The organism is Aquisalimonas lutea, assembly GCF_030409225.1.
Classification (GTDB): Bacteria; Pseudomonadota; Gammaproteobacteria; order Nitrococcales; family Aquisalimonadaceae; genus Aquisalimonas; species Aquisalimonas lutea.
Genome location: NZ_JAUFPK010000004.1, coordinates 439191 through 496198, shown reverse-complemented (window position 1 = coordinate 496198; position 57008 = coordinate 439191). Strand labels below are relative to the sequence as shown.

At 69.2% G+C, this 57008-nt stretch carries 48 protein-coding genes (1 of these 48 only partly in view); 29 read left to right on the top strand and 19 right to left on the bottom strand.

All coding sequences use genetic code 11. The features are described 5' to 3' along the window. Positions 1–34: 34 nt before the first annotated feature. Positions 35–2110 carry a polyphosphate kinase 1 gene (gene ppk1 / locus QWY84_RS13440; protein WP_290203222.1) on the bottom strand — a complete coding sequence of 692 codons (2076 nt, stop codon included), beginning with the start codon at positions 2108–2110 and terminating at the stop codon, positions 35–37. Between the two features lie 226 nt (positions 2111–2336). Here ppk1 and QWY84_RS13435 point away from each other — a divergent pair, with 226 nt between their 5' ends. The 3 genes from QWY84_RS13435 (at position 2337) to QWY84_RS13425 (ending at position 5016) form a co-directional block, all read left to right on the top strand. Beyond that, on the top strand, positions 2337–3755 hold the full coding sequence (locus QWY84_RS13435) for a hypothetical protein (RefSeq protein ID WP_290203221.1): 1419 nt from the start codon (positions 2337–2339) through the stop codon (positions 3753–3755). Positions 3756–3816: 61 nt separating this feature from the next. Continuing rightward, a complete protein-coding gene (locus QWY84_RS13430) occupies positions 3817–4434 on the top strand; it encodes a TetR/AcrR family transcriptional regulator (protein WP_290203220.1) in 618 nt (205 codons plus the stop codon). A 6-nt stretch (positions 4435–4440) separates the two neighbouring features. Next, positions 4441–5016, top strand: a complete 576-nt coding sequence (locus QWY84_RS13425; protein ID WP_290203219.1) for a chalcone isomerase family protein — start codon at positions 4441–4443, stop codon at positions 5014–5016. Positions 5017–5048: 32 nt separating this feature from the next. Here the strand turns inward: QWY84_RS13425 and QWY84_RS13420 are convergent, their stop codons facing one another. The 7 genes from QWY84_RS13420 to QWY84_RS13390 all read right to left on the bottom strand — a co-directional run bounded on the left by QWY84_RS13420 (position 5049) and on the right by QWY84_RS13390 (position 13255). Next, on the bottom strand, positions 5049–5678 hold the full coding sequence (locus QWY84_RS13420) for a DsbA family oxidoreductase (RefSeq protein WP_290203218.1): 630 nt from the start codon (positions 5676–5678) through the stop codon (positions 5049–5051). Between the two features lie 33 nt (positions 5679–5711). Further along, positions 5712–6782: a MotY family protein gene (locus tag QWY84_RS13415; protein ID WP_290203217.1), complete on the bottom strand. Its 1071-nt coding sequence runs from the start codon at positions 6780–6782 to the stop codon at positions 5712–5714. A gap of 159 nt (positions 6783–6941) precedes the next feature. Continuing rightward, a complete protein-coding gene (acnA, locus tag QWY84_RS13410) occupies positions 6942–9674 on the bottom strand; it encodes an aconitate hydratase AcnA (protein WP_290203216.1) in 2733 nt (910 codons plus the stop codon). A 244-nt stretch (positions 9675–9918) separates the two neighbouring features. Next, positions 9919–10539 (bottom strand): high frequency lysogenization protein HflD, encoded by a 621-nt coding sequence (hflD, locus tag QWY84_RS13405; protein WP_290203215.1) that lies wholly within the window; start codon positions 10537–10539, stop codon positions 9919–9921. Beyond that, positions 10540–11655 (bottom strand): tRNA 2-thiouridine(34) synthase MnmA, encoded by a 1116-nt coding sequence (gene mnmA / locus QWY84_RS13400; protein WP_290203214.1) that lies wholly within the window; start codon positions 11653–11655, stop codon positions 10540–10542. 91 nt (positions 11656–11746) lie between these two features. Further along, a complete protein-coding gene (locus QWY84_RS13395) occupies positions 11747–12199 on the bottom strand; it encodes an NUDIX hydrolase (protein WP_290203399.1) in 453 nt (150 codons plus the stop codon). A gap of 57 nt (positions 12200–12256) precedes the next feature. Continuing rightward, the gene (locus QWY84_RS13390) at positions 12257–13255 is read right to left on the bottom strand and encodes a LysR family transcriptional regulator (protein ID WP_290203213.1); all 999 of its coding nucleotides are present in this window, start codon (positions 13253–13255) and stop codon (positions 12257–12259) included. Positions 13256–13783: 528 nt separating this feature from the next. On the opposite strand from QWY84_RS13390, the gene aceA reads away from it, so the two are divergent. The 3 genes from aceA to clpA all read left to right on the top strand — a co-directional run bounded on the left by aceA (position 13784) and on the right by clpA (position 18139). Then, positions 13784–15061 carry an isocitrate lyase gene (gene aceA / locus QWY84_RS13385; RefSeq protein ID WP_290203212.1) on the top strand — a complete coding sequence of 426 codons (1278 nt, stop codon included), beginning with the start codon at positions 13784–13786 and terminating at the stop codon, positions 15059–15061. Between the two features lie 386 nt (positions 15062–15447). Beyond that, complete coding sequence (gene clpS / locus QWY84_RS13380; protein WP_290203211.1) at positions 15448–15771, top strand: ATP-dependent Clp protease adapter ClpS; 324 nt, start codon at positions 15448–15450, stop codon at positions 15769–15771. A gap of 85 nt (positions 15772–15856) precedes the next feature. Then, complete coding sequence (gene clpA / locus QWY84_RS13375; protein ID WP_290203210.1) at positions 15857–18139, top strand: ATP-dependent Clp protease ATP-binding subunit ClpA; 2283 nt, start codon at positions 15857–15859, stop codon at positions 18137–18139. A gap of 78 nt (positions 18140–18217) precedes the next feature. Here clpA and infA read toward each other — a convergent pair whose 3' ends face one another. The 4 genes from infA to QWY84_RS13355 form a co-directional block, all read right to left on the bottom strand. After that, positions 18218–18436 (bottom strand): translation initiation factor IF-1, encoded by a 219-nt coding sequence (gene infA / locus QWY84_RS13370; protein ID WP_290203209.1) that lies wholly within the window; start codon positions 18434–18436, stop codon positions 18218–18220. Positions 18437–18567: 131 nt separating this feature from the next. Further along, on the bottom strand, positions 18568–19296 hold the full coding sequence (locus QWY84_RS13365; protein WP_290203208.1) for an arginyltransferase: 729 nt from the start codon (positions 19294–19296) through the stop codon (positions 18568–18570). Then, entirely contained in the window at positions 19293–20021 is a 729-nt protein-coding gene (gene aat / locus QWY84_RS13360; RefSeq protein WP_290203207.1) for a leucyl/phenylalanyl-tRNA--protein transferase, read from the bottom strand. Before aat ends, QWY84_RS13365 begins: the two co-directional genes overlap by 4 nt. A gap of 32 nt (positions 20022–20053) precedes the next feature. Next, the gene (locus QWY84_RS13355) at positions 20054–21193 is read right to left on the bottom strand and encodes a GNAT family N-acetyltransferase (protein ID WP_290203206.1); all 1140 of its coding nucleotides are present in this window, start codon (positions 21191–21193) and stop codon (positions 20054–20056) included. A gap of 275 nt (positions 21194–21468) precedes the next feature. Here QWY84_RS13355 and QWY84_RS13350 point away from each other — a divergent pair, with 275 nt between their 5' ends. From QWY84_RS13350 to serS, 4 genes are all read left to right on the top strand, one after another. Then, positions 21469–23787, top strand: coding sequence for a DNA translocase FtsK (locus QWY84_RS13350; RefSeq protein ID WP_290203205.1), 2319 nt, complete (start codon positions 21469–21471; stop codon positions 23785–23787). A 90-nt stretch (positions 23788–23877) separates the two neighbouring features. Further along, positions 23878–24510 (top strand): outer membrane lipoprotein periplasmic chaperone LolA, encoded by a 633-nt coding sequence (gene lolA, locus QWY84_RS13345; protein WP_290203204.1) that lies wholly within the window; start codon positions 23878–23880, stop codon positions 24508–24510. Between the two features lie 28 nt (positions 24511–24538). Further along, positions 24539–25813, top strand: a complete 1275-nt coding sequence (locus QWY84_RS13340; RefSeq protein WP_353959896.1) for a replication-associated recombination protein A — start codon at positions 24539–24541, stop codon at positions 25811–25813. A 264-nt stretch (positions 25814–26077) separates the two neighbouring features. After that, positions 26078–27352, top strand: a complete 1275-nt coding sequence (gene serS / locus QWY84_RS13335) for a serine--tRNA ligase (protein WP_290203202.1) — start codon at positions 26078–26080, stop codon at positions 27350–27352. A gap of 12 nt (positions 27353–27364) precedes the next feature. On the opposite strand, the gene cysB is transcribed toward serS, so the two are convergent. Further along, positions 27365–28345, bottom strand: a complete 981-nt coding sequence (gene cysB / locus QWY84_RS13330; RefSeq protein ID WP_290203201.1) for an HTH-type transcriptional regulator CysB — start codon at positions 28343–28345, stop codon at positions 27365–27367. Between the two features lie 116 nt (positions 28346–28461). On the opposite strand from cysB, the gene cobA reads away from it, so the two are divergent. Then, a complete protein-coding gene (cobA, locus tag QWY84_RS13325) occupies positions 28462–29688 on the top strand; it encodes a uroporphyrinogen-III C-methyltransferase (RefSeq protein ID WP_290203200.1) in 1227 nt (408 codons plus the stop codon). A gap of 44 nt (positions 29689–29732) precedes the next feature. On the opposite strand, the gene QWY84_RS13320 is transcribed toward cobA, so the two are convergent. Both QWY84_RS13320 and QWY84_RS13315 read right to left on the bottom strand, forming a co-directional pair. Then, positions 29733–30404 carry a Bax inhibitor-1/YccA family protein gene (locus QWY84_RS13320; protein WP_290203199.1) on the bottom strand — a complete coding sequence of 224 codons (672 nt, stop codon included), beginning with the start codon at positions 30402–30404 and terminating at the stop codon, positions 29733–29735. 149 nt (positions 30405–30553) lie between these two features. Continuing rightward, complete coding sequence (locus QWY84_RS13315) at positions 30554–31000, bottom strand: Lrp/AsnC family transcriptional regulator (RefSeq protein WP_290203198.1); 447 nt, start codon at positions 30998–31000, stop codon at positions 30554–30556. 360 nt (positions 31001–31360) lie between these two features. On the opposite strand from QWY84_RS13315, the gene QWY84_RS13310 reads away from it, so the two are divergent. From QWY84_RS13310 to QWY84_RS13290, 5 genes are read left to right on the top strand one after another with little or no spacing between them, the layout of a single operon-like run. Then, positions 31361–32476 carry a TRAP transporter substrate-binding protein gene (locus tag QWY84_RS13310; RefSeq protein WP_290203197.1) on the top strand — a complete coding sequence of 372 codons (1116 nt, stop codon included), beginning with the start codon at positions 31361–31363 and terminating at the stop codon, positions 32474–32476. 24 nt (positions 32477–32500) lie between these two features. Then, complete coding sequence (locus tag QWY84_RS13305; protein ID WP_290203196.1) at positions 32501–33049, top strand: TRAP transporter small permease subunit; 549 nt, start codon at positions 32501–32503, stop codon at positions 33047–33049. Continuing rightward, positions 33039–34361 carry a TRAP transporter large permease gene (locus QWY84_RS13300; protein WP_290203195.1) on the top strand — a complete coding sequence of 441 codons (1323 nt, stop codon included), beginning with the start codon at positions 33039–33041 and terminating at the stop codon, positions 34359–34361. The genes QWY84_RS13305 and QWY84_RS13300 overlap by 11 nt, the downstream gene beginning before the upstream one ends. A 6-nt stretch (positions 34362–34367) precedes the next feature. Continuing rightward, a complete protein-coding gene (locus tag QWY84_RS13295) occupies positions 34368–35204 on the top strand; it encodes a sulfite exporter TauE/SafE family protein (RefSeq protein ID WP_290203194.1) in 837 nt (278 codons plus the stop codon). A gap of 27 nt (positions 35205–35231) precedes the next feature. After that, a complete protein-coding gene (locus QWY84_RS13290; protein ID WP_290203193.1) occupies positions 35232–36824 on the top strand; it encodes a gamma-glutamyltransferase family protein in 1593 nt (530 codons plus the stop codon). Positions 36825–36845: 21 nt separating this feature from the next. On the opposite strand, the gene QWY84_RS13285 is transcribed toward QWY84_RS13290, so the two are convergent. Further along, positions 36846–38525: an isovaleryl-CoA dehydrogenase gene (locus tag QWY84_RS13285; RefSeq protein WP_290203192.1), complete on the bottom strand. Its 1680-nt coding sequence runs from the start codon at positions 38523–38525 to the stop codon at positions 36846–36848. 58 nt (positions 38526–38583) lie between these two features. After that, positions 38584–40494 carry a putative bifunctional diguanylate cyclase/phosphodiesterase gene (locus QWY84_RS13280; RefSeq protein WP_290203191.1) on the bottom strand — a complete coding sequence of 637 codons (1911 nt, stop codon included), beginning with the start codon at positions 40492–40494 and terminating at the stop codon, positions 38584–38586. 252 nt (positions 40495–40746) lie between these two features. Here QWY84_RS13280 and QWY84_RS13275 point away from each other — a divergent pair, with 252 nt between their 5' ends. The 6 genes from QWY84_RS13275 to lysS all read left to right on the top strand — a co-directional run bounded on the left by QWY84_RS13275 (position 40747) and on the right by lysS (position 49622). Continuing rightward, the gene (locus QWY84_RS13275; RefSeq protein ID WP_290203190.1) at positions 40747–41709 is read left to right on the top strand and encodes a 5'-nucleotidase; all 963 of its coding nucleotides are present in this window, start codon (positions 40747–40749) and stop codon (positions 41707–41709) included. A 118-nt stretch (positions 41710–41827) separates the two neighbouring features. Further along, positions 41828–42430, top strand: coding sequence for a bifunctional phosphoserine phosphatase/homoserine phosphotransferase ThrH (thrH, locus tag QWY84_RS13270; protein WP_290203189.1), 603 nt, complete (start codon positions 41828–41830; stop codon positions 42428–42430). A 12-nt stretch (positions 42431–42442) separates the two neighbouring features. Then, positions 42443–43015 carry a metallophosphoesterase family protein gene (locus QWY84_RS13265; protein WP_290203188.1) on the top strand — a complete coding sequence of 191 codons (573 nt, stop codon included), beginning with the start codon at positions 42443–42445 and terminating at the stop codon, positions 43013–43015. Positions 43016–43043: 28 nt separating this feature from the next. Continuing rightward, positions 43044–46946, top strand: coding sequence for an ATP-dependent RNA helicase HrpA (hrpA, locus tag QWY84_RS13260; RefSeq protein WP_290203187.1), 3903 nt, complete (start codon positions 43044–43046; stop codon positions 46944–46946). 61 nt (positions 46947–47007) lie between these two features. Then, a protein-coding gene (gene prfB / locus QWY84_RS13255; protein WP_290203397.1) for a peptide chain release factor 2 occupies positions 47008–48103 on the top strand; the annotation gives its coding sequence in 2 pieces (ribosomal slippage) (positions 47008–47079 and positions 47081–48103; 1095 coding nt in all). A 19-nt stretch (positions 48104–48122) separates the two neighbouring features. After that, entirely contained in the window at positions 48123–49622 is a 1500-nt protein-coding gene (gene lysS, locus QWY84_RS13250) for a lysine--tRNA ligase (RefSeq protein WP_290203186.1), read from the top strand. Between the two features lie 613 nt (positions 49623–50235). Here the strand turns inward: lysS and ygfZ are convergent. Continuing rightward, positions 50236–51315: a CAF17-like 4Fe-4S cluster assembly/insertion protein YgfZ gene (gene ygfZ / locus QWY84_RS13245; protein ID WP_290203185.1), complete on the bottom strand. Its 1080-nt coding sequence runs from the start codon at positions 51313–51315 to the stop codon at positions 50236–50238. 65 nt (positions 51316–51380) lie between these two features. On the opposite strand from ygfZ, the gene QWY84_RS13240 reads away from it, so the two are divergent. From QWY84_RS13240 to QWY84_RS13210, 7 genes are all read left to right on the top strand, one after another. Next, on the top strand, positions 51381–51566 hold the full coding sequence (locus tag QWY84_RS13240; protein ID WP_290203184.1) for a DUF1674 domain-containing protein: 186 nt from the start codon (positions 51381–51383) through the stop codon (positions 51564–51566). Positions 51567–51880: 314 nt separating this feature from the next. Beyond that, positions 51881–52273, top strand: a complete 393-nt coding sequence (gene sdhC / locus QWY84_RS13235) for a succinate dehydrogenase, cytochrome b556 subunit (protein ID WP_290203183.1) — start codon at positions 51881–51883, stop codon at positions 52271–52273. Then, positions 52273–52653, top strand: coding sequence for a succinate dehydrogenase, hydrophobic membrane anchor protein (gene sdhD, locus QWY84_RS13230; protein WP_290203182.1), 381 nt, complete (start codon positions 52273–52275; stop codon positions 52651–52653). The genes sdhC and sdhD overlap by 1 nt, the downstream gene beginning before the upstream one ends. 5 nt (positions 52654–52658) lie before the next feature. Continuing rightward, positions 52659–54449, top strand: coding sequence for a succinate dehydrogenase flavoprotein subunit (gene sdhA, locus QWY84_RS13225; RefSeq protein ID WP_290203181.1), 1791 nt, complete (start codon positions 52659–52661; stop codon positions 54447–54449). A 46-nt stretch (positions 54450–54495) separates the two neighbouring features. Further along, positions 54496–55275, top strand: coding sequence for a succinate dehydrogenase iron-sulfur subunit (locus QWY84_RS13220; protein ID WP_290203180.1), 780 nt, complete (start codon positions 54496–54498; stop codon positions 55273–55275). Positions 55276–55296: 21 nt separating this feature from the next. Continuing rightward, positions 55297–55545 (top strand): FAD assembly factor SdhE, encoded by a 249-nt coding sequence (locus QWY84_RS13215; protein WP_353959892.1) that lies wholly within the window; start codon positions 55297–55299, stop codon positions 55543–55545. Next, positions 55487–55969, top strand: a complete 483-nt coding sequence (locus QWY84_RS13210) for a hypothetical protein (protein WP_290203179.1) — start codon at positions 55487–55489, stop codon at positions 55967–55969. Before QWY84_RS13215 ends, QWY84_RS13210 begins: the two co-directional genes overlap by 59 nt. Here the strand turns inward: QWY84_RS13210 and nadB are convergent. Then, positions 55903–57008: the 3' portion of an L-aspartate oxidase gene (gene nadB / locus QWY84_RS13205; RefSeq protein ID WP_290203178.1), read on the bottom strand. The gene runs 487 nt beyond the window's last position; the window shows 1106 of its 1593 coding nt (coding positions 488–1593); its start codon lies beyond the right edge, outside the window; its stop codon occupies positions 55903–55905. The two genes, QWY84_RS13210 and nadB, sit on opposite strands and share 67 nt — an antisense overlap.

Genomic DNA, 57008 nt, shown 5'->3' with positions numbered 1-57008 from the left:
CCCTGCAGCCCCGGGCGCCCAGCGCCCAGGCACCCTACGACTGCTCCGCCAGCGTGCGCAGCAGCTCCTGCTGGGAGCTGAACGGGGGCTCGTCGCCCTCCGGGCGGGCGCGCACGTACGTGCCGTCGGGCTGCAGCAGCCATGCCTGGGTGTTGTCCCGCAGGTAGTAGTCCAGATCCCGGAGCACCTGCTCCCTCAGCTCCGGGCGCTCGATGGGGAACGCGGTCTCCACGCGGCGGAAGAAGTTGCGTTCCATGCAGTCGGCGCTGGAGGCCATGAGCACCGGATCGCCGCCGTTGGCGAAGTAGAACACCCGCGTGTGCTCAAGAAACCGGCCGACCACCGAGCGCACCCGGATGCGATCGGAGACGCCGGGTACGCCCGGCCGCAGGCAGCACATGCCGCGGACGATGAGGTCGATCTCCACTCCGGCGCAGGAGGCGGCGTAGAGGGCCTGGATGGTGCGCGGCTCCACCAGGGCGTTGACCTTGATGAGGATCCGGGCCTCACGCCCCGCCCGCGCGTGCCCGGCCTCCCGCTCGATGCCGGCGATGAGCGTCTCGAACAGCGTGAACGGCGACTCCAGCAGCTTCTCCAGGCGGGCGACCTTGCCCAGGCTGGTGAGCTGCAGGAAGATCTTGTGCACGTCCTCGCCCGTGGTGCGGTCGGCGGTGAGCAGGCCGTAGTCGGTGTACAGCCGCGCCGTGCGGGAGTGGTAGTTGCCCGTGCCCAGATGGACGTAGTTGCGCAGCTTGCCGTTCTCCCGGCGGACCACCAGGAGCATCTTGGCGTGGGTCTTGTGCCCGACCACGCCGTAGACGACGTGGGCCCCGGCGTCCTGGAGGCGGTTGGCGAGCTGGATGTTCGCCTCTTCGTCGAAGCGCGCGCGCAGCTCGATGACGACGGTCACCTCCTTGCCCGCCCGCGCGGCGCTGACCAGCGAGTCCACGACGGCGGACTCCGGGCCGGTGCGGTAGAGGGTCTGCTTGATGGCGAGTACGCGCGGGTCCTGGGCGGCCTGGCGGACGAAGTCCAGCACCGGCGCGAAGGACTCGAACGGATGGTGCAGGAGCACGTCCTGGTGGCGCAGCAGCTTGAAGATGTTGCTGCTGTGGCTGACCTCCGGCGGCACGCTGGGGGTGAAGGCCGGGAATGTCAGGTCCGGCCGGTTGACGCTGTCGCAGATGGCCATGAGCCGGTTGACATTCACCGGGCCGTCCACCTGGTAGAGATCCTCGCTGGTGAGCTCGAACTCCTCCAAGAGAAAGCGGACCATGTGCTCGGGGCAGTTGGCGGCCACCTCCAGGCGCACGGCGTCGCCGTAGCGCCGGGACTGCAGCTCGCCTTCCATGGCGACCAGCAGGTCGTCGACCTCCTCTTCGTCCACGTACAGGTCGCTGTTGCGGGTGACCCGGAACTGGAAGCAGCCCTTGACCGTCATGCCCGGGAAGAGCTGGTGCACCTGGGCGTGGATCATGGAGGACAGGAAGACGAACTCGCAGGACGCCGTGGCCGCGTGCTCGGGCACCGGGATGAGCCGGGGCAGCGAGCGCGGCGCCTGGACCACGGCCATGCCGCTGTTGCGGCCGAAGGCGTCCTTGCCTTCCAGCTCGACGATGAAGTTCAGGCTCTTGTTGAGAATCCGCGGGAACGGGTGCGCCGGGTCCAGGCCCAGGGGGCTGAGAACCGGCAGCAGCGCGTCCTCGAAGTACTCCTGGACCCATTCCTGCTGCGTGGTGGTCCACTCGTCGCGGCGCACGAAGCGGATGCCCTCGGCATCCAGGGCGGGGATGAGCTCGTCGTTGAGCACGCGGTACTGCTCGCCCACCAGGGTGCGCGTGCGCTCGCTGATGCCGCGCAGGATCTCCTGGGGCGTGCGATTGTCCGCGCCCGCCTGGGTGGAACCGAGCTCGTGCGCCTGCTTGAGCCCCGCGACCCGGATCTCGAAGAATTCATCGAGGATGGTGCTGACAATGCACAGAAAGCGCAGCCGCTCCAGCAGGGGGACGTCCGGATCCCGCGCCTGGTCGAGGACACGGTCGGTGAACTCGAGCATGCTCAGATGGCGGTTGATGTACAGGTCCGGGTGTTTCAGATCCGGGGTATCCATGAAGCTCCTTCCGGGCATTGTCCGGGACCGCGGGATGGCAGACGCTACCTCGCCGGGATGACAGTTCCGTTACAGGAACCGTTTTTTGCGCTTTGATCACCCTGCCACGCATACTAGGCGATAGGACACTCGTGCCGCATCCTGCACGCGCGCACCTCCAACGGGCGGCCGGCGCCGCCGCGAAAGGGCAATGCGTGTCGGCGTCGTAAACGGAAAGGAAAGGGCAATGGCGGCAGGCGACATCCTGGCTTTGACGGCAAGCCCCGGGTTGAACGTGCTGATCTGGGCCGTGGTGGTGATGGCCGTCGGCTATTTCGCGCGGCAGCCGGCACACGCGCTGATCCGCATCGTGGCCGTCGGCGTGCGCCGGCTGTTCCGGCTCCTGGCGCGCTACTGCGCCCACGCCGAGGCCCACGTGCGCGCCTGGGCGCGGGCCACCCTGGTGGCCAACGCCCAGCGGCGGGCACTGTGGCGTGCGGACTGGAACGTGGAGCGGCTGGAGGAGGAGCTGCACACCGGCCTCGCCGACCTCCCGCCGCTGCAGCAGCATCTCCGGGACCATTTGTCGCGGGTGGAGGCGGACTACCGCAGCAGCGGGGCCGTGCCCCCGGAGGTCCCGGGGTGGCCGAAGATGCTCGAGAACCTGGGCCCCGAGCTCGGCGCGGCGGATCCCAGCGTCAAGCAGGCGCTGGAGGACCTGCGGGACGGACTGGAGACCCAGCGGGCGGACCTGCTGGACGCCTACCGACGGGCGGCGCGTCGGCGCTATCTGCTCCTGCACCGGACCATGCCCCACTGGCGTCGTGTCCGGCGGGCCCTGGAGCGCATGACCGAGCGCCTGGATCAGCTGCAGGACCGGGTCGAGCGGGTCCTGGGCAGCATCCGGGCCTACGAGACCCTGCGCAGCGAGAACCGCGTGCGCATCGGCGTCCTCGCCGGCGGCGCGCTCTGGCGGTTCGGGTTTTCCGTGATGGGCCTGGGCCTCGCCGCCCTGGGCTTTGGCATGCTCTGGCATCTGGTGGTCGAGCCCGTGGTGGCGCTTCTGGGCAACGCACCCCTGGCGGACGGGCTTCCCGGGCGGGGCCAGGCCGCTACGGTGCTGCTGCTGGCCGCGGTCGCTCTCCTGGGCCTGCTGCTCCTGGAGACGACCCGGGTGACGCACCTGTTCCCGGGGATCGATGCCATGGGCGAAAGCGTCCGGCGCTGGCTGTTCTGGCTCGCCTACGCCTGCATGGTGCTCCTGGCCATTGCCTGCACCGCCCTGCAGGTGCGCTTCGGGGGCACGCCGGAGGCGATTCCGGCCATGGACTGGGGCACGATGACCGCCATGGGCATGGAGGCGACCCTGGTGCTGATTCTCCCCTTTGCCCTGGTGTTCACGGGCGTGCCCGTGGCCGGCGCCATGGCCCACGGCGGCGCCACGGGGGCGCTGCTGCTGGCGCTGGTGCTCCAGATCCTGATGCTGGCGTTCCGGCTCCTGGCGAGCCTGACCGCATTCGCGGGCTCGGTGCTGACGCAGGTGTACGACCTGATCATCTTCCTGCCGCTGTGGATCGAGGACACGATTCGCACCCACGGCTGGCCGGTCTCGCGGGGGTTGATCCCGCTGCGCCGGCGCCTGCCGGCACCCCGGGCCGGGGGCTGATCCTCCCCGGGGAGTCGGTACACCACTTGCCGTACGGTACCGTATGGTGTAAAACGCCGCTATGAGCAGGCATGCAAACCGGCAATCCCTGAGTACCGAGGACTGGGCCGACGCCGCACTGGACGCCGTGGCCGACGGCGGCATCGATGCCGTCGCCGTGGAGCGGATCGCCCGTGCGCTGGGCGTGACCAAGGGCAGCTTCTACTGGCATTTCAACAGCCGCGGCGCGTTGCTGGAAGCGGCACTGGAGCGCTGGGAGCGCCAGCAGACCGAGGATGTCATCGCCCGCGCCGAGATGGAGCAGGACGCCCGGCGGCGCATTCACCGGCTGTTCCGCGGCGCCGACGGCAGCAAGAGGGCGGGGCAGCTGTACCTGGCCTTCGCGGCGGCGGCCAACGATCCCCTGGTGGGGCCGGTGATCCAGCGGGTGAACAACCGCCGCATCCAGTTCATGGTGGATTGCTACCTGGCCATGGGCCTGGCGGCCCGGGAGGCGCGGCAACGCGCGGTACTTGCCTATTCCGCGTACCTGGGAACACTGCAGCTGCGCCGGGATGCGCCGGAGACCATCCCGGCCGGCCCGGAATTCGAGGCGTACATGGATTACGTGAGCTCGATGCTCATCCCCGGGTCCGTCCCGGAGCAGGTGGGGATGGCGGACGAGCTTCAGTCGGGGTAGGGGATCATGCAGTACGGATGGATACTCGCGCTGGCTCTGGTGTTGCTGCCGGGTTTCGCGGGTGCCGCGGACAGCCGGGAAGTCAGCGGCGTCGACCTGCCCCGGCACGTGACCGTCGCCGGCACGGAGCTGGCGCTCAACGGTGCGGGGGTACGCACGCGCTTCTTCTTCCGCGTCTACGTGGGCGCGTTGTACACCGCGGAGCCGGTGACCTCCGGTGCGTCGGCCATCACCATGGACGCCCCCCGCCGCGTCCACCTGGCCATGCTCCGGGACGTCGACCGCGAAACCATGGTGGACGCGTTGCAGGAGGGCCTGGAACGGACCATGAGCCCCGCCGAGCAGGAGCGCCACGCCGGACACATCCGGGCCTTCAGGGAACTGTTCCCGGGCGATTTCAACGAGGGCGACCGCGGCGATATCGACGCGATTCCGGGAGAGGGCGTGGTGGTGCGCATGAACGGCCGTGAGCTGGGCCGGGTGGACAGCGACGCTTTCGCCCGCTTCGTGCTGGCCATCTGGCTCGGGGACGAGCCGGCGGACGACGACGTCAAGGCGGGGATGCTCCAGGGCGGCGAGTGAGCCGGCTGCAGCGCGGCGACCGGGAAGGTGGGTTACAGGCCCTGGGAATGCTCCGCATGGTGGGCGAGGGACTGCTCCAGCAGCTCCATGGATGACGCGCCCGAGAACACGCGGCCGGAGACCACCAGTGACGGAATGCTGGCGATGCCGAGCTCGCTGGCTGCCTCCACGTGGGAGAGAAACACCTCCACGGGCTGCGCCGTGTTCCACGCCGTATCCACCAGGTCGGCCACGCCCTGCTCCCCGGCGACGGCGCGCAGCACGGAGGCGTCGCCGATATCCCGCCCGTCGCCGAAGTGCGCGTGGAACAGGGCACGATGCAGCGGCAGGAAACGGGGGCGCCGGTGCAGCTGCACCGCCTGGGCCAGCAGGAGGGCACGCCGGCTGTTGCTGCGTTTCGGCGGTGGTGACCAGGGAAGGCCGTCCTCGCGGACCATGGCCCGCACCGCCTCGCCGCGCTCGCCGCGCGCATCGTCGCCGCTGACGGCGGCGCCGTCCGCCGGGGTCTCCGGCCGTGCCTCCAGGAACCGCCAGAGGATGTCCAGGGGGTAGCGCCGGGCCAGCCGCTCCAGGCGATGGCTGGCGACATAGCAGAAAGGGCAGCTGTAATCCAGGAACAGGGTGACCGGGATGCCGCCGGATTGTTCGCTTGCGTCGACCATGGCACCAGTCTACAGGCCGCGGGGGACCGGGGACTACTCCACGCGCAGGCGCACGCGGCGGTTGACGGCGCGGCCGTAGTCGCTGTCGTTGTCCGCCGCCGGGCTGTCTTCCCCGGCCGTGGCCGTGGTAATGCGATCGGCATCCACCCCGGCGTCCACGAGATAATCCCGCACTGCCTCGGCACGGGCCCGGCCCAGGGCGCGGTTGTAGTCGGCCTCCCCGGTGCTGTCCGCGTGGCCGGTCACGGAGATGGTGCCGTGGTCGTCATCGAGTTCCCGGACGAAAGCATCCAGGTGGTCGCGCTCGGTGCGCGTCAACCCGGTGTCGTCATGGACGAAGTACACGCGCGCCGGGTCCGCTGCGTCGTCTGCGGGCGGCGGCTCGGCGGGGCCCGCCTGCCCGTAGCGGGCAAGGATGTCGTTGCCGGGCGGCGGCGGCACGGCGCTCAGCGCGTCGGCGTCCAGGGCGCCGATGGTGACGGCGCCTTCGCCGGCGGCCGCTACCGCCGCGATGCCGTCGGCCGCGCCGGCGGAGTCCTGCCTGCCCAGGCTGGCGATGCCGGGTTCCAGGTCCGATGCACAGCCGAGATAGCGCTGGTAGACCGGGCGGAATCCGGCGTTGGCGACGGCGAGGGCCACGGTTTCCCGCGGGTTGTGCCAATCCTCGAAGGTCAGCACGGCGCGGCGTCCGCGTTCGAGCTCCTGGAGGACGCGATTGGCCAGGGCGTGATTCAGCCGGAAGGTCTCCAGGTCGTCCATGGCGCGGGTGTAGCCGACGCGGCGTACGCCGGAGCCGTGCCACTCCGTGGCCTCCGACCATAGCTCCACGGTGCGCGTGTCCCGGGGCGGCCGGTGGGTATAGATGCGCAGCGTCTGCGTTCCGTCGGCGGTGCGCGAGAACACGGCCAGGCCGAAGCGCGGAACCGGGTGGAGCAGGTGGCACGCGGCGCCGTCGCGCTGCAGGGTCCATTCCGCCTCGTTCAGCCCGGCGCCGTAGCGGCGGTCGTGGTCCAGGCCCCGGGCGCCGGCGGTACCCGCCGCGGCGAGCGTCAGGCAGGCGATGGCCGGGCAGAGCAGACGGACGATCAAGGATCGGGGCAGCATAGGCGCGGTACGGCTTCACTGGACGCGGTGGCCGGAATCGTTTCCGGGCGTTCAGCAAGGGTATCGACTGCAGCGGTGCACACTTGAGCCGGGCGGAACGAAAAAAGCCGGCACGGTCGGGGACCGGGCCGGCTTCGGGCGGGTTCCGGTGCTACGGGATCAGCTTTCCCGTGCCAGGTTCCGCAGGACGTAGTGGAGGATGCCGCCGTTGCGGTAGTAGTCCCACTCCTTCGGCGTGTCCACGCGGACATGGGCGTCGAACGTCGTCTCCTTGCCGTCCGGGGCCCGGGCCGTCACGGTGACCGTCTTCGGCTCGCCTTCCAGCGACCCGATGGTGAACGACTCGTTGCCCGTCAGGCCCAGGGACTCGGCGGAGTCGCCTTCCTGGAACTGCAGCGGCACCACGCCGAAGCCCACCAGGTTGGAGCGATGGATGCGCTCGTAGCTCTCGGCGATCACCGCGCGCACGCCCAGCAGGTTGGTGCCCTTGGCCGCCCAGTCGCGGCTGGAGCCGGTGCCGTACTCCTTGCCGGCGAGCACCACCAGGGGCGTGCCCTGCTCGCGGTACTTCATGGCGGCATCGAAGATGCTCATGACCTCGCCGGTGGGTACATGGGTGGTCCAGCCGCCCTCGGTGCCCGGGGCCATCTTGTTGCGCAGGCGCACGTTGGCGAACGTGCCGCGCATCATGACCTCGTGGTTGCCGCGGCGGGAGCCGTAGGAGTTGAACTCCTTGGGCTCGACCCCTTGCTCCTGCAAGTAGCGGCCCGCCGGGCTGTCGGGCTTGATCGCCCCGGCCGGGGAGATGTGGTCCGTGGTGATGGAGTCGCCGACATAGACCAGGCACCGGGCGTCCTCGATGGTCGGAACCCCGGGCTCGTCCATGGTCATGCCCTCGAAGTAGGGCGGATTGGCGATATAGGTGGACGGCGGCCAGTCGTAGCGCTCGCCCTCGGGCACGTCGATGCTCTGCCAGTTCTCGTCGCCGGCGAACACGTCGGCGTAGCGCTCCTGGAACATGCCCCGGTTGAGGCTGGTGCCGACGGTCTCGGCCACCTCCTGCTGGGAGGGCCAGATGTCCTTGAGATAGACGTCCTTGCCCTGGAGATCCTTGCCCAGGGGCTCCCGGGTGAGGTCCACGGTCATGGTGCCGGCCAGGGCGTAGGCGACCACCAGCGGCGGCGATGCCAGCCAGTTGGTCTGTACCTCGGGGTGCACGCGTCCCTCGAAGTTGCGGTTGCCGGACAGCACCGAGGCCACCATGAGGTTGCCTTCGCGGATGCCCTCGGAGACGGCCTCCGGCAGCGGCCCGGAGTTGCCGATGCAGGTGGTGCAGCCGAAGCCGGCCACCTGGAAGCCCAGCTCGTCGAGGTAGTGCTGGAGGCCGGCCTTCTGCAGGTAGGCGGGCACCACCTGGGAACCCGGCGCGAACGAGGTCTTGACCCAGGGCTGGGTGCCGAGACCGCGCTCGCGCGCCTTCTTCGCCACCAGCGCCGCGGCCACCAGGACGTCCGGGTTGGACGTGTTGGTGCAGCTCGTGATGGCGGCGATGACCACGGCACCGTGCTTGAGGAAGGTCTTGCGGCCGTTGATCTCGACCTGGACGGCGCCCTGGTCGTAGTCCACGTGATTGCCCACGGCGGCATCGCCGCCTTCACCGATGAAGCGGTCCTCCTCGGGGTTGTGGTGCTGCTCCAGGAAGCTCTCCAGGGTGTCGGTGAACACGGTCTTGGCGTTCTGCAGGCCGACGCGGTCCTGGGGCCGCTTGGGGCCGGCCAGGCTGGGCTCCACGGTGGAGAGGTCGAGCTCCAGCACATCCGTGTATTCCGCGTGACGGTCGCCGTCGGTGCGCCACATGCCCTGCTCCCGGGCGTAGGCCTCGACCAGCTGGATCTGCTCCTGGCTGCGGCCGGTGAGCTCGAGGTAGCGCAGGGTCTCGCTGTCCACCGGGAAGATGCCGCAGGTGGCCCCGTACTCCGGCGCCATGTTGGCGATGGTGGCGCGGTCGGCCACCGGCATGTTGGACAGGCCGTCGCCGAAGAATTCCACGAACTTGCCCACCACGCCCTTCTGGCGGAGCATCTGGGTGACCGTGAGCACCAGGTCCGTGGCGGTGGCCCCCTCCGGCAGTTTGCCCTCCATGCGGAAGCCCACGACCTGCGGGATGAGCATGCTGATGGGCTGGCCGAGCATGGCGGCCTCGGCCTCGATGCCGCCCACGCCCCAGCCCAGCACGCCCAGGCCGTTGACCATGGTGGTGTGGGAGTCGGTGCCGACCAGGGTGTCCATGTATGCCCGGCGGACGCCGTCGGATTCCTTGGTGAACACCACTTCCGCCAGGTACTCCAGGTTGACCTGGTGGACGATGCCGGTGCCGGGCGGGACCACGCGGAAGTTGGAGAAGGAGTTCTGGCCCCAGCGCAGGAACTGGTAACGCTCGCGGTTGCGGTGGTACTCCATCTCGATGTTGCGCTTGAGCGCATCACTGGAGCCGAAGTGATCCACCATGACCGAGTGATCGATGACCAGGTCTGCCTGCTCCAGCGGGTTGATGCGGCTCGGATCGCCGCCCAGCCGCTGCATGGCGTCGCGCATGGCGGCCAGGTCGACCACGGCCGGCACGCCGGTAAAGTCCTGCATCAGGACGCGGGCCGGCGTGAAGGCGATCTCGGTACTGGGCTTGGCCTTCGGGTCCCACTGGGCGAGGGCCTCGATGTTCTCGCTCGTAACGTTGACACCGTCCTCCTTGCGCAGAAGGTTCTCCAGCAGGATCTTCAGGGAGAAGGGCAGCCGGCCCAGATCGAACCGATCCTCCAGGGCCTTCAGGCGGAAGATCTCGTAGGAATGGCCTCCGGCCTCCAGCGTCGAACGCGCGTTAAAACTGTCTTTCATTCTGCCTCCCAGTGTGTACCAGTTGGTGGTCCCGGCCGCGCCTGTCTGTACCCCGGTCGCCGTGCGACGCTGACGGGCTGTGGAGCCGGGCCGCCCCCGGAGGTGGTCGAGCCGCCGCGGTGGTGCGCGCGAGCGCGCCCGCAGGGTGCCGCCGACCCCGGGCGAATGGCCGTTGTTCAGGCGGCCATATGATACACGAATGCGCCGCCGCGTGCCGCTTCCGGCGAGTGCGGCCGGGCATCCGTCACGACAGCATCTCCCGGGCGAGCTGCTCGCTCGCCTGCTGCAGCCGGTTGCGGCCGAGCACCAGGCGCATGCGGTTGCCCCCGGCGTTGCGCCACAGGGTGATTGCGCGCAGGGCGGCCAGCAGCAGCGCGCGGACCCGCTCGGCGTTGCGCTGGTCCTCGAGCCACTGGCGCTCGCCCTGGACCATGACCTGGGGCCGCAGCGTGCTCACGGTGTTGCCGTAGAGGTCGGCGAGCCGCCCGAGGACGTTCTCGTGGGTCGGGTGGAAATGCTCGGCCTGGCGGGCCGCCTGCTCCAGGCCATCGGCGAGCTGGGCCAGCAGGCGCCGCCGGCGCATGAGCTTGCGCTCCAGGTGCATGAGAACCACCGCGTAGCGGGTGAGCTCCGCGTCGCGGGGGTCCGAGAGCTGGTCGCGGAGCCGCTGGAGCCCGGGCAGCAGGCGGATCTCGCCGCCGAAGGCATCACCCACGCTGCCTTCGAAGGGGCGCAGCAGGCCGTTGATGCAGGTGCCTACGTCCTCGCTGTTGGCCTGCCCGTGGCGGGCGGTGCGCCGGATCTCGCTGAGGGCCTGGAACAGGGCGGCCAGGGCGAGGGTCTGTTCGCGCAGCTGCGGATCCATTCAGGCGGCCCCGTGGTGGATGCGTTCGCGGATGATCCCGCCGCCCAGGCAGCGGTCGCCGTCATAGAAGACCACCGACTGGCCCGGGGTGACGGCGCGCTGGGCTTGGTCGAAATCGACACGGGCACGGTCGCCCTCGACCGTCACGGTGCAGTGCTGGTCCGGCTGGCGGTAGCGGATCCGCGCCGTGACCCGCAACGGCTCGCCGCCGGCCGGCGGCGAGCCGGCGATCCAGTGGAGCTCGGTCGCCTCCAGCCCGGCGCTGTACAGGGCCGGGTGGTCGCTGCCCTGGGCCACGACCAGCGCGTTGGCGGCCGTGTCCTTGTCCACGACATACCACGGCGCCGTGCCGCCTCCGGCGCGCCCGCCGATGCCCAGCCCCTGACGCTGCCCGAGGGTATAGAAGCTCAGCCCCTGGTGCTCGCCCAGGGTGTTGCCCTCGGTATCGACGATGGGCCCGGGCGCGGTGGCGATGTAGCGCTGGAGGAAGCCGCGGAAGTCGCGCTCGCCGATGAAGCAGATCCCGGTGCTGTCCTTCTTGCCGAAGTTGTCGAAGCCGGCTTCCTCGGCCAGGGCGCGCACCCGGGGCTTGTCCAGCTCGCCCACGGGGAACAGGCTGCGCTCCAGGGCATCCTGGCCCACCATGTACAGGAAGTAGCTCTGGTCCTTGCGGCCGTCGCGGCCGCGCAGCAGGGTGACGCGGTCGTCGGCGTCGCGGCCGAGCCGGGCGTAGTGGCCCGTGGCGACGTAGTCGGCGCCGAGCCGCAGGGCGTGGTCGACGAAGGCGCGGAACTTGATCTCCCGGTTGCACAGGACATCGGGGTTCGGCGTCCGTCCGGCCTCGAATTCCCGCAGGCAATGATCGAACACCTGCTGACGGTAGCGGTCCGCGAAGTTGACCTGGTGCAGCGGGATATCCAGCTCGCTGCACACCTGGCGCACGTCGGCCAGGTCCTCCTCGGCCGTGCACACCGTGGCGGTGTCGTCGTCCTCCCAGTTGCGCATGAACAGCCCCCGCACGCGATAGCCCTGTTCCACCAGGCGCAGGGCGGCGACCGAGGAATCGACACCGCCGGAGAGGCCGACGACGACCGTGGTGTTGGCTGGGCTGGGCATGGGGCGCGCTCGTTCGGGTGATCGGGTCGTGGGGTCCGTCTGCGGGCGGGAGGATACACCGGTCGGCCGGGGCGGCCCAAGTCCGGACGGATCAGGCTTCTACGATATCCCGGAAGAGGTCGGTGGGGTAGCGGAATCCCGCCAGGTAGTCATCGATGGAGCGCAGCACGAGGGGGCTGCGCAGCCGCTGCGGCTGCTCTCGCAGCGCCTCCGGGCTGGCCCACAGCGCGCGCTGGATGCCGTCGTCCAGTACCTGCTCGGGATCGTGCCCGTCGACCTCGCCGCAGAAGCACACGCGCAGGAAGGTCTCGTCCCGGCTCGGGCTGTGCCAGCGGTAGACGCCCACCACCGCCTGCGGGTGGAAATCCCAGGCTGCCTCCTCCCGGGTCTCGCGGATGACGGCCTCGACGAGGCTCTCGCCCGGCTCCAGGTGCCCCGCGGGCTGATTGACCACCACGGCGCCGCCGGCGAGCTCCTCGACCATGAGGAAGCGTCCCTGGTTATGGGCGATGGCGGCAACGGTGACGTGGGGCTTCCAGACCATGGTGGGCAAGCGTATACGGGCTCTGTCCCGCGGGCAACCGTCGCCGGCGGGCAGCAGTCAACCGGTTCCGGTATCGTTCTGCGACGGCACGAACACGCGGTTGTCCTCGCGCGCGCCGGCGGCGGTATCGGTGCCCGGGTCGTCGAAGAACCCGGGCTGCATGAGCTCGATGAAGCGCTTCGCCTGGGGCGATAGAAAGCGCCCCCGTCGCCACATGACCCCGTAGGTGCGCCGCGGGAAGATGCTCGGCAGGGACTTGACGACCAGGTCCTCGCGGCCGGTGATGCAGATATTGCTGGCGATGCCGATGCCGAAGCCGCGTTCCACGTACGCCTTCATGATCTCCCAGCCGCCCACCTCCAGGCGCACCTCGTAGGGGATGTTGTGCTGCTGGAGGACCAGGTTCACCAGGCGCCAGGTGGTGAGATGCCGCGGCGGCAGGATCAGCTCCTGGCTGGCGAGGTCGTCGAGCTCGATGCGCTCGCGCTCGGCCAGGCGGTGTCCCCGCGGCAGGATCAGCGAGGTGTCGAAGGAGTACACGGCCCGGTAGGCGACGTCGTCGGGCAGCTCCAGCATGGAGCCGATGCCGAAGTCGACCTCGTCGTTGCGCAGCGCGGCCAGCATGTCGCTGCCGACCACGTTGTGGAGCTTCACCGGGCTGTCCGGGTAGCGGTTCATGTACTCCTTCAGCAGGTCCGGAATCAGGTACAGCGTGCTCGACTCGCCGGCGGCGATATCCAGCCGCCCGGTCTGCAGCGTCTGGTGGCGCTCGGCGAAGCGCGAGGGCAGGGCATCGATGCCGTCCACCAGGGGCTGGGCCAGCTCGTACAGCGCCTTGCCGTCGGGGGTCAGCGTGATCCTGGGGCCGCGGCGCTCGAACAGGGTGATGTCCAGCTCCCGTTCCAGGGCCTGGATCTGCAGCGACACCGAGGGCTGGCTGAGATAGAGGCGCTCGGCGGCGCGGGAGATGCTGCCCGCCTGGGCCGTGTAGCAGAAGGCGCGCAGCTGCTTGACGCGGTTGTTCTTGTAGTAGAGCCGGCCCGAGGGATCCGTCATGCCGCTCTCCACGAGTATTGACCAAAGCTATATTCAAGATTGACCGTTGCAAGTTGTCAAATGATGCGCCGCCGCAATACAATGCAACCGCTTCAAGGGGAGCGAGTGGACAGCATCCGGCTCCGGCGGCGCCGCCAACCTGCTGCGCGACGGATCCGGAACCGACGAGCGGAACGCGTTCGGCCCCGCGGGTGGCAAAGCATCCCGCGATCCTGACTGTTCAACGACGATTGAGCGCACCGGCGCCCCCGCACCCGGGCGGAGCCGGTGCAGCCGCGGCACGCCGGCCGGGTGGAACACGCCCTGGCGGCCCGGCGACGGGCGATAAAGCGTCGACCCGCCGCCGTCGCGAGACCGGTCGGGCAACCCTGACCCGGGCCTCAAGAGGGCCTTTTCAGTCAAGCAGCGCGTATAGCAATACCAATGCGGGGCCGGCGCCCCGCGTCCGCGGCATTGCGGCCTGCGGAGCGCCGGCCCGGATGATTTCAGTACAGGGCGAATGATCGCCCGGATTCGGGAGGCAATTCCATGAGTAACGATCAGGCAGCGATCGATCGACTGAAAAAGGACTGGGCGGAGAATCCGCGCTGGAAGGGCGTGCAGCGGGGCTATACCGCCGAGGAGGTGGTGCGGCTCAGCGGGACCGTCAAGGTCGAGTACAGCCTTGCGCGGCAGGGCGCGGAGAAGCTCTGGCGGCTGATGCACGAGCTGCCCTATGTCAACGCCCTCGGCGCCATGACCGGCAACCAGGCGCTGCAGCAGGTCAAGGCCGGCCTGCAGGCGATCTATCTGTCCGGCTGGCAGGTCGCGGCGGATGCCAACGAAGCCCACACCATGTACCCGGACCAGTCCCTGTACCCGGTGAACTCCGTGCCGTCCGTGGTGGACCGGATCAACAACGCGCTGCTGCGCGCCGACGAGATCACCCACGCCGAAGGCGACAACAGCGTCGACTGGATGGCGCCCATCGTGGCCGATGCCGAGGCGGGCTTCGGCGGCGTGCTCAACGCCTTCGAGCTCATGAAGGCCATGATCCGCGCCGGCGCCGCGGGCGTGCACTTCGAGGACCAGCTCGCCGCGGTGAAGAAGTGCGGCCACATGGGCGGCAAGGTGCTGGTGCCCACCCAGGAGGCCATCCAGAAGCTGATCGCCGCACGGCTGGCGGCGGATACCATGGGGACGCCCACGATCCTGGTCGCCCGCACGGATTCCCTGGCGGCGGACCTGCTCACCAACGATGCCGACGAGCGGGACATGCCGTTCATCACCGGCGAGCGCACCGCCGAGGGCTTCTACCGGGTCAAGGCCGGCGAGGAGCAGGCCATCAACCGCGGGCTGTCCTACGCGCCCTACGCGGACCTCATCTGGTGCGAGACGGGGACGCCGGATCTCGGCTTCGCCAAGCGGTTCGCCGACGCGATCCATGACCAGTACCCGGACAAGATGCTGGCGTACAACTGCTCGCCGTCGTTCAACTGGGCCAAGAACCTGGACGACGCCACCATCGCCAAGTACCAGCGCGAGTTGGGTGCCATGGGCTACAAGTACCAGTTCATCACGCTGGCCGGATTCCACGCGCTCAACTACTCCATGTTCACCCTGGCCAAGGGCTACAAGGAGCGCCAGATGAGCGCCTACTCCGAGCTCCAGCAGGCCGAGTTCGCCAGCGAGAAGGACGGCTACACCGCGACGCGCCACCAGCGCGAAGTCGGTGCCGGCTACTTCGATTCCGTGACCACCACGATCCAGGGTGGCGAGTCCTCGGTGACCGCCATGACCGGTTCCACGGAAGAAGAGCAGTTCTAGGTCCTGCCCGCCCACAAGGCGGGTTACGCTGAGCGGATCGGGCCCGGCCGTCATCGACGGCCGGGCCTTTTTCGTCTGCGGGAGCCCGCCGGGCGGGTTGATTCCGGGCCGGCTGACCCTCATTGTTAAGGGAACGAGCGCGGTTCGCCTGCCTCTTCGTTACCTGATCGCGCCGCCCGCTGGAGCGGCGGCCTTCGATGCCGGAACGTGGCATTCCTTTCGGGAACCTTAGTAAAATGGGAGCTGAGGGTACGGGCGAGCCGTGCCCGGGCAGGTTGTCCCCGGAAGGCCCGGCAGCGTACCGCGTCCGCGGGGGTGGATCGCAGGGACGGCAGGGCCCGGGAACGGAACGGATCAACACGGCGACGATGCGAGACGGCAAGACCATGAATGACGAGCGTCGTGATCAACAGGGTGATGACGGGGTCTCGGTCGAGGAGGCGAAACCGCGCCTCAAGCAGCCGCCCATGTACCGGGTCGTGCTGCTCAACGACGACTACACGCCCATGGAGTTCGTGGTGGACGTCCTGGAGACATTCTTCAACATGGACCGCTCCCGGGCCACGCAGGTCATGCTGCAGGTGCATACCAAGGGCAGCGGGATCTGCGGCGTGTTCAGCCGGGACGTCGCCGAGACCAAGGTGGAGCAGGTCAATGACTACGCCCGGGAACACAGTCACCCGCTCCTGTGTACCATGGAGGAAGCCTGACGGGGCCCGGGGAACTCCGCGGGGCCGGCGCCAGTCCACAACAGCGAGCGCGCTTTCGCTTAGGCATCATGAGAGGTGAGTACCCATGCTGAGCAAAGAACTTGAGTTCACTCTGAATCTCGCGTTCAAGGAGGCGCGGGAAAAGCGGCATGAGTTCCTCACCGTCGAGCACCTGCTGCTGGCGCTCACGGACAACCCCACCGCGGTCAACGTATTGCGGGCCTGCGGTGCCAATCTCGAGGGGCTGAAGAAGGATCTGGAATCGTTCCTGGACGAGACCACGCCGCTGCTGCCGCCGAACGACTCCCGCGAGACACAGCCGACGCTGGGCTTCCAGCGGGTGCTGCAGCGGGCGATCCTGCACGTGCAGTCGGCGGGCATCAAGGAAGTCACCGGCGCCAACGTGCTGGTGGCGATCTTCAGCGAGCAGGAGTCCCAGTCCGTCTATTTCCTGCACAAGCAGAGCATTACGCGCCTGGACGTGGTCAACTACGTCTCCCACGGTATCTCCAAGGTCTCGGGGGACCAGGAGCACAGCAGCAACGACCCGGGCAGCTCCGAAGCCGAGGAAGAGGGCGCGGTGGAATCCGGCAGCAAGTCGCCTCTGGAGAGTTTTGCCACCAACCTCAACGAGAAGGCGCGCAGCGGGCGGATCGACCCGCTGATCGGCCGCCGGCAGGAGATCGACCGCACGGTGCAGGTACTGTGCCGCCGGCGCAAGAACAACCCCCTGTTCGTGGGCGAGGCCGGGGTCGGCAAGACCGCCATCGCCGAGGGGCTGGCGAAGCTCATCGTCGACGGGCAGGTGCCGGACGTGCTCAAGAAGAGCACCATCTATTCGCTGGACATGGGCGCGCTGGTGGCCGGCACCAAGTACCGTGGTGACTTCGAGAAGCGGCTCAAGGGCCTGCTCAAGCAGCTGGAGAAGACCCAGGGCGCGGTGCTGTTCATCGACGAGATCCACACGGTCATCGGCGCGGGCTCGGCCTCGGGCGGCGTCATGGACGCGAGCAACCTGCTCAAGCCCATGCTGGCCAGCGGTGAGCTCAAGTGCATCGGGTCGACGACCTACCAGGAGTACCGGGGCATCTTCGAGAAGGACCGCGCCCTGGCGCGCCGCTTCCAGAAGATCGACGTGACCGAGCCCACGGTGGAGGATACGTTCCGCATCCTGCGCGGGCTGAAGACGCGCTTCGAGGAGCATCACGGCGTGCGCTACAGCGACCGGGCGCTGCGCTCGGCCGCGGAGCTGTCCAGCAAGCACATGACCGACCGGAGGCTGCCGGACAAGGCCATCGACGTCATCGACGAGGCCGGTGCGCGGCTGCGGCTGATGCCGCCGTCCAAGCAGAAGAAGAGCATCGGTGTGCTGGATATCGAGCAGGTGGTCTCCAGCATGGCCCGCATCCCGCCGAAGCGGGTGTCGACCTCGGACATGAAGGTCCTGGAGACCCTGGAGCCGGACCTCAAGGCGGCCATCTTCGGCCAGGAGGAGGCCATCACGTCGCTGGCCTCGACCATCAAGATGTCCCGTGCCGGCCTGGCCTCCGGGGAGAAGCCCACGGGCTCATTCCTGTTCGCCGGGCCCACCGGGGTCGGCAAGACCGAGGTCACGCGGCAGCTGGCCCGGTTGCTGGGCGTGGAGCTGATCCGCTTCGACATGTCCGAGTACATGGAGCGGCACACGGTCTCGCGGCTGATCGGTGCGCCTCCGGGGTACGTGGGCTATGACCAGGGCGGACTGCTCACCGAGGAGGTGATCAAGCACCCGTATTCCGTGGTCCTGCTCGACGAGATCGAGAAGGCCCATCCGGACGTGTTCAACCTGCTCCTGCAGGTCATGGACCACGGCACGCTGACCGACAACAACGGCCGGCACGCGGACTTCCGCAATGTCATCCTGGTGATGACCACCAACGCCGGTGCCGAGGAGATGAGCCGCCGGTCCATCGGCTTCACGCCGCAGGACCACTCCACGGACGGCCTGGAGACGGTGCGCAAGTCGTTCACACCGGAGTTCCGCAACCGGCTGGATGCCATCATCCAGTTCCAGTCCCTGGACAACGACACCATCCGGCGGGTCGTGGACAAGTTCGTGGACGAGCTCGCGGCCCAGCTGGCCGAGAAGAACGTCACCCTGCGCGTGGACGAGACGGCGCGGGACTGGCTGGCCGAGCGGGGCTACGACCCGCAGATGGGCGCCCGGCCCATGAGCCGCCTGATCCAGGACCGGATCCGCAAGCCCCTGGCGGAGGAGCTGCTGTTCGGCCGGCTGTCCGGGGGCGGCGAGGTCATTATCCGGGCCGACGGCGAGGAGCTGGACTTCGACTTCGAAGGCGCCGGGGACCGCGAGACCGTGACCGACTGACGCCGCCGCTGGGCGCCCTCCACGGGGGCGCCCAGCGGCTCGCTGCGCTGCGGCGGAAACAGGCGGAAGGTCGAGGGACTAACGGGCGCGGTAGGTGATCCGCCCCTTGCTGAGATCGTAGGGAGTGAGCTCCACGGTCACCGTGTCGCCGGTGAGAATGCGGATGTAGTGCTTGCGCATCTTGCCGGAAATGTGGGCCGTTACCACGTGCCCGTTCTCCAGCTCGACGCGGAACATGGTGTTCGGCAGGGTGTCGATGACGCGCCCCTGCATCTTGATGTGATCATCTTTCGCCATGCAGTTATGCTCTCCTTCAGGATTCGGTTGCTCTGTGGCAGCGGGTAGCTTACCCGGTTCGGGTGTCCGTGTATGGGGGTGACCGATCGAATCTGCAAGGATACCACCCAGGCCCTGCAGGCAGGCGTGCGTCACTCCGGGGTCTGCGTCAGCGGCTGCCAGTCGCCGTCGCGGTAGACCTCGCAGGGCCGGAAGTCGGCCTTGTAGCGCATGCTGGAACACTCCGCGATCCAGTATCCCAGGTACAGATAGTCAAGGCCCCACCGCCGAGCCGCATCAATCTGCCACAAAATGGCGTAGGTACCAAGGCCGCGACGTTTCGCCTCGGGGTCGAAGAAGGTGTACACGGCGGACAGCCCGTCGGCCACCCGGTCGATGACGGCCACGGCCAGCAGCTCCGACCCCAGGCGCCATTCCACGAAGCGCGTATCGGACCACGGGGCGGCCAGGAACTCCATGTAGCTGTCCGGGTCGTGGTCATCCATGCCTCCGCCCGGGTGACGTGCCTGCAGGTAGCGCCGGTACAGGGCGAAGTGCTCCTCGTGATACCGCGGCGGCAGGATGCGTACGGTCAGGTCGGTGTTGTGCCGCCAGCAGCGGCGCTGCCGCCGACGGGGCGCGAAGTCGTGCACGGGAATCCGCAGGGACTGGCACGCCGTGCAGGCCGGGCACCCCGGCGTGTAGACATACGGGCCGCTGCGCCGCATGCCGCGCCGGATCAGCTGACTGTAGTCGTCGTTGTGCAGGGGCGTGTGGGGATCGACGAACAGGGTCCGCGCGGTGCGCTCCGGCAGGTAGGCGCACTCGTGGGTGCCGGTGGCGAAGAGCCAGAGACGCCGTGCCTCGCTTGCCTGGTTCATGCCGAAGGCTCCAGTGGTGAAAAATCGGCATCGAACTGCCAGGGGCCGGCGAGATCAGCGGCCTGCAGGGCCGCATCGAGATCGGCGAGAAAGCGGCTGCGCGGGCGCTCCTCGGCACCCATGCCCTGTAGGTGCGGCGACAGGATCTGGCAGTCAAGAAAGTGGAACCCCCACCGCTGGAGCTGGCGGGTGAGGTAGACCAGGGCGATCTTGGAGGCGTCCGGCTCACGGCTGAACATCGACTCGCCGAAAAAGGCCCGCCCCAGGGAGACGCCGTACAGGCCGCCCACGAGCCGGAAGTGATGCCGGATCTCCACCGAGTGCGCGAGCCCGCGGTCGTGCAGGTGGCAGTAGGCGTCGTGCATGTCCTTGGTGATCCAGGTGCCGGCCTCGCGCCCGCGAGGGGCGGCGCACGCGGTGATGACGTCCTCGAACGCCGTGTCCATGGTGACGTGGAAGCCGCTGTTGCGGATCCGCTTGCGCAGGCTGCGGGGCACCCGGAGCGACGCCGGAAACAGGACCCCGCGGGGGTCGGGGGACCACCAGAGGACGGGCTGGTCCTCCTCGTACCACGGGAAGATGCCGCGCCGGTAGGCGGCAAGCAGCCGCCGCTCCGACAGCGTACCGCCGATGGCGACCAGGCCGTTGGGCTGCGTCAGCGCCTGTTCCGGCGGTGGAAAGAGGGTTTCATCGCGGTCGTCCAGCCAGTGAATCCGGCGTTGCATGCCTCGTTACCTCGGAGCGCGCTGGACGCGCTTCATGGATCCGTCTTGTAGGGGCTGTGGCGCCCCATGTCCTGAATATAGCGTTCCACCATGGGCGTTTCCCGCCCCAGGAAATCGGCGATCGCGGCGCGGAAGCGGCCGTCGGCGATCCAGTGGCGGGAGTGGGTCGCCGTGGGCAGGAAACCCCGGCTGATCTTGTGCTCGCCCTGGGCACCGGGTTCGAATCGCTGGATTCCCTGATCGATACAGTACGCGATGCCCTGGTAGTAGCAGGTCTCGAAATGCAGGCCCGGGATGGCCTCGAAGCTGCCCCAGTAGCGGCCGAATAGCGCATCGCCGCTGCGGAACAGCAGCGCGCCGGCGATGAGCGCCCCTTGCCTGCGTGCCTGCACCATGATGACGCGATCGCCGAGGGTTCGCCCGCAATGGCTGAAGAACCCGGGTGTCAGCACGGGCAGATTACCATGTTCCTCAAAGGTTTGTGTGTAGAGCTGGTGAAAGACGCGCCAGTCCTCCGCGGGGATGCTCTGGCCCGGGCGGACATGAAGCTCGACGCCGGCGTCGCGGACCTGCCGGCGCTCGCGGCGGATGCTCTTGCGCCGCTTCGACGTCAGCCGGTCGAGGAAATCCTCGAAGTCGCGGTAGCCGGGATCGTTGTGCCAGTGGAACTGGCACCCCGTCCGGCACAGCAGGTCCTCCGCGGCCAGGGCCTCGGCCTCCTCCGGCTCGGGGAACAGCCAGTGGGCCGAGGACAGCCCCTGGCGCGCGACCAGCTCCCTGGAGGCGGCCACCGCGGCGGCGATCGCCCGGGTCCGGGCAACATCGGGGCGCACGAGGACGCGGGGCCCGGTCGCGGGCGTATAGGGCACCGCGTGGACGAGCTTGGGGTAGTAGGCGAGGCCGTTGCGCTCGTAGGCATCCGCCCAGGCCCAGTCGAATACGAACTCCCCCCAGGAATGGCCCTTGAGGTAGCCCGGCATGGCGGCGGCGATGCCCCGGTCATCCCGGAATACCAGGTGATAGGGCTGCCAGCCGAGCTCCGGGCTGACGCAGCCTTCGGCCTCCAGGCCGGCGAGGAACTCGTGACGCAGGAACGGATTGTCCGTCTCGGGCAGGGCGTTCCATTCCGCGGGGGAGAGGGTGTTCAGGTCGGTGACCACGGCTGCGTCCATGCGGGGATGGTAGGGCGCGCCGGGAGCCGGTGTCGAGCGCAGCGGTCGGCGGATGGCGACAGGCAGTCAGGCCCGCCGTGATCCGGTACACTGTGCAGCGGAGTCGCAGGGCAGGGAAGAACGACGGCACAGGACGGCGGACCCGTTGCAAACCTTTTCTGATATAGTAAGTTGTCGTCGACATTTCATGTCGTACGTGATCATTTGAACCCCGGGCGACCATGCCGTTCGCCGGTCGTCGTCATGGATGCACATAACAGGCAGGCCGATTCGCCGTGGCAGGTTCCGGTTCCTCACAAGAGAGCAAGCTTCCTTCACCGCTGGGTCATCACGTAGGCCGGGGCCTGCGGGAGGCGTCGCTGTTCCTGCTGCTGGCGGTGGCCATCTACATGGTGGTCGCGCTGGTGACCTATCACCCCAACGATCCGGGCTGGAGCTTCAGCGGCAGCGGCGGTCCGGTGGACAACGCCGGCGGCGTGGTCGGGGCCTGGCTCGCCGACCTGTTCCTGTATCTGTTCGGCTATCTGGCCTTCCTGTTCCCGGTGATGATCGCGTTCTCCGGCTGGCTGGCCTGGCGCTGGCAGCGGCGCGACGGTGCCTTTCACTGGGGCGTGTTCGGCCTGCGCTTTGTCGGCTTCGTTTTCACGCTCGCCTCCGGGGCCGGCCTGGCCACGCTGCACGTGGAGGCGGTCCCCCAGACCGTGCCGCTGCACTCCGGCGGCATCCTGGGCGACGTCATCGGCACGGCCCTGGAGCCTGCGTTCAGCTTCCTGGGGGCGACGCTGCTGCTGCTGGCGGTGTTCCTGGCCAGCGTCACGCTGTTCACGGGCCTGTCGTGGCTCAGCCTCATGGACCTGATCGGGCAGCTGTGCCTGGCGGCCGGGCGCGCCGCCGGGCGCGCGGTAACCTGGGTCCGGGATGGCTGGGCGGGACGCCGGGCGCGCAAGGCGCGCCGGGCGGTGGTCACCCGGGAGAAGGAGAAGAACAGGACGCGCAAGACGCCGCAGATCGAGCCCAGCAAGCCCGCGCCCAAGCCCGGCAAGAAGGCGGACCGGGAAAAGCAGATGCCGCTGTTCCATGCCGAGCCCACCGGCGACGGGCTGCCGCCGGTGTCGCTGCTGGATCAGCCGCCGGAGCACAAGGGCGGCTACTCCAAGGAGTCCCTGGAGGCCATGTCCCGCCAGCTGGAGAAGAAGCTGGCCGACTTCGGCGTCGAGGTGGAGGTGGTCGCCGTCCACCCCGGGCCGGTGATCACGCGCTTCGAGGCGCAGCCGGCGGCGGGTGTGAAAGTCAGCCAGATCAGTAACCTGGCCAAGGATCTTGCCCGGGCGCTGTCGGTGGTCAGCGTGCGGGTGGTGGAGGTCATCCCCGGCAAGTCCGTGGTGGGCCTGGAGATCCCCAACGAGCACCGCCAGGTGATCGCGTTCAGCGAGATCGTGCGCGCGGAGGTCTGGGAGAAGGCGCAGTCGCCCCTGTCCATGGCGCTGGGCAAGGACATCGGCGGCGAGCCGGTGGTGGTGGATCTGGGCAAGATGCCGCACCTGCTGGTGGCCGGCACCACCGGCTCCGGCAAGTCGGTGGGCGTCAACGGCATGATCCTGAGCCTGCTGTACAAGAACCGGCCGGAAGACGTGCGGCTGATCATGGTGGATCCGAAGATGCTGGAGCTGTCCATCTATGACGGCATCCCGCATCTGCTGGCGCCGGTGGTCACGGACATGAAGGAGGCGGCCAACGCGCTGCGCTGGTGCGTAGGCGAGATGGAGCGCCGCTACCGCCTGATGGCGGCCCTCGGGGTACGCAACATCACCGGCTACAACCGCAAGGTCCGGGAAGCCGCGGACAACGGCGAGCCGTTGCGCGACCCGCTGTGGAAAGCGCCCGAGGAGGACCCGCAGGCCGAAGCGCCGGAGCTGGAGCCGCTGCCGTTCATCGTCGTGGTGGTGGACGAGTTCGCCGACATGATGATGATGGTGGGCAAGAAGGTCGAGGAGCTCATCGCGCGCCTTGCCCAGAAGGCGCGCGCGGCCGGGCTGCACCTGATCCTGGCCACGCAGCGCCCGTCCGTGGACGTGATCACCGGGCTGATCAAGGCCAATATCCCCACGCGCATGGCGTTCCAGGTCTCCTCCCGGGTGGACTCCCGCACCATCCTGGACCAGATGGGCGCCGAGGCCCTGCTGGGCCATGGCGACATGCTCTACCTGGCTTCCGGCAGCAGCATGCCCACCCGCGTCCACGGCGCGTTCGTCTCCGACAACGATGTCCATCGCGTGGTCAATCACCTGCGCTCGCTGGGCGAGCCCGAGTATGTGGACGGGATCCTGGAGGAGACCTCCGGCACCACGCCGATCCCGGGCGTGCCCGGCGAGGACGGCGGCGGCGACGGCGAGCAGGATCCGCTCTACGATCAGGCCGTCCAGGTGGTCACGGAGACCCGCCGGGCTTCCATCTCGGGGGTTCAGCGGCGCCTCAAAATCGGCTACAACCGGGCGGCGCGCCTGGTGGAAGAAATGGAGAACAGCGGCGTCGTCGGGCCGCTGCAGTCCAACGGCGCCCGGGAAGTGCTGGCTCCGCCGCCGCCCCGTGACTGAGCCGTCCCGGAACCCCCGCGCGCCGGGGAGGTCGACTGCGAAGGAGCGGTCGTTGCCGCCCGCCCCGTTACCGAATCCCTGGGAGAGACCATGATCCGGACTGTTCTGCTCGCCTGCGTATTCCTTCTCGTGCCCGCCGCGGCCGTCCCGGGCGAGGCAACCCCCCGCGCCGCCCTCGAGCGGTACTTCGCCGAAGTCGAGACCGTCGAGGGCCGCTTTACCCAGGTGGTGCGCGACGAGGACGGCCAGGTCCTGGAGGAGAGCCGGGGAACCCTGGCCATTCAGCGCCCGGACCGCTTCGACTGGTTCTACCGGGAGCCCTTCGAGCAGCGCATCGTGGCCGACGGCGAGTACCTGTGGATTCATGATCCGGGCCTGCAGCAGGTGACGGTGCAGCCGCTGGAGGAAACCCTGGGAACCGGGGCGGCCCTGCTGCTCAGCGGTCGCCTGGATACCCTGGAGGAGCAGTTCCGCATGGACACGGACGGCGACTGGCTGGTTCTGACACCGCGGGACGAAGGCTGGAATCTCACCGAGGCGCGGCTGCGCATGGGCGACGGCCTGCCCGAGGAGATCGTCGTGCGCGACGGGCTCGGCCAGGAGACCCGCCTGACGCTGCGTGACCTGCGTACGGGGGTCGAGTTCGCGGCGGACCGGTTCCGTTTCGAGCCGGACGCGGATACGGATGTAATCGAGCAGAACGGAGCGGACCTTGACCGCTGACGCCCCGGTACGCCCCCTGGCCGACCGCATGCGGCCCCGGTCACTGGACGAGTTCGCGGGCCAGGAGCACCTGCTGGCCCCGGGCAAGGCGCTGCGGCGCAGCGTCGAGGCCGGGCACCCGCACTCCATGGTGCTCTGGGGCCCGCCCGGTACGGGCAAGACCACGCTGGCCCGGCTGATTGCCGATGCCAGCGGCGCGCGCTTCATCACGCTGTCGGCGGTGATGAGCGGCGTCAAGGACATCCGCGCGGCGGTGGACGAGGCCCGCACGCTGCGCGAGCAGGGCCGGCCCACGGTGCTGTTCGTGGACGAGGCGCACCGGTTCAACAAGGGCCAGCAGGACGCCTTCCTGCCGTTCGTCGAGGACGGCACCCTGGTGTTCATCGGCGCGACCACCGAGAACCCGTCCTTCGAGCTCAACAACGCGCTGCTCTCGCGGGTGCGCACCTATGTCCTGCGCGCGCTGACGGCCGACGCCCTGCGCGCGCTGCTGCAATCGGCGCTCACCGATCCGGAGCGCGGCCTGGGCGACCGGCAGCTGCGGCTGGAGCCGGATGCCCTGGAGCAGCTCGTGGATCTCGCCGACGGTGATGCCCGGCGCGGGCTGACCCTGCTGGAGATCGCCGCCGACCTGGCGGATTCCGGCGTCATCGACCGCGCCGTGCTGCAGGAGGCCTCCGCGGCCGGCCTGCGCCGCTTCGACAAGGGCGGCGATGCGTTCTACGACCAGATCTCCGCGCTGCACAAGGCGGTGCGCGGCTCCGACCCCAATGCCGCGTTGTACTGGTACTGCCGCATGCTCGACGGCGGCTGCGATCCCCTGTACGTGGCGCGGCGGGTGGTGCGCATGGCCTCGGAGGACATCGGCAACGCCGAGCCGCGGAGCCTGCAGATGGCCCTGAACGCCTGGGATGCCCAGGAGCGGCTGGGTAGCCCCGAAGGCGAGCTGGCCATCGCCCACGCCATCGTGTACCTGGCCAGCGTGCCCAAGAGCAACGCCGTCTACAGCGCCTTCAACCAGGCCATGGAGGCGGCGCGGGAGCACGGCTCCCTGGAGGTTCCCCTGCACTTGCGCAATGCCGCCAGCCGCCTGATGAAGGAGCTCGGCTACGGCGAGGAGTACCGCTACGCCCACGACGAGCCCGACGGCTACGCAGCGGGCGAGGACTACTTCCCGGAGGCCATGGCGCCGCAGCGCTTCTACCAGCCCCTGTCCCGTGGCCTGGAGGACAGGATCCGGGACCGCATGGAGCGGCTGCGGCAGAAGGATGCGGAGTCCCGGTGGCGCAGGAGGAAGAAATGATTGCGCGGTAGGAGCGACTTCAGTCGCGACTTTCCAGAGACCCGATTCACAGCCAGGTCGGGGCTGAAGCCGCTCCTACAACCTCTCGCCGGACCCGGGGCCTTTTGTGGGAGGGGCTTCAGCCCCGACGGTGGCCGGAAATAACGCTCTGCAACGGTCGTGGCTCACGCCGCTCCTACGGTGGGTTCTCCCCGCCTACGCATTCCCGGCCCGTCCCGGTACAATGCGCACCCCTGAAGGCACAGCACGAGGATCGGACCGGACATGCTGGATCCCCGCGAACTCCGCAATGACCCCGAGGGCGTGGCCGTCGCGCTGGCGCGCCGGGGCTACACCCTGGATGTCGAGCGCTACCGCCGGCTGGAGGAGCAGCGGCGCGAGCTGCAGATGCGCGTGCAGGAGCTGCAGAACGAGCGCAACCGCAGCTCCAGGTCCATCGGCCAGGCCAAGGCCCGGGGCGAGGACATCCAGCCGCTGCTCGACCAGGTCTCCGATCTCGGCACGCGCCTGGATGCGGCGCAGGACGAGCTGAGCGCCGTCCAGGCGGAGCTCGACGCGCTGCACATGGACATGCCCAACATCCCCCAGGAGGACGTGCCGGAGGGCGAGGACGAGGACGCCAACCGGGAGATCCGCCGCTGGGGGGAGCCGCCGCGGTTCGATTTCCGCGCCCGCGATCACGTCGACCTCGGCGTCCCGGACGGCCTGCTGGACTTCGAGACCGCGGCGGCCATCACCGGCTCCCGCTTCGCGGTCATGCGCGGGATGGTGGCGCGGCTGCACCGGGCGCTGATCCAGTTCATGCTGGACCGCCAGGGGGAACGGGGCTACGAGGAGGTCAACGTCCCCTACATCGTGAATGCGGATGCCCTGCGCGGCACCGGGCAGCTGCCCAAGTTCGGCGACGACCTGTTCGCCCTGGCCGGCGAGCAGGATTACTACCTCATCCCCACCGCCGAGGTGCCGGTAACCAACCTGGTGCGGGAACGGATCATCGAGGCGGAGCAGCTGCCACTGCGGTTCGTCTGCCACAGCCCCTGCTTCCGGGCCGAGGCGGGCAACTACGGCAAGGACACCCGCGGCATGATCCGCCAGCACCAGTTCGAGAAGGTGGAGCTGGTGCAGATCGTGCCGCCCGCTGACTCCAACGCTGCGCTGGAGCAGCTCACCGCGGACGCCGAGGCCATCCTCCGGGCCCTGGAGCTGCCGTATCGCGTCGTGCTCCTGTGCGGCGGCGACATGGGGTTCTCCGCGGCGCGCACCTACGATCTCGAGGTCTGGCTGCCGGGACAGGAGCGCTACCGGGAGATCTCCTCCTGCAGCAACTTCGAGGCCTTCCAGGCCCGGCGCATGCAGGCGCGCTGGCGCAATCCGGAAACGGGCAAGCCGGAGCCGGTGCACAGCCTCAACGGCTCGGGCCTGGCGGTGGGGCGCTGCCTGGTCGCCATCCTGGAGAACTACCAGGAGGCGGACGGGCGCGTGCGCACCCCGGAGGCGCTGCGCCCCTACCTGGGCGGCAGGGACTGGATCATCGGCTGACGGCGCGGGCCGTCAATGCTCGGCGAGAACCGGCGCCAGCTCCCGGAACAGGGCATCGCGCTCCTCCTGGGTGCGCACGGCCATGGCCCGGTCGACGACCTCCCTGGTGAGGTGCGGGGCGAACAGGCGGATGAACTCGTACATGTAGCTGCGCAAGTACGTGCCGCGACGGAAGCCGATGTTCGTGACGCTGGACTCGAACAGGTGGCCGGCGGGGATGGCCTTCAGGCCGGTGTCGCGGTCGGGCTCGTAGGCCATGCTCGCCACGATGCCGACGCCCAGCCCCAGGCGGACGTAGGTCTTGATGACCTCGGAGTCGGTGGCCGTGAACACCACGGTGGGTTCCAGGCCGTGCTGGCGGTAGGCCTTGTCGAGCTTGGAGCGCCCGGTGAAGCCGAACACGTACGTGACCAGCGGATACTCGGAGAGGGTCTCCAGGGTCAGCGGATCCTCGTCCAGCAGGGGATGGTCATCCGGGACGATGACGCTGCGGTTCCACCGGTAGCAGGGCATCATGACCAGGTCCTCGAACAGATCGATGGCCTCGGTGGCGATGGCGAAGTCCACGCCGCCGTGGGCCGCCAGCTCGGCGATCTGCATGGGCGTGCCCTGGTGCATGTGCAGGCTGACGTTCGGGTAGCGCTCCCGGAACGCCGTGACCACCGGGGGCAGGGCATGGCGCGCCTGGGTGTGCGTGGTGGCGATGGACAGGCTGCCGCGGGCCTCGTCCAGGTGCTCGTCGGCGATGGCGCGGATGTTGTCCACGTCGCCGAGCACGCGCAGGGCGGCCTGGAGGATCTCCTTGCCTGCCGGCGTGACCTGGGTCAGGTGCTTGCCGCTGCGCTCGAAGATCTGGACGCCGAGCTCGTCCTCCAGCATCCGGATCTGCTTGCTGACCCCCGGCTGGGAGGTATAGAGCGCCTCGGCCGCCGCCGAGACATTGAGATCGCGGCGGGCGACCTCGCAGATGTAGCGTAGCTGGTTCAGCTTCATGGAGCGCACCGTTGCTTATAACGACGTAGCATATAAGTAAAGGAAACGCGTCTTTTTGTAAATATTCATCAACCCCTACGCTCACTCGGCAGAAGCCGTGACGGAGGTTCAACGGAATGGCAGACACCATGGTCCTGCGCCTGGATCGGGTCGGACGCCGGGTGCTGGTCCTGGGCGATCACCCCGAGGCGGCGCGGCTGCTGGAGGCGCTGGACGTCCCGCAGGAGGCACTGGCCGGCTGGGGGCAGCCCCTGCCGGCCGGCGTCGAAGCTGTCGCCGCGGACCCGGACCTGGAGACGGCCGTGCGTGACAGTGCTCTCCTGGTCGTCCTGGACCCGGACGCAGCGGACGCGGAGGCAGCCCTGCGCCACGCCCGGCGGCACCGGGTACCGGCCTGGGTGCCGGAGCAGCCGGAACGCGGTGACGCCGTGCCCGCAGCGGACCCGGGCCGGGGCGTCGGCCGCAGGTCGGCCGCGGGTGTGGATGACCCGGAGCTCCAGGAACCGGAAGGGCAGGTCGACCTGCCCGTGGCCCGGGCGCGGGGCGTGGGCAGCGTGAGCCTGGTGGGCGCCGGGCCGGGGGCGGCGGATCTCATCACCCTGCGGGGCCTGCGGGCCCTGGAAAGCGCCGACGTGCTCATCTACGACCGCCTGGTCGCCGCATCGTTGCTGGACCATGTCCCGGTCCACTGCGAGCGCATCTTCGTCGGCAAGCAGCGCCGCGACCATCCGGTTCCCCAGGGCCAGATCAACGAGCTCCTGCTGCGCCACGCCGGCGCCGGACGGCGCGTCGTCCGGCTCAAGGGCGGCGACCCGTTCATCTTCGGCCGAGGAGGCGAGGAGATCGAGCACCTCATGGACGCGGGCATTCCGTTCCGCGTCATCCCGGGAATTACCGCGGCCAGCGGCTGCGCCGCCTATGCCGGCATCCCGCTGACCCACCGCGACCATGCCCAGTCCTGCGCCTTCGTGACCGGCCACCGCAAGGACGGCGTGCTGGACGTGGACTTCCGCGGCCTGGTGCGGGACGGGCAGACGCTGGTGTTCTACATGGGGCTGCACAGCCTTCCGGATATCCGCCGGGGCCTGATCGCGGAGGGCATGCGCCCGGACATGCCGGCGGCGCTGATCCAGCAGGGCACGACCCGGGCGCAGGCGGTGCTGGTGGACGCGCTGGAGACGTTGCCGGAGAAGGTGGATCAGGCGCGCATCCAGGCGCCGACACTGCTGATCGTCGGCGAGGTGGTGCGTCTTCGCCAGCGGCTGGGCTGGTTCCGCGGCACGGGCGAGGCAATGGCCTGGGCGCCGCGGGAGGCGGGCGAGGGGACGTCACCGCCGGAATGAGCCGGCGGCCCCGTCGTGAGGCCGCCGGAACCCCGGTGTGCCGCCTACTCGTTGCCGCTGAAGGCCATGAGCAGGTGCAGCAGGCTGGTGAACAGGTTGTAGATGGCGATGTACAGGCCCACCGTGGCCATGATGTAGTTGGTCTCGCCGCCGTGGACCAGCGCGCTGGTCTGGTAGAGGATGAACGCGGACATGAGCAGCACGAACAGGGCGCTCACGCCCAGCATCATGCCCGGCAGCTGGAAGACCATCGCCCCCAGGCCGGCGAGAAAGCCCACCAGGATGCCCGCGAACAGGAAGCCCCCCATGAAGGAGAAATCCTTGCGCGTGGTCAGGGCGTAGGCCGACAGGCCCAGGAAGATGGCGGCGGTGCCGCCGAAGGCCGTGAGCACGATCTGCGGCCCGTTGCTCACCGCCGTCAGGTAGTAGCCGATGATCGGTCCCAGGGTGAAGCCCATGAAGCCGGTCAGCGCGAACACCGACGCCAGGCCCCAGACGCTGTTGCGCAGGTAGTTGGTCAGGAACAGCAGGCCGAAGTAGCCGCCGAGCACGAGCAGCCAGTGCATGGGCGGCGCATTGGTGATCATGGCCACGCCCGCCATCACCGCGCTGAACGCCAGCGTCAGGGAAAGCAGGGTGTAGGTGTTGCGGATGACCTTGTTGGTCTCGATACTCCGCGCACCCGCGGAACTGATGACACGCTCCTGGCTCGTCATTTACCTTGCGCCTCCTTCGATGATGAATGCGCCGGGCGACCGCGTCCGGCGAAGTGCCCTCAGTCTAGCGTCTACAGGCGTGCAGGGCGAACCCTTTCGCCACTTGAGAGTGCGCGCGCACGCGGAAGTTCCGGGGCGGCGCCGGCGTGTCACAGCCGCGGCCCGCCGCGCCGGTTCTTGATACGCCGCAGCAGCATCTTGCAGTCGATGCCGAGGATGCCGTCCCGGGAGAAGAAGTGCTCGCGCACGAAAGCATCCAGATGGGCCTCGGTGTCGGTCAGGGTATGAATGTGCAGGCTCTGCAGGTCGCTCATGAGATAGAGGCTGACCACCTCGGGGGTCCCGGCGAGCTCCTCGCAGCAGGCGTCGATGTGCGAGGGGCTGACGCGGACGTCCAGGAACGCCGAGACGCTGCGCCCCAGCTTGGCGGGATCGACCACCGCGGTGAACTTCTCGATGATCCCTTCATCCACCAGGTGCCGCACCCGCTCGCGGGCATAGGCCCGCGAAATGCCCACCCGCCGGCCGATCTCGGCGAACGACAGGCGGCTGTCGTCCACCAGTAGCTTCAGGATCGCCTCGTCCACGTTCTCCATCGCCTGCCTCCCGGTGTATCGCCATGGGGCGGTCCGTCCGAAACGGTGCCTGCCCGTCTTCCGGTGGCAGACCCGGGCAATTGCGAGCAAGAACGCTGCCAGGACAGGTGTCATCGCCTGACAAACGGCATCGTACGGCCTTGCGGGGGACCGGATGTAAGCCGGCGGGGTCGCGGCAGCGCACCGGGACGGTGCGCGCCGCACCGTCATCGGCCGTCCGCGGATACGCCTGGCGGGGAACGTACCATCCTGTTCCGGCGGTATTTTTTCGGCTGCAGCGCGATCTGGCACGGCGATTGCGCAGGGACGGGTGCAAACGCCGCACACCGCGGCGAGGCAACCAACAGCGAGGTAGACCCCATGTCCATGAAGCGTCGCGATTTCCTGAAAACGGGCGCCGGAGCCGCCGGCGGGGCCATTGTCGGTGCCCCGGCCCTTCTCAAGGCGCAGTCGGACCGAACCTTCACGTGGCGGATGACCAACGCGTATCCGCCCGAGTCGCCGTTCTATGTTACCGGGCCGGGGAGCCCCGAGGACTTCTGCCGCAAGGTCGCGGCGATGTCCGGCGGCCGGCTGCAGATCGAGCACTTCGCCGCCGGCGAGCTGGTGCCGGCGATGGAGGGCTTTGATGCCGTGACTTCCGGGACGGTGGAGATGAACGCCGCCAACGCCTACTTCTGGACCGGGCAGGCACCGGCCGCCCAGTACTTCACCACGGTGCCCTTCGGCATGAACTTCCAGGGGCAGAACGCCTGGATCTACCACGGCGGCGGGCTGGAGCTCTGGCACGAGCTCTACGCCGGCTTCAACGCGGTGCCGTTCCCCATGGGCAATACTGGCGTCCAGATGACCGGCTGGTTCCGCGAGCCCATCGAGTCCGTCGCCGACCTGGACGGCCTGAACATGCGGATCCCGGGACTGGCGGCCGACGTCTATTCCCGGCTGGGCGTCAACACCCAGGTCCTGCCCGGCGGCGAGATCTTCCCGGCGCTGGAACGCGGCGTCATCGACGCCGCGGAGTTCGTGGGCCCTTACCAGGACCGGCGGCTGGGCCTCCACCAGGCGGCCAAGTACTACTACACCACCGGCTGGGCCGAGCCGAACAACGTCACCGAGCTTCTCATCAACAAGGACGCCTGGGAGTCGCTGCCCGAGGACCTGCAGGCCATCGTCCGTACCGCCGCCATGGCCTGCAATCTCGAGAGCCATACCTGGTGCGAGGCCAACAACTCCGACGCCCTCACGGACCTGGTGGACAATCACGGCGTCATCGCCGACACGCTGCCCGGGCCGGTGGTCGAGCGGCTGCAGGAGGCCACGTTCGACGTCCTGTCGGACTTCGCCAGCCAGGACGAGCAGGCGCGGCGGATCCACGAGGCCTTCTTCGCGTTCCGGAAGAAGCATGCCTCGTGGGCGGCGCTGAGCGAGGGTCCGGTCCAGCGGCTCGTCAACGGGTCGCTGAGCGCCTCCATCTGAACGGTGCGAACAAGGGGAGAGCCCATGCTGACGGCGGTGGAACGCGGGGCGGACCGGCTGCTGGAGCTGGCCGGCTGGGGTGCCAAGATCAGTGCCATGGCCATCGTTGTCGTGGTGACCACCAACGTGGCCCTGCGCTACGGACTCAGCATGGGCACGGTCGCCATGCAGGAGCTCCAGTGGCACCTGGTCCCGCCCATCGCCATGCTGGGCATGGCCTATGGCCTCCACAACGGCGAGCACGTGCGCGTGGACGTGTTCTACGAGCGCATGCCGCGGCGGCTGCAGGGAATCATCGAGCTCGTCACCTGCGTCCTGACCGTCGCCATTGCGCTGTACCTGGCCAGCCTGGCGGTGCCCTTCGTCGAGCGCTCGTTCAGCCTCGGCGAGGGCTCGGCCAACCCCAGCGGGCTGCCGTACCGCTACGTGCTCAAGGCATTCCTGCCGGTCGGCTTCGCGCTCCTGGCCGTCCAGGGCGCCGCCGGCGCCGTCCGGGCCGTGCGGGAGCTGCGCGATCCGCGCAGCTGCGTCCGCGGCCCGCACCGTGACGGAGCGCCTTCCCATGGCGAATGAAGTCCTTGCGGTCCTGATGCTGGCCGGGTTCATGGGCATGATCTTCATCGGCATCCCGGTCGGCATCGCCCTGGCCACCTCCGGTCTGGTGTTCGGCTACCTGGGCCTGGGGGACGTGTTGTTCGGCCTGCTGCCCTCGCGGGTCTACGGGGTGGTGACCAACTACACCCTCATGGCCATTCCGCTGTTCGTGTTCATGGGGGTGATGCTGGAGAAGTCCCGCATCGCCGACGAGATGCTGGAGACCCTCGGCCACGCCATGGGCGGGCTGCGCGGCGGCATGGGCATCGCCATCGTGCTGGTCGGGGTGCTGATGGGCGCGGCTACCGGGATCGTCGGCGCCACCGTCGTCACCGTGGGCCTGCTGACACTGCCCGTGCTGATGCGCCGCGGCTACAGCAAGTCCCTGGCGTGCGGGACCATCTGCGCCTCGGGCACGCTGGGCCAGATCCTGCCACCGAGCCTGGTCCTGCTCCTGCTGGCGGACATTCTCGGCGAGTCCGTGGGCAGCCTGTTCGCCGCCGCCATGCTGCCGGGCCTGGCGCTCGCCGGCGTCTACGCCCTCTATCTCATCGGCCTGGGATGGTGGCAACCCGAGGTCGCCCCCGCGATTCCCCGGCAAGAGCGGGACGCCCTGGCCGGGAGGGATCTGTGGCGGCGGGTGGTGCGCTCCGTGGTGCCGACCCTGGGCCTGGTGTTCGCCGTGCTCGGCTCCATCATCGGCGGCATCGCCGCACCGACGGAGGCCGCCTCTATGGGGGCGGCCGGCAGCCTGGTCATTGCGGTGATCAGCCGGCGCTTCAGCCTCGGGGTTCTCAACGACACCCTGGGCGGCACCGTGCGCATTACGGCCATGGTGTTCTTCATCCTCATCTGCGCCCAGCCGTTCGCCCTGGCGTTTCGCGGGCTCGGCGGCGAGGGCCTGGTGGAGGGGCTGTTCGCGATGATCCCCGGCGGGCTCACGGCGGAGCTGCTGTTCCTGATGCTGCTGCTGTTCGTGCTCGGCTTCTTCCTGGAGTGGATCGAGATCTCCTACATCGCCCTGCCCATGTTCCTGCCCCTGTTCCAGCAGGCCGGCGTCGACATGGTCTGGCTGGGCATTCTCGTGGCCATGAACCTGCAGGCGTCGTTCCTGACGCCGCCCTTCGGCTGGGCGCTGTTCTTCCTCAAGGGGGTCGCCCCGCCGGGCATTACGACACGGGATATCTACGTCGGGGTGATACCATTCATCGCCCTGCAGGCGGTTGCGCTGGGTCTGCTGTTCCTGTTTCCGGGCATGGCCACCTGGCTGCCCGAGACCATCGGCTGGTAGCACGCAATGGAGCTCTTCTCGACACACGATCCGGCCTGGCTGGCCGGTCTCGCGGCGGCGCTGGGCCTGACGGGCCTGGTGGCCGGAATCATGGCCGGGCTGCTCGGCGTCGGCGGCGGCATCGTCATCGTGCCGGTGCTCTACCACATGTTCACGCTGCTGGGGCTGGACGAAGCCGTGCGCATGCACCTGGCGGTGGGGACGTCGCTGGCGACGATCATTCCCACATCGCTGCGCTCGGCGCGGGCGCACTACGCCCGGGGCGGGCTGGACCCGGACCTGTTGCGCTCGCTGGCCCCCTCGGTGTTCGCCGGGGCCGTCCTCGGCGGCCTCGGCGGCAGCCTGGTGGACGGCGCCGTGCTGGGCGCCATCTTCGGCATCGTGGCGCTGCTGGTCGCGGTCAACATGGCGCTGCCCAGCCAGCGCAGCGCGCTGGCCGCGTCCCTGCCCGCCGGGCCGGCACGGGGGCTGATCGGCGCGGTGATCGGCGGGCTGTCGACCCTCATGGGCATCGGCGGCGGGACGCTCAGCGTGCCGGTGCTGTCGCTGTTCAACTATCCGATCCACCGGGCCGTGGGCACGGCATCGGCGCTGGGGCTGATCATCAGCGTGCCGGGGACCGCCGGATTCGTGTGGTCCGGCCTCGGGGTGGCGGGGCGTCTGCCTGGAAGCATCGGCTATGTCAATCTCATCGGCTTTGCGCTGATCGTGCCCCTGACCCTGCTGGCGGCACCCATCGGCGCCCGCATCGCGCACAGCGTCAACCCCGCGCGCCTGCGCCAGGCATTCGCACTGTTCCTCGCCGTGACCTCGGTGCGCATGCTGCTGGATGTCCTGTACTGATCGCGGCCATCAAGGAGAACCGGATCCATGCTGCAAACACCCCGGGCCCGTAACGGCATGGTCGTGGCCCCGCACTTTCTCGCCGCCGAGGCGGGCCGTGACGTGCTGCGCGACGGCGGCAGCGCCGTCGAGGCGATGGTCGCGGCCGCTGCCGCCATCGCGGTGGTCTACCCGCACATGAACGCCATCGGCGGCGACGGCTTCTGGCTGATCGGCAACGACGGCGCCGCGCCGCTGGGCATCGATGCCTGCGGGCCGACTGCGGCTGCTGCCGACCGGGCGTTCTACGATGCGCGGGGGCACGCGTCGGCAATACCCGCACGGGGTCCCCATGCCGCCCTCACGGTTCCCGGCACCGTGGCCGGCTGGCAGCGGGCCCTGGCATCACCGGGGTCCGGAGCCGGCCGGCTGCCGCTGGCACGGCTGCTCGAGCCGGCCATTCGGCACGCCCGCGACGGCGTGCCCGCCAGCACGGGACTGGCCCGGCTCGCCGCGGACAAGCGCGGCGAGCTGGAGGACGTACCCGGCTTCGCCGACACCTTTCTCGCCGGCGGCGCGCCGCCGGAGACAGGCGCCGTGTTCCGCCAGCCGCGCCTGGCGGACACCCTGGAGCAGCTCGCCCGGGCGGGTCTCGACGATTTCTACCGCGGCGAGATCGCGGCGGCGCTCGCCGACGATCTGGCGGCGATGGACAGTCCGGTGGACCGCGGCGATCTGGCCGGTTTCGACGCCATGACCGTGGATCCCCTGGGCCTGGACCTCGGTGGCGGCCGGGTCTACAACATGCCGCCGCCGACCCAGGGGCTGGCCTCGCTGCTGATCCTGGGCATCTTCGAGCGCCTGGGCGTCGAGCGGGCGGAGGGCTTCGCTCACGTCCACGGCCTGGTCGAGGCGACCAAGCAGGCGTTCCAGGTCCGTGACCGCTATGTGACCGATCCCGCCTTCATGGACCGGGATCCGTGCGGGTTCCTCGACGCCGCGTTTCTGGACGGGGCGGCGGCCCGCATCTCCGCGGAGCGGGCGCTGCCCTGGCCGCAGGCCGGCGCTCCGGGAGATACCGTCTGGCTGGGCGCCATGGACCGGGACGGCCGCAGCGTGAGCTTCATCCAGAGCATCTACTGGGAGTTCGGGGCGGGAGTGGTGTCGCCGGCGACCGGCGTGCTCATGCAGAACCGCGGCATGAGCTTCTCCCTGGACCCGGCGGGGCGCCAGGCGCTGCAGCCGGGCCGTCGGCCGTTCCACACGCTGAACCCCGCCATGGCCCGGCTGAACGACGGGCGAACGCTGGTCTACGGCACCATGGGCGGCGAGGGCCAGCCGCAGACCCAGGCGGCGGTATTCTCGCGCCACGTCCTGTTCGGCCAGGCGCTGCAGGACGCGGTGACCGCCCCGCGCTGGCTGCTGGGACGCACCTGGGGCAGCACCAGCACCAGCCTCAAGTTCGAGTCCCGGTTCGAGCCGGCACTCATCGAGGCCATGGCCGCGGCGGGGCACGATGTGGAGGTCCTGGGCCCGTTCGAGGATGCCATGGGGCACGCCGGCGCCATCAGCCGGCGGGCCGACGGTGTCTTCGAGGGCGCCGCCGACCCGCGCAGCGACGGGCAGGTCGCGGCCCTGTAGCCGGGGCCGCTGGCAGCCGGATCACGCCTCCGGCATGGCCCGGTTCACCAGGGTGTCCACGTCGGCGGCGGCCGAGAGCCCGCCGTACAGGAGAGTCCGTTCCGGGCCGAGCCGTGCGGTGCAGAAGGCGTCGGCCACGGCGTCGCTGCCGCCGCGCACCAGCAGGCCGCCCTGCAGCGCCAGGGTCAGGTCCTCCACCAGCAGGCGGGCCTCCAGGGGCAGCTCGGCGTCGCCGTCCAGGCGCCGGCGGATCCGCTCCACCGCCGCATCCAGGTGGCGGTTGGCGCCGCGGCTGCGCTCCAGCTCCGCGAACACGGCATCCACCGTCTCGGGGCTCTTCTGCATGGCGCGCAGGACATCCAGGCACTGGACGTTGCCGGAGCCCTCCCAGATGGCGTTGACCGGAGCCTCCCGGTAAAGCCGCGGCAGCACGTGCTCCTCCACGTAGCCCGCGCCGCCGAGGCACTCCTGGGACTCGGTGATGTGGCCGGCGGCCCGCTTGCAGATCCAGTACTTGCCGAGCGCCGTGGCAATCCGGGCGAAGGCCCGCTCCCGGGGGTCGTCCGGTGCCCGGTCCAGGGCCGAGGCCACCCGGAACGTCAGGGCGACGGCGCCCTCGACCTCCAGCGCCAGGTCGGCCAGCACGTTGCGCATCAGCGGCTGCTCCAGGAGCAGCCCGCCGAAGGCGGAGCGCCCGGCGCAATGGTGCACGGCATGGGCAAGGCCGTGGCGCATGAGGCTGGTGGAGCCGATCATGCAGTCCAGCCGGGTCTGGGCGACCATGTCGATGATGGTGGGCACGCCGCGGCCTTCCTCGCCGACCATGACCGCGTAGGCGTTCTCGAACTCCACCTCGCTGGAGGCGTTGGAGCGGTTGCCCAGCTTATCCTTGAGGCGCTGGATGCGGATGGCATTGACCGTGCCGTCGGGCCGCCACCGGGGCAGCAGGAAGCAGCTCAGCCCGCCCCGGGACTGGGCGAGCACGAGAAAGGCGTCGGACATGGGCGCGGAGAAGAACCACTTGTGGCCGACGAGCTCGTAGTCGCGGCCCGGGCCCTCGGCCCCGAGCGCCAGCGCGCTGGTGGTGTTGGCGCGAACGTCGGAGCCTCCCTGCTTCTCGGTCATGCCCATGCCCAGGGTGACGCCGGTCTTCTGCTCCGGCGGCAGGAAGCGCCCGTCGTACCGGTTGCTCAGGATGCGCGGTTCCCAGATCCGGGCGAGCTCCGGCTGATGGCGCAGGGCGGGGATGCCCGCGTGGGTCATGGTGACCGGGCACATGGTCCCGGATTCCGCCTGGTTGTGCAGGTACATCAGCGCACTGCGCACCACCTGGCTGCCGGGGCCGGGCTGACGCCACGACAGGGCGTGGATCTCGGCGCCGAGGGCGGCCTCCATGAGCTGGTGATACGCGGGGTGGAACCGGACCTGGTCGATGCGATGGCCGTAGCGATCGTGGCTGCGCAGCTCCGGCGGGTTGCGGTTGGCATCGAAGCCCGCTTCCCAGAGCTCGCCGCCGGCGCGATCACCGTAGGCCGCAAGGCGATCTTCTCCCCAGCTGCCGCCCTCGCGCTGAACCGCCTCGCGCAGGACCTGGTCGGTGAGATACAGGTTGCGACCCTCGAACGGGGTCGGCTGGTTTACCACCGTATGGGTCGTCCAGCCGGTGGATTCGGGCACCGTATGGGTTGGCTCGGTCGCCATGATCGCCTCCCGGGGATAATCCCCTGTGGGTGTCTCGCAATGCGGCCCGGGCTCCCGCTCAGTGGAGGCTTCTCACGCTCGTGGGCCGGCCGTAGAGATAGCCCTGGGCATAGCCGCAGGCCGTCTGCTGCAAGCGCTCCGCCTGTGCGCGGGTTTCCACGCCCTCGGCCACCACGTCGAAGCCGAAGACTTCCGCCATGGAGCACGCGCACTGCACCAGGGCGAAGTTGCGCTCATCATCGCAGATGGTATCCACGAAGATGCTATCGAGTTTGAGTTCGTCAAGCCGGAGATAGCTCAGATAGTGCAGCGATGAATAGCCCTTGCCGAAATCATCCAGGGAGATGCGGATGCCGTGGTCATTCAGCTCCTGGATCAGCTCCCGGGTCAGGCTGATGTTGTCCAGGAGCACGTCCTCGGTGATCTCCAGCGTGAGCACGGACGGATCCACGCCCGCGTCCCGGGCCAGGCCGATCACGGTCTGGGAGAAACCCCGGGAGAAGAAGTACAGCGGCGAGATGTTCACGGCGACGGATACGTGCTCGCCGAACTGTCGCTGCACGTCGGGGATCTCGGCGAGCACCGTCTCCAGGATGAGCTTGCCGAACGGGATCATGAGCTTCGATTCGGTGATCTCGGGAATGAACTCGGCAGGGGAGACGGGGCCCAGAGTGGACGGCGACCAGCGCGCAAGCGCCTCGACGCCCACGACCTCGCCGGTGCGCAGGTTGACCTTGGGCTGGTAGGCCATGCGGAAATCGCGCTGGTCGATGGCCTCCTCCAGCAGCTTGCGCATGCGCAGGGAGGCTTCCACCTGCTGCATCATGGCCGGATCGAAGTAGTACAGCGAATCGGCCTGCTCGTTCTTCGCCCGCCGCAGGGCGATACCCGCCTTCTTGAGGCACTCCTCGAAGCTCCCGGCGTCGCCGGGATACGTGGTGGCGGCCGTGGAGTACTCGACCCGGTGGCCGACGCGGTCCACCGGGAGCTCGGCCATGGCCTGCCGGAAGGCCTGGTCGAAGCGATCCGGCAATTCCCGGGCCTCCAGGTCCTCGATCCAGACGGCGAACTCGTCGCCCCCGGTGCGTGCCGCGAAACGCCACTGCGTGAGGTTGTTCCGCAGGGCCTCGGCGACGTCGCGGAGGATCTCGTCGCCGTGATCGCTGCCGAACAGCGCATTGACGATGCGAAAGCCCCGGATATCCAGCAGCACCAGGTGCGCCGTCCTGACGCCGGCTTGCAGCCGGTAGGCGACGTGTTCCTCCAGGTGGCTGCGGTTGGGCAGTCCCGTGAGCGAATCGAAGTAGGCCAGGGCGGCGACGTGATCGCGGCTCGCCTCCAGCTCGCGGTTGGCTTCGTTGAGCTCGGAATGCGAGGCTTCCAGTGAATGGATCTCCCGGACCAGGCGGGAGCGCAAGCGGTTGATCACCGTCCAGGAAACCAGCGTGAAGAACAGCAGCAGGAGACCGGCGAACAGCCAGCCGACCGGGGTGTTCTGCCGCTCGATGAGCGCATGATCGAATTGCAGCCAGCCTTGCCAGACGGGGATCGACAGCAGCGGCGGCACGATCACCCAGAGCCCGGCCACCAGCATGCTCCGTTTCGGCCGCAGCGTGGCGACGCAGATGACGATCAGCGTGCACAGCAGCAGGATCCCCGAGCCCAGAAAGCCGCTGCGCGTCAGCGAGAGAACGGCCAGGCCGCCGACGACGAAGGCGATGGCCAGCACCTTGGCGGTGGTGGACAGGCGGTCGCGTAACCCGAAGCACGCGCCCAGCACCACGGCCGCGACCACGTCCAGGAACAGGAACACGGTGTCGGACGCACCGGGCGGGCCGAAGGCGGTGGCGACCCCGTGCAGCAGGGCCGCGGAGATGGCGATGATGCCGCCGATGGCGAGAAAGCGGTCGACCAAGGGGTCGCTTTCGGGGAATGCGTGCGGGGAGTCCTCGGTGCGTGCCTTGGTCATCTGTGCGCTTGCTCTCCGTTCCGTAAGCCTCGGTCCAATAACAGCCTGCCACAGGAGCGTTATCGGTACGCACAACGAAGGGTTGAGAGGGCGGGTCCGCCGAGGTCTGCCCAACCGCCGTTCTGCCGTGGTGTCGCCGTCATCCCGAATACGGGACAATATGCCGCCTGGTGTGCACGTTTCCGCGGTGCTTGTTGGTTCTGCGCGACAGCATGCCTATTGTGAGCGCTGGAGAAAATTCCGGAGTGGTCCATGCCCGTGTCCTTCGAAGGCAAGCTGGTCATCGCCATCTCGTCCCGCGCGCTGTTCGACATGACCGACAGCCATCGCGTGTTCATGGAGCAGGGCGTGGATGCCTACTGCGCCTACCAGCGCGCGCACGAGGACGAGATCCTGGCGCCGGGCGTGGCCTTCACGCTAGTACGCAAGCTGCTGCGCCTGGAGGGCATCGACGCCGGAGTGGAGATCATCCTGCTGTCGCGCAACAGCGCCGATACCGGGCTGCGCGTGTTCAATTCGGTGGAGCACTACGGCCTGAACATCACCCGCGCCGCCTTCACCAATGGCGAGCGGCCCTGGCGATACATTCCCGCCTTCGGTGCGCACCTGTTCCTGTCGGCGGACGCCGACGACGTCGCCCAGGCCCTGAACCAGGGCTACGCCGCGGCGACCATCCTGCCGTCCGCCGGGCGGGAGGCGGGCGGCGACGACGACGGCGAGGTCCGGATCGCTTTCGACGGCGATGCCGTGCTGTTCGGTGACAGCGCCGAGCGGGTCTTCCAGGAGTCGGGGCTGGAAGCGTTCTCGGCCAGCGAACGCGCCCAGGCGCACTCGCCGCTGCCCGGCGGGCCGTTCAAGTCCTTCCTGGCCGCGCTGCACCAGCTGCAGCGCCGCGGCGGCGAGACCGCCGGCCAGGCGCCGATCCGCACGGCGCTGGTCACCGCCCGCAGCGCGCCCGCCCATGAACGGGTGATCCGCACGCTGCGGCACTGGGATATCCGCATCGACGAGGCGCTGTTCCTGGGCGGCCTGGCCAAGGCGGAGTTTCTGGCCGCCTTCGGCGCGGACATCTTCTTCGACGACCAGGAGGGGCACTGCGAGATCGCCAGCGAGCAGGTGGCCACGGGACACGTGCCGCACGGGGTGACCAACCGCGGGAATGAGCCGGAGCCGGGCTCCGAGCGGGACGAGCAGGAGCAGCCTCTCAGCAGGTAGCGCTGGAGCGGTGACACCGTGTTGCAGGTGGGGGGAAAAACGAATACTGTGTGCGCGTTTTCCGGGCCGGGCCGGTGATGGCCTGTACACGGAGCGTCGTGGAGAACCCGTCAGCGTGATGATTGTCTGCCTTGATCTGGAAGGCGTGCTGGTGCCGGAGATATGGGTCGGCCTGGCGGAGCGCACGGGAATCGACGCGCTGCGCGCCACCACCCGGGATGTACCCGACTACGACGAGCTCATGCGCCAGCGACTGCGCATCCTCGACGACAACGGCCTGGGCATGGCGCACCTGCAGGCGGTCATCGACGAGGTGGCACCCTTCGCCGGGGCGCGGGAGTTCGTGGACTGGATTCGCGCGCGGTACCAGCTGGTGATCCTCTCGGATACCTTCTACGAGTTCGCGCGGCCGCTGATGCGCCAGCTCGGCTGGCCGACGCTGTTCTGTCACCGGCTGGAGACGGATGCGAGCGGGCGCATCTCGAATTACCATCTGCGGCTGCCGGATCACAAGCGGGCCGCCGTCGCCGCGTTCCAGCAGCTGAATTTCCGGGTGGCAGCGGCGGGGGATTCGTACAATGACACCGGCATGCTGGGGCAGGCCCATACCGGGATCCTGTTCGCACCGCCCCAGAACGTCGTCGACGAATTTCCGCAGTTCCGGGTGACCCGGGACTACAACGGCCTTCGGGACGCCCTGGCCGCGGCGTCCCAGCAATGACAGCAGCGCCTCATGACCGATAACCAGGCAACACTTGTCGCGGTTCTCGCGGACACCCACGGCTTTCTGGACCCGCGCATCTCCGAGCGCGTCGCCGAATGCGACTACGCCGTGCATGCCGGGGACGTCGGCGGCGCCGACGTTCTCTGCTCGCTCAATCCCCGGGAGTCGGTGATTGCCATTCGCGGCAACAACGACACGGCGGACAAGTGGGCGGACTCGGAGCTGCATTTCCTGGAGAACCTGCCCGCCACCGCCGAGGTGGCGCTGCCCGGTGGCTCGCTGGTCGTGGTGCACGGCGACGACCATCGCGGGCTGCGGGAGCGCCACCGGCACCTGCGACAGGCCTATCCCCAGGCGCGCGCGGTGGTGTACGGTCACAGCCACCGCCTTGCCATGGACTGCGACGAGGTCCCGTGGGTGCTCAACCCCGGCGCCGCCGGGCGGACCCGCGTCCACGGCGGGCCTTCCTGCCTGCTGCTGCGCTGCACGGACAGCGAGTGGCAGCTCGAGGCCGTCCAGCTGCCCATGCGCAAGTACCCGAACCGCGACGGCCAGCGCAGGCGGGCCAGCACGGCGAACTGACGTACGAACCTTTCTGTAACGGGAGGCCATGAGCGCGCAGCCCGGCCAGCGTTCCGAGACCGATCTGGAAAAGCTGCAGCAGCGGCTGGCGAGCTGTCTGGGAGCGGATCGCACGGCCTTCCGCAAGCGGCTCCAGGGGCTGCGCCGACGGGCCCGTGCCGGCAAGCCCTACGATCGCGGCCTGCAGCGGCTGGCCGCCGACATGGACGCCTCGGTGGCCCGGCGCGAGGCCCGCATCCAGCAGCGCCCCGAGCCGGCGTACCCGGACGACCTGCCGGTGGTGGAACACCGGGAGGCGATCCGCGACGCCATCCGCGACCACCAGGTGGTGGTGCTGTGCGGCGAGACGGGCTCCGGCAAGAGCACTCAGCTGCCCAAGATTTGCCTGGAGCTCGGGCGCGGCATCGACGGCATGATCGCCCATACCCAGCCCCGTCGGCTGGCCGCGCGCACGCTGGCCGGACGGATCGCCGAGGAGCTGGAGACGCCGGTGGGCGAGGGGGTCGGCTACAAGATCCGCTTCACCGACCGGGTCAGCGAGCGCACGTGGATCAAGCTGGTCACCGACGGCATGCTGCTCGCCGAGATCCAGGGCGACGGCGTCCTGGAGGCCTACGACACCATCATTATCGACGAGGCCCACGAGCGCAGCCTCAACATCGATTTCCTCCTGGGCTACATCAAGCGCATCCTGCCCCGGCGGCCGGATCTCAAGGTCATCATCACCTCCGCCACCATCGACCCGGAGCGCTTCTCCCGGCACTTCGACGATGCGCCCGTGCTGCACGTGTCCGGGCGCACCTATCCCGTGGAGGTCCGCTACCGGCCCCTGGCCGCCGCCGACGAGGGGGATCGGGACCGGGACCAGCAGACCGCCATCGTCGACGCCGTGGACGAGCTCGCCCGCGAAGGGCCGGGCGATGTCCTGGTGTTCCTGGCAACGGAACGGGAGATCCGCGAGACGGCCGAGGCGTTGCGCAAGCAGCACCCCCCGGGCACGGAGATCCTGCCCCTGTTCGCGCGGCTGAGCGCGGCGGAGCAGCAGCGCGTGTTCCAGCCCCACGGCGGCCGCCGCATCGTGCTGGCGACCAACGTCGCGGAGACGTCGGTGACCGTGCCGGGCATCCGCTACGTGGTGGATACCGGGGTCGTGCGGCTGAGCCGCTACAGCTTCCGCAGCAAGGTCCAGCGCCTGCCCATCGAGCCCATCTCGCAGGCCTCGGCGGACCAGCGGGCGGGGCGCTGCGGGCGCGTCGCTCCCGGGGTCTGCATTCGTCTCTACAGCGAAGAGGACTACCAAAACCGGCCCGCGTTCACCGATCCGGAGATCCGCCGCACCAACCTGGCCGCGGTGATCCTGCAGATGCAGGCCTTGGGCCTGGGGGGGGTGGAGGCGTTCCCCTTCGTCGAGCCGCCGGACCGGCGCTACATCAATGACGGCTACCGCAGCCTGTTCGAGCTCCGGGCCGTGGACGACGGGCGCCGGCTGACGGCTCTCGGGCGCCAGCTGGCCCGCCTGCCCGTGGATCCCACCATCGGCCGCATGCTGCTCGCCGCCGGCGAGCAGGGCGCGGTCAGCGAGCTGCTGGTCATCGCCGCGGCCCTGAGCATCCAGGACCCGCGCGAGCGCCCGCTGGAGGCCCAGCAGGCGGCGGACCAGGCCCACCGGCAATGGCAGGATGAGCGCTCCGATTTCCTCGGCTTCGTGAACCTGTGGCAGGACTACCAGCACCAGCGCCGCCACCTGTCCAGCAACAAGCTCCGCCGCTGGTGCCGCGACCACTACCTCAGCCCGCTGCGCATGCGCGAGTGGGCCGATATCCACCGGCAGCTCAAGGAGCTGGTGACGGGGCAGGGCTACCGGGCCAATACCGAGCCGGCCGACTACGCACCGCTCCACCGGGCCCTGCTCACCGGGCTGCTGGGCAACGTGGCCATGCGCAGCGACGATTCGGGGTATCTGGGCGCGCGCGACCTGAAGCTGACCATCTTCCCGGGGTCGGCCCTGGCGAAGCGCCGTCCCAAGTGGATCGTGGCCGCGGAGCTCGTGGAGACCTCGCGCGTGTTCGCCCGCACCGTGGCGGCGGTGGATCCCCGGGAAGTCGAGGGGGTCGCCGGCCACCTGGTGCAGCGCAGCTACAGCGAGCCGCACTGGGACCGGCGCAAGGGCCGGGTAAGCGCCTACGAGACTGTGACGCTCTACGGCCTGCCGCTGGTGACCGGGCGCAAGGTGGACTACGGTCGCATCGATCCGGCGGAGGCGCGGGAGATCTTCCTGCGCCAGGGGCTCGTCGAGGACCGGGTGGACAGCAAGGGGCGGTTCCGCGAGCACAACCGGGCGCTCATCGCGGACATCCGCGAGCTGGAGGAGAAGTCCCGCCGCCGGGACGTCCTGGTGGACGCGGACCGCCTCTATGCCTTCTACGCCGAGCGCGTGCCGGAGGATGTCTACGACCTGCGCGGCTTCGAGCGCTGGCGCCGCAAGGTCGAGGACAAGCAGCCGCGCCGGCTGTACATGACCCGCGAGGCGCTGATGCAGCACGGCGCCGAGGAGGTCACCGGCACCCGGTACCCGGAGGCGCTGCAGGTCGGCGAGCTGCAGCTGCCGCTGAGCTACCACTTCGAGCCGGGGCATGCCGACGACGGGGTATCCCTGCAGGTGCCGCTGGCAGCACTCAACCAGCTCGCGCCGGAGCCGCTGGAGTGGCTTGTGCCCGGCTTGCTGGAGGAGAAGGTCACGGCCCTGATCCGGGGGCTGCCCAAGGCGTTGCGCCGTCATTTCGTGCCGGCGCCGGATTTCGCCCGGGAAGCGCTGGCCGCCATGACGCCGGGCCGGGGCTCGCTGATCGACGCCCTGCGCCGGCAGCTCCACCGCATGACCGGGGTGGATGTGCCCCCGGAGACCTGGGACGCCGTGACCCTGCCGGATCACCTGCGCATGAACATCCAGGTGTACGACGCCGAAGGCGGGCTGCTGGAGCGCGGGCGCGATCTCCGCGCCCTGCAGGATCGCCTCGGCGACCGCGCCAGCACCGATTTCCGCGCCGGCCGCCGGGAGAGTACCTGGGAGCGCCGGGGCATCACCCGCTGGGACTTCGGCGAGCTGCCGGAGACCGTGGAGTTCCGCCAGCACGGGATCACCGTCCGGGGCTATCCGGCCATCGTCGACGAGGGGGCCAGCGTCGCCCTGGAGGTCACGGATGCCCCGGAGGCCGCGGAGCAGCGAACGCGCGCGGGCATCCGGCGCCTGGTCCGCCTGCAGCTGCGCGACACCGTGGCGTACCTGCGGGATCATCTCCCGGACTTCCAGCGCATGGCGCTGCAGTACCAGGGGCTGGGCGGCAGCGACGAGCTCCGCGATGAGCTCCTGGCCGCGGTGGTCGACCGGGTGTTCCTCTCGGGGCGGGCATTGCCCCGGGACGAGGCGGCATTCCGCGTCATGCTGGATGCCGGCCGGGAGGAGCTGGTGGCCGAGGGAGAGCGCTTCGCCCGCCGGGTCGCACGCATCCTGGAGCGCTATCACGTGCTGCGCAAGGCCCTCAAGGAGCCGCGGGGACTGGAAGGCATGGACAGCTTCCGGGACATGAGCGAGCACCTGGACGCCCTGGTGTTTCCGCACTTCCTGCTGGAGCTGCCGGCGGAGCTGCTGGAGCACCTGCCCCGGTACCTGGACGGCCTGGAGCACCGGCTGACGAAGCAGGCCGAGGACCCGCGCCGCGATGCCCAGCGCACCCACCTGGTGCGCCCCTGGTGGGAGGCGTGGCAGGATCGGGCGGCCCGCCACCGGGAGGCCGGCATCCACGACCCGGAGCTCCAGCGCATGCGCCACCTGCTGGAGGAATACCGCATCTCGCTGTTCGCCCAGCATCTGGGCACGGCCATGCCGGCCTCGGAGAAGCGCCTGCGGCGGCAGTGGCAGGCCGTGCGCTGACACCGGCAGCCCCCTGTAGTACCATGCGCGCCTTTCCCGGCAGCATCGAGTAATGAGCGGTATGGAACTCAACGCCCTTTATTCCCAGGCGGCGGACCTCCGCGAGCGCGTGGATGCGCTCAGGGGGTATCTTTGACTATCCGGGCAAGAAGGAGCGCCTCGAGGAAGTCCTGCGGCTCCTGGAAGACCCGAACATCTGGAACAACCCCGGTGAAGCGCAATCCCTGAACCGGGAGCGGGCCTACCTCCAGGATACCGTCGACCAGCTGGAGTCCCTGCACAGCGGCCTCGCCGATGTCGAAGAGCTCCTGGAGATGGCCGAGGCCGAGGACGACGCCGAGACCATCACCTCGGTGCAGACGGATCTGCGCGCCTACGCCCGTGAGGTGGAGGCGCTGGAGTTCCAGCGCATGTTCACCGGCGAGATGGACAGCGCCAATGCCTTCCTGGACATCCAGGCCGGCTCCGGCGGCACCGAGGCCCAGGACTGGGCCAACATGCTGCTGCGCATGTACCTGCGCTGGGGCGAGCGGCGCGGCTTCCGCACGGAGATCATCGAGCTCTCGGAAGGCGACACCGCCGGCATCAAGAGCGCCACGGTGCGCTTCGAGGGCGATCACGCCTTCGGCTGGCTGCGCACCGAGACCGGCGTGCACAGGCTGGTGCGCAAGTCGCCCTTCGACTCCGGCAACCGGCGCCATACCTCCTTCGCCGCCGTGTTCGCCTCGCCGGAGATCGACGACAACGTCGAGATCGAGATCGACCCCTCGGAGCTGCGTATCGACGTCTACCGCGCCAGCGGCGCCGGCGGCCAGCACGTCAACACCACCGAGTCGGCGGTGCGCATCACCCACGAGCCCACCGGCATCGTGGTCCAGTGCCAGAACGACCGCTCCCAGCACCGCAACCGCGAGACGGCCATGAACCAGCTGCGCGCCAAGCTCTACGAGCGCGAGATGCAGCGGCGCCGGCAGGTCCAGGAATCCGTCGAGGACGACAAGTCCGACATCGGCTGGGGCAGCCAGATCCGTTCCTACGTCCTGGACCAGTCCCGGATCAAGGATCTGCGCACCGGCGTGGAGGTGGGCAATACCCAGGCGGTGCTGGACGGGGACCTGGACCGTTTCATCGAGGCAAGCCTCAAGGCCGACGTGTAAACCAGCGAGCGACGAACCAGTGAGCAAGGAAACTGCGGAGACCGACGACAACAAGCTCATCGCCCAGCGGCGCGAGAAGCTCCGCGCCTGGCGGGACAGCGGCGGGGCCTTCCCCAACGACTTCCGCCGGGATGCCTTCGCCGCGGACCTGCACGCCGCCCACGACGACCAGGACAACGACACCCTGGAGGCGGAAGGCATCCGCGTGCGGGTGGCGGGGCGCATGATGGCCAAGCGGGTCATGGGCAAGGCCAGCTTCGCGAGCCTGCAGGACATGACCGGCTCCATCCAGCTCCATCTCCAGCGCGATGCCCTGCCCGAGGGCCAGTACCAGGAGTTCAAGAAATGGGACCTGGGCGACATCGTCGGCGCCGAGGGCACGCTGTTCCGTACCCGCAAGGGTGAGCTCTCGGTGAGGGTCGAGCGCCTGGTCCTGCTGACCAAGTCCCTGCGCCCGCTGCCCGAGAAGTACCACGGCCTGGCCGACCAGGAAGCGCGGTACCGGCAGCGCTACCTGGACCTGATCGTGAACCCGGAAGTGCGCGACGTCTTCCGAGTGCGCAGCCGGGTCATTCAGTTCATCAGGGATTTCCTGAACCTACGGCGTTTTCTTGAAGTGGAAACGCCGATGATGCAGCAGATCCCGGGCGGCGCGGCGGCGCGGCCGTTCGTCACCCACCACAACGCGCTGGATATCCCGCTGTACCTGCGCATCGCCCCGGAGCTGTTCCTCAAGCGCCTGGTGGTGGGCGGCTTCGAGCAGGTCTACGAGATCAACCGCAATTTCCGCAACGAGGGCGTGTCCACGCGGCACAACCCCGAGTTCACCATGCTGGAGTTCTACCAGGCCTACGCGGACTACCACGATCTCATGGACCTGACCGAGGAGCTGCTGCGCGAGCTGGCCGTGGAGCTCAAGGGGACGCCGGAGATGGAGTGGCAGGGCGAGGCGGTGGATTTCGGCAAGCCCTTCCCGCGGCTGTCGCTGCGCGACGCCGTCGTCCGCTACAACCCGGGCGTCAGCGCCGAGGAGCTGGACGACCCCGCCCGTGCCCGGGCGGTGGCGGATCGCCTCGGCGTCGCCGTGGATGACAACGGCGGCCTCGGCAAGCTGCAGGTGACCCTGTTCGAGGAGACGGTGGAGCACCAGCTGCGCGAGCCCACCTTCATCATCGACTATCCCAAGGAAGTCTCGCCGCTGGCGCGGCCCAAGGACGACGAGCCGTTCGTCACGGAGCGCTTCGAGCTGTTCATCTGCGGCCGCGAGATGGCCAATGGCTTCTCCGAGCTCAACGACGCCGAGGACCAGGCCGAGCGCTTCCGCGCCCAGGCGGCGGACAAGGACGCCGGCGACCAGGAGGCCATGCACTACGATGCCGATTACATCCGCGCCCTGGAGTACGGCCTGCCGCCCACGGCGGGTGAGGGCATCGGCATCGACCGCCTGATCATGCTCTTCGCCGACCAGGCCTCCATCCGCGATGTCCTGTTGTTCCCTGCCATGAGGCCGGAAGGGTAACCTGAGGAGGGGAAGCGTACGGCTTGCGGATGGGTCCGTGTCCGGTGGCGGGATTGGGGTTGGGTTCCGGAGCTCCGCTTACGGAAGCAGAGCTTCCTACCCTCCGCTCCGGGCTGGCCGGCTGACAGCACATCCCTGTGCTGACAGCCGGTGGCGGCATCCCTGCCGCCACCCCTTCGGGGCCGGTCGCCCTGCGCTCCGGCGCTACGCAAAGTCACCCAACCCCAATCCCGCCACCGGACGCGGACCGGTATCGAAGCGTAATGGTGCCTTCGAAACGTTGCACCTGCGTGTGGTGTCGGAGTTCGGCGTGTAGGAATGCCCGATACTTTCCGGTTGGACGTCGGTGGTCGGCGGGGGTGTGTTGGGGTGGGCGACTTGCGCAGCGCCGGAGCGTAGGCCGCTCGGCCCCGGAGGGGTTGCTTCAGGGATGAAGCAACCGAGCGTCAGCACAGGGACGTGCTGTCGCTCGGCCAGGCCGGAGCGCAGGATAGGTACCCGGCTTCAACCGAAGCCGGGTACCGTAAGCGGAGCTCCGGAGCCCACCCCAACACACCCCCGCCAACCACCGACCCATCCGCAAGCCGCGTTCGCACCCCGGGCATGTGCCGGTCTACGAGTCGTCCGTCGCTTCCTCTTCCGTCGGCAGCGGGACGTCGTAGGGGAGCTGGGCGAAGCCGGCGGGCTGGTCGCCCAGGCGCAGGTCCTGGCGGCCGTGGTACTGCACGCGCAGAACGGCCAGCGCCTCGGTGCCCGCGGGGCCGGCCACGGCCCGGACCACCTCGCCGGCGGAGGCGCCGTCGGCGGTGAGCACGCTGTCGCCGGGTGAGGGGACGCTGCCCGCCGGCGCGGTCAGCCCGAACATGCGCCGGCTCGGCTTGCCCCGGTAGTGCATGCGGGCAATGACCTCCTGGCCCGGGTAGCAGCCCTTCTGGAAGCTGATGCCGCCGATGAGCTCGAGGTTGACCTGCTGCGGGACGAACCGCTCCCGCGTGGCGGCGGTGACCTCCGGCTCGCCGGCGCGGATGCCCAGCAGGGTCCAGCCGGTCGGGGTGACCGGGCGGGAGGCATCGGTCAGCGTGCTCCACAGCCCCTCGGCATCGCGGGCGTGGGCGACGGCGAGGAAGCGCTCCGGCTCGCCGCCGAGGTTCAGCACCGTGGTGTCACCGGCATGCACGGCGGTGCCGGTGCCCTGGGGCAGCGTGCCCGCCACCTGGGTGAGGGCGGCGGCACCCGAGCCGGCGGCGCCCCAGACCCCGCCGTGGGGCGTGAAGTCCTGGAGGGCGACCCGGGAGCGGAGCACGTACATGCGCAGCCGCTGCACCAGCCCCTCGACGAGGCTGCCGTCGGTGAGCAGCAGGAAGTCGTCGTCATCGAGGCGCAGCACGCGGAACAGCCCGAGAAGGCGCCCCTTGGGGTTGCACAGCCCCGCCAGGCGCCATTCATCCGTACCCTGATCGGCCACGCTCTCGCTGAGCTGCGCCTGCAGGAAGGCGGCGGCGTCGTCGCCGACCACCCGGATGAGGCCGCTGCCCGGCAGGGGCATGACACCGCCGTCGCCGAGGACCGTGTGCAGCTCGCCGTCGGCGTCGCCGAAGTCCAGCAGCGCGCCGTCATCGCCGAAGCGCGGCTTCTGCGGCGCGAGCAGGGCGGACCACTGGATGCTCGGCGGCGTCCGGGATGTCTCGTTCATCATCATGTCCTGCGTTGTGGCTATGGCATAATTGCAACCTGCAACCGGCACACGAGGGCGAAACCATGGCGGAACGGGAACCGGAGCCGAACCGGACGGAATCGCAGGACTCCCGCGACCGGGAGCCCGAGAATACCACGACGACCCCCGAGGACCCGAGCAGCTTGCCGCCCGAGCACGGCGGTCAGGCCGGCCCGGAGCCCACGCGCTACGGCGACTGGGAAAAGGGCGGTCGCTGCACCGACTTCTGAACGCGTCACCCCGGGGCGACGGTGCTGCCTTGCATCATGCCCCCGGACGGTATAGCTTATGGGCCCGTTAAATGGTGCGCTGCAAGGGCTGTAGCCGCGCGGCACGCGAGCCGCCGCAGCGGGCACGCCCGGGCCGCCGCCGAGCCGGACGACCGCAGCCCCGGCTCCGGTACGGTCTTGCCCCGGCCGGTGTATCGCCATCACCTCCGGCACCCGCGTCCTGACACGCCGACGAGGACGGTTGCGGCCGGGAATCAGTCCGCAGGACGCCGACGCCTCCTGCGGGTCCACTGTTCCACGCGGAGCGAGTCACGATGCCAACCGATAATCGACCGCTTTCCCCTCATCTGCAGATCTACCGACTGCCTTTCATCGTCGTCCTCTCCATTACCCACCGAATCGCCGGCGTCGCCAACGCAGTCGGGTCGCTGCTGGTGGTGTACTGGCTGGTCGCGCTCGCCAGCGGGCCGGAGGCATTCGCTACGGCGCAGGCGGTGCTCGGCTCCATCCCGGGACTGATCATCCTGTTCGGCTTCAGCCTGGGGCTGTTCTATCACTTCGGTAACGGCATCCGGCACCTGTTCTGGGATACGGGTCGGGGTTTCGAGCTGCACACGGCCCATCGCTCCGGTCAGGTGGTGGTCGCCGGTGCGGTGGTGCTGACGTTGCTGGTCTGGATCGTGGCGCTTGCCACGGGGGGTGCCTGATGAACATGCGGACGCCGGTCAAGGATGCGCGCGGGCTGGGCTCGGCGAAGGACGGGGTGCACCACTGGTGGCTCCAGCGGGTCACGGCGGTGGCGCTGATCCCGCTGGTGCTGTGGTTTGCATTCTCCCTGGCCGTGCACGCGGGCAGCGGCTACGAGGGCATGCGGGCCTGGGTCGGCTCGCCGTTCACCGCCGGCGCCGTCATCCTGCTCGTGGCCACGGCGTTCTACCACGCGCAGCTGGGCCTCCAGGTGGTGCTGGAGGACTACGTGGGCAACAAGGCGCTGCAGGTCGCCGGCATTGTTGCCGTGAAATTTCTCGCCGCGGTACTCGCCCTGACGGGCATTCTCGCCGTGCTCAGCATCGCCTTTGGAGGCTGAACCGCATGTCCAGCTACGAGATCATCGATCACACCTACGACGTTGTTGTCGTCGGCGCCGGGGGCGCCGGGCTGCGCGCCACGTTCGGCATGGCCAACCAGGGCCTGAAGACGGCCTGCATCACTAAGGTGTTCCCGACGCGCAGCCACACCGTGGCGGCGCAGGGGGGTGTCTCCGCGGCGCTGGGCAACATGGGCGAGGATGACTGGCGCTGGCACATGTACGACACCGTCAAGGGCTCCGACTGGCTCGGCGACCAGGACGCCATCGAGTACATGTGCCGCGAGGCGATCCCCGCCATCATCGAGCTGGAGCACTACGGGGTGCCGTTCTCGCGCACCGACGAGGGGCGCATCTACCAGCGCCCGTTCGGCGGCATGACCACCCATTTCGGCGAGGGCCGCGCCCAGCGTACCTGCGCGGCGGCGGACCGTACCGGTCACGCCATCCTGCACACGCTCTACCAGCAGGCGCTGAAGTACGAGGCCGAGTTCTTCATCGAGTACTTCGCCCTGGACCTGATCATGGACGACGAGGGGGCCTGCCGCGGCGTCATCGCGCTGAACCTCCACGACGGCACCATCCACCGCTTCCGCGCCCACGAGACGGTCCTGGCCACGGGCGGCTACGGCCGGTCCTATTTCTCCTGCACCTCCGCGCACACCTGTACCGGCGACGGCATGGGCATGGTGCTGCGGGCGGGGCTGCCGCTGCAGGACATGGAGTTCGTGCAGTTCCATCCCACCGGCGTCTACGGTGCGGGCTGCCTGATCACCGAGGGCGTCCGCGGCGAGGGCGGCTATCTTACGAACTCCAGTGGCGAGCGGTTCATGGAGCGCTATGCGCCCAACGCCAAGGACCTGGCGTCCCGCGACGTGGTCAGCCGCTCCATGACCATCGAGATCCGCGAAGGCCGCGGGGTCGGGCCCAACGGCGATCACATCAACCTGCACCTGGAGCACCTGGGGCCGGAGGTGATCAACGAGCGGCTGCCGGGCATCGCCGAGACGGCGCGGATCTTCGCCGGCGTGGACGTCACCCGCTCGCCGATCCCGGTGCTGCCCACGGTGCACTACAACATGGGCGGCATCCCCACCAACTACAAGGGCGAGGTGGTTACCCTGCGCGACGGCGATCCGGACGCGGTGGTTCCCGGGCTCATGGCCATCGGCGAGGCGGCGTGCGTGTCCGTCCACGGCGCCAACCGCCTGGGCTCGAATTCGCTGCTGGACCTGGTGGTCTTCGGCCGCGCCGCCGGCCTGCGGGCGAAGGAGCTGGTGGCGGAGCAGGGCGACAATCACCGCCCCCTGCCGAAGGACTCGGCGGACTTCTCGCTGGAGCGCCTGGACCGGCTGCGCAACGCCAACGGCAGCCAGCCCACGGCGCAGGTGCGGGCGAACATGCAGAACGTCATGCAGAACTTCGCGGCCGTGTTCCGCACCGGCGAGGTCCTCGAGGAGGGGTGCCGGAAGATGGAAGAGGTGTTCGCCTCGTTCGAGGACGTCTCCGTGACCGACCGGTCGCTGATCTGGAATTCCGATCTGGTGGAGACCCTGGAGCTGGACAACCTCCTGGGCTGCTCGGTGACCACCATCCAGTCCGCCCGCAACCGCACCGAGAGCCGCGGCGCGCACGCCCGCGAGGACTACGGCGAGCGGGACGACGACAACTGGATGAAGCACACGCTGTCCTGGATGGACACCCGCGGGAATACCACCATCGACTACCGTCCCGTGCACATGAACACGCTCACGGACGAGGTCGAGCCGTTCCCGCCGAAGGCCCGGGTCTACTGAATCAGCGACCGAGGTCGCAGCCCGCAATCAACGAGGTTGACAGGCAATGGCAGAGTTCAAGCTTCCGGAAAACTCCCGCGTCGGCCAGGGCGAGACCTGGCCCGCACCGGACGATGCCAGCAATGTCCGCCGCTTCCGCGTGTACCGCTGGAAGCCGGACGACGGGCAGAATCCGCGCATGGACACCTTCGAGCTCGACATGGACGACTGCGGGCCGATGGTTCTCGACGCGCTGATCAAGATCAAGAACGAGGTGGATCCCACGCTCACGTTCCGGCGCTCCTGCCGGGAGGGGATCTGCGGCTCCTGCGCCATGAACATCGACGGGCAGAACACCCTGGCCTGCACCAAGGCCTGCGACGAGGTCGATGGCGACGTGCGCGTCTACCCCCTGCCGCACATGCCGGTGGTCAAGGACCTGGTTCCGGACCTGACCCATTTCTATGCCCAGTACGCCTCGATCAAGCCGTGGATCCAGACGCAGACGCCCACGCCGCCGGACCGCGAGCGGCTGCAGAGCAAGGAGGACCGGGCGGAGCTGGACGGGCTCTACGAGTGCATCCTGTGCGCGTGCTGCACGACCTCGTGCCCCAGCTACTGGTGGAACGGCGACCGCTACCTGGGGCCGGCGGTGCTGCTGCAGGCCTATCGCTGGATCGCCGACAGCCGCGACGAGGCCACCGGCGAGCGGCTGGACGAGCTGGAAGACCCGTTCAAGCTGTTCCGCTGCCATACCATCATGAACTGCGCCCAGACCTGCCCCAAGGGGCTGAACCCGGCCAAGGCGATCGCCGAGATCAAGAAGCTGATGGTCGCCCGTCGCTGAGACTAGGACCTAGGAGACCGTGTGAGCGAACTGTCCCGGCTGCGGTGGCGTTGCCGGCGCGGCATGCGCGAGCTGGACCTGCTGCTGGAGCGCTTCCTGGACAACGGCTATCAGCGCCTCGACGAGGCCGAGCGGGCGCGCTTCGACGCATTGCTGAACGAGCAGGACGACACCCTGTTCGGCTGGTTCTACCAGGGAGAGGTGCCGCAGGATGCCGGAATGGCGCGGCTGGTGGAGTGCATCCGCGGCGACTTCGGGGTTCCGGGTTAGGCCGTCACGTTTCCTGCGCGCGTGGCGATACGGGCTGGCCGGCGCATGGCTGGCAGCGGTCCTCGCGGCGCCGGTGGCGGCGCTGGCGGCGTCGCTCCCCGTTCTGGCCGCGTGGCTGCTGCGGGGACGGCTGCCCGGCCTGCCGCGCCTTCTGGACGCCCGCCGCCTCCATGTCGAGCCGACGGCGGGACAGGTCCGCGTCGATGAGGGGCGGGGCACGGCAGGTACCTGGGTGCTTCGCCGCTGGCTGCGCCATCCCTGGCTGATGATCCTCCACCTGGAGGGGCGGGGCGGGGAGCGCGCCTGCGTTGTTCTGCCCCGGGACAGCCTGGATGCCGGAAGCCGGCGCCGGCTGTACTACCTGCTGGGGGTGAGCACGGTGGGTGCCGGGTCGGGAGCGGGCTCCGGATGGTCCAGCGTGTAGTGCAGCCCCCGGCTCTCGCGCCGGGACTGCGCGCAGCGGATGATGAGCTCGGCCACCGTGGCCAGGTTGCGCAGCTCCAGCAGATCGGCGTTGACCCGGAAGTTGCCGTAGTACTCCAGGATCTCGCCCTGGAGCAGGTCCACGCGTCGGCGCGCCCGTTCCAGGCGCTTGGCGGTGCGCACGATGCCCACGTAATCCCACATGAACCGCCGCAGCTCGTCCCAGTTGTGGCTGACCACCACCTGCTCGTCGGAGTCGCTTACACGGCTTTCGTCCCACGGCGGCAGCGGACCGGGTTCCGGCAGCTCGTGCAGGTGGCCGGCGATGTCGTCGGCGGCCACCGTGCCGAAGACCAGGCACTCCAGCAGGGAGTTGCTCGCCAGGCGGTTGGCACCGTGGAGACCCGTGTAGGAAACCTCGCCGATGGCGTACAGGCCGGGAAGATCCGTGCGCCCGGCGCGATCCACCATGACCCCGCCGCACGTGTAGTGGGCCGCCGGCACCACGGGAACGGGCTCCTGCGTGAGATCGAAGCCGTAGGCCAGGCACTGCTCGCGGATGGTCGGGAAATGCTCGCGGACGAACTCCGGGTCCCGGTGGGAGATGTCCAGGTACACGCAGTCGGCGCCCAGGCGCTTCATCTCGTGGTCGATGGCGCGCGCGACGATATCCCGGGGGGCGAGCTCGCCGCGCTCGTCGAAGCGGTGCATGAAGCGGGTACCGTCGGGCAGCAGCAACCGGGCGCCCTCACCGCGCAGGGCCTCGCTGAGCAGGAACGACTTGGCCCGGGGATGGAACAGGCAGGTGGGATGGAACTGGTTGAATTCCATGTTCGCCACCCGGCAGCCGGCGCGCCAGGCCATGGCGATGCCGTCCCCCGTGGCGCCGTCGGGATTGCTGGTATAGAGGTACACCTTGCTGGCACCCCCCGTGGCAAGGACCACTGCCGGAGCGGCCAGGGGACGCACCCGGTCCGCGGCGGCATCCAGCGCGTAGACCCCCAGGCAGCGCTGGGTGGCATGCCCCAGGCGCCGGGCCG

Excerpts from the sequence above, each read along its gene's own strand:
- QWY84_RS13365 (WP_290203208.1), bottom strand. The coding sequence starts at position 19,296 with ATGAACCAGGCAAGCGAGGCACGGCGTCTCTGGCTCTTCGCCACCGGC.
- QWY84_RS13240 (WP_290203184.1), top strand. The coding sequence starts at position 51,381 with ATGGCGGAACGGGAACCGGAGCCGAACCGGACGGAATCGCAGGACTCC.
- cobA (WP_290203200.1), top strand. The coding sequence starts at position 28,462 with ATGGCAGACACCATGGTCCTGCGCCTGGATCGGGTCGGACGCCGGGTG.
- QWY84_RS13415 (WP_290203217.1), bottom strand. The coding sequence starts at position 6,782 with ATGCTGCCCCGATCCTTGATCGTCCGTCTGCTCTGCCCGGCCATCGCC.
- QWY84_RS13310 (WP_290203197.1), top strand. The coding sequence starts at position 31,361 with ATGTCCATGAAGCGTCGCGATTTCCTGAAAACGGGCGCCGGAGCCGCC.
- QWY84_RS13320 (WP_290203199.1), bottom strand. The coding sequence starts at position 30,404 with ATGACGAGCCAGGAGCGTGTCATCAGTTCCGCGGGTGCGCGGAGTATC.
- QWY84_RS13300 (WP_290203195.1), top strand. The coding sequence starts at position 33,039 with ATGGCGAATGAAGTCCTTGCGGTCCTGATGCTGGCCGGGTTCATGGGC.
- cysB (WP_290203201.1), bottom strand. The coding sequence starts at position 28,345 with ATGAAGCTGAACCAGCTACGCTACATCTGCGAGGTCGCCCGCCGCGAT.
- aceA (WP_290203212.1), top strand. The coding sequence starts at position 13,784 with ATGAGTAACGATCAGGCAGCGATCGATCGACTGAAAAAGGACTGGGCG.
- QWY84_RS13290 (WP_290203193.1), top strand. The coding sequence starts at position 35,232 with ATGCTGCAAACACCCCGGGCCCGTAACGGCATGGTCGTGGCCCCGCAC.
- sdhC (WP_290203183.1), top strand. The coding sequence starts at position 51,881 with ATGCCAACCGATAATCGACCGCTTTCCCCTCATCTGCAGATCTACCGA.
- clpS (WP_290203211.1), top strand. The coding sequence starts at position 15,448 with ATGAATGACGAGCGTCGTGATCAACAGGGTGATGACGGGGTCTCGGTC.
- QWY84_RS13340 (WP_353959896.1), top strand. The coding sequence starts at position 24,539 with ATGCGGCCCCGGTCACTGGACGAGTTCGCGGGCCAGGAGCACCTGCTG.
- QWY84_RS13420 (WP_290203218.1), bottom strand. The coding sequence starts at position 5,678 with ATGGTCGACGCAAGCGAACAATCCGGCGGCATCCCGGTCACCCTGTTC.
- QWY84_RS13430 (WP_290203220.1), top strand. The coding sequence starts at position 3,817 with ATGAGCAGGCATGCAAACCGGCAATCCCTGAGTACCGAGGACTGGGCC.
- aat (WP_290203207.1), bottom strand. The coding sequence starts at position 20,021 with ATGCAACGCCGGATTCACTGGCTGGACGACCGCGATGAAACCCTCTTT.
- infA (WP_290203209.1), bottom strand. The coding sequence starts at position 18,436 with ATGGCGAAAGATGATCACATCAAGATGCAGGGGCGCGTCATCGACACC.
- QWY84_RS13265 (WP_290203188.1), top strand. The coding sequence starts at position 42,443 with ATGACCGATAACCAGGCAACACTTGTCGCGGTTCTCGCGGACACCCAC.
- acnA (WP_290203216.1), bottom strand. The coding sequence starts at position 9,674 with ATGAAAGACAGTTTTAACGCGCGTTCGACGCTGGAGGCCGGAGGCCAT.
- serS (WP_290203202.1), top strand. The coding sequence starts at position 26,078 with ATGCTGGATCCCCGCGAACTCCGCAATGACCCCGAGGGCGTGGCCGTC.
- hrpA (WP_290203187.1), top strand. The coding sequence starts at position 43,044 with ATGAGCGCGCAGCCCGGCCAGCGTTCCGAGACCGATCTGGAAAAGCTG.
- QWY84_RS13275 (WP_290203190.1), top strand. The coding sequence starts at position 40,747 with ATGCCCGTGTCCTTCGAAGGCAAGCTGGTCATCGCCATCTCGTCCCGC.
- QWY84_RS13390 (WP_290203213.1), bottom strand. The coding sequence starts at position 13,255 with ATGACGGATCCCTCGGGCCGGCTCTACTACAAGAACAACCGCGTCAAG.
- sdhA (WP_290203181.1), top strand. The coding sequence starts at position 52,659 with ATGTCCAGCTACGAGATCATCGATCACACCTACGACGTTGTTGTCGTC.
- QWY84_RS13295 (WP_290203194.1), top strand. The coding sequence starts at position 34,368 with ATGGAGCTCTTCTCGACACACGATCCGGCCTGGCTGGCCGGTCTCGCG.
- hflD (WP_290203215.1), bottom strand. The coding sequence starts at position 10,539 with ATGGATCCGCAGCTGCGCGAACAGACCCTCGCCCTGGCCGCCCTGTTC.
- QWY84_RS13315 (WP_290203198.1), bottom strand. The coding sequence starts at position 31,000 with ATGGAGAACGTGGACGAGGCGATCCTGAAGCTACTGGTGGACGACAGC.
- ygfZ (WP_290203185.1), bottom strand. The coding sequence starts at position 51,315 with ATGAACGAGACATCCCGGACGCCGCCGAGCATCCAGTGGTCCGCCCTG.
- QWY84_RS13425 (WP_290203219.1), top strand. The coding sequence starts at position 4,441 with ATGCAGTACGGATGGATACTCGCGCTGGCTCTGGTGTTGCTGCCGGGT.
- ppk1 (WP_290203222.1), bottom strand. The coding sequence starts at position 2,110 with ATGGATACCCCGGATCTGAAACACCCGGACCTGTACATCAACCGCCAT.
- mnmA (WP_290203214.1), bottom strand. The coding sequence starts at position 11,655 with ATGCCCAGCCCAGCCAACACCACGGTCGTCGTCGGCCTCTCCGGCGGT.
- QWY84_RS13305 (WP_290203196.1), top strand. The coding sequence starts at position 32,501 with ATGCTGACGGCGGTGGAACGCGGGGCGGACCGGCTGCTGGAGCTGGCC.
- sdhD (WP_290203182.1), top strand. The coding sequence starts at position 52,273 with ATGAACATGCGGACGCCGGTCAAGGATGCGCGCGGGCTGGGCTCGGCG.
- QWY84_RS13355 (WP_290203206.1), bottom strand. The coding sequence starts at position 21,193 with ATGGACGCAGCCGTGGTCACCGACCTGAACACCCTCTCCCCCGCGGAA.
- lolA (WP_290203204.1), top strand. The coding sequence starts at position 23,878 with ATGATCCGGACTGTTCTGCTCGCCTGCGTATTCCTTCTCGTGCCCGCC.
- QWY84_RS13435 (WP_290203221.1), top strand. The coding sequence starts at position 2,337 with ATGGCGGCAGGCGACATCCTGGCTTTGACGGCAAGCCCCGGGTTGAAC.
- clpA (WP_290203210.1), top strand. The coding sequence starts at position 15,857 with ATGCTGAGCAAAGAACTTGAGTTCACTCTGAATCTCGCGTTCAAGGAG.
- thrH (WP_290203189.1), top strand. The coding sequence starts at position 41,828 with ATGATTGTCTGCCTTGATCTGGAAGGCGTGCTGGTGCCGGAGATATGG.
- QWY84_RS13210 (WP_290203179.1), top strand. The coding sequence starts at position 55,487 with ATGCCGGAATGGCGCGGCTGGTGGAGTGCATCCGCGGCGACTTCGGGG.
- QWY84_RS13395 (WP_290203399.1), bottom strand. The coding sequence starts at position 12,199 with ATGGTCTGGAAGCCCCACGTCACCGTTGCCGCCATCGCCCATAACCAG.
- QWY84_RS13285 (WP_290203192.1), bottom strand. The coding sequence starts at position 38,525 with ATGGCGACCGAGCCAACCCATACGGTGCCCGAATCCACCGGCTGGACG.
- QWY84_RS13280 (WP_290203191.1), bottom strand. The coding sequence starts at position 40,494 with ATGACCAAGGCACGCACCGAGGACTCCCCGCACGCATTCCCCGAAAGC.
- QWY84_RS13220 (WP_290203180.1), top strand. The coding sequence starts at position 54,496 with ATGGCAGAGTTCAAGCTTCCGGAAAACTCCCGCGTCGGCCAGGGCGAG.